Below are 57,671 nucleotides of genomic sequence, written 5' to 3'. Positions count from 1 at the left end.
TCAAATAATTTTTAACAATAAAAATTGTTCACGCTATATTTTAAGGTTTTATAGAACAAAAATTAATTCGAAGTTAATAGGACATAAAAATGCATTTAATCATTGTAGGTGGTGGTATCGGTGGTTTAACAATGGCACTTGCTGCTCATCATTACGGTATCACCTGTGATGTATACGAGTCAGTTCCTGAAATTAAGCCGGTGGGAGTCGGTATTAATATCCTTCCGCATGCCAGTCGATTTCTATGTGAGACATTGGGACTCGAGGAAAAGCTGAGTAAATTAGCAGTTTTAACTAAAGAGGCGATTTTCTTTAACCGCTTTGGTCAAAAAATTTACGCTGAGCCTTCTGGGCGATTTGCTGGTTATGACTGGCCGCAATTCTCTATTCATCGTGGTGATTTGCAAATGACATTATTAGCTTCTTTTTTAGAAAAAATTGGGGCGGAGCATTTACATCTCGGACTTGAGTGCACTCGTGTAGATGAAGTAACCGGTAAGGCGTTTTTTAAAAAAGCTAAATCCACAGACGTAACGGAAATTGAAGTGCAAGGGGATGCCGTGATTGCCTGTGATGGTGTGCATTCAGTGATCCGGAAACAACTTCATCCGACTGAAGGAAAACCACTTTATTCTGGCGTTAACATGTGGCGAGGAGTAACGCGCGGGAAGCCTTTTCTTTCAGAAGGTAGTATGGTGAGAGCTGGTTGGTTAACTCAGGGCAAAATGGTTATTTACCCGATTCGGAATAATATTGATAGCGAAGGTAATCAGTTAATTAACTGGGTGGCCGAGTTAGAAACTCCTAATCACTTAGAGCGTGATTGGAACAAGCAGGGTCGAGTTGAGGACTTTATTGGCGCTTTTGAAGATTGGCGTTTTGATTGGTTGGATGTGCCAGCAATGATTCGAGCTGCTGATAGTATTTTGGAGTTTCCAATGATTGATCAAGATCCCTTACCATTTTGGACAAGGGGTCGTGTGACCTTGTTGGGAGATGCAGCACACCCCATGTACCCAAGAGGTTCGAACGGCGCAGGTCAATCAATTTTAGATGCGCAAAGTTTAGCGAAGTTCCTTAGTTCTGAGTCTGATATCGAAAAAGCGTTACAGCTTTACGAAGATGTTCGCCTTGAAGCGACTGGAAACGTCGTAAAAATGAATCGCACCAACCCACCAGATGCCATTTTGCGTGAAGTTTGGGAGCGGACTAACGATCAACCATTTAAAAACATTGAGGATGTGATTAGTCATGAGGAATTGGAAGCAATTACCCAACGTTATAAGAATGTTGCTGGTTACGACAAAAAAACAGTTGCTGCTTAATTAGGTTTTCTATGAAAAACATTAAAAATAAACTCTTTGTTTTACTTCTCACTTTCACCTCCACGTTTGCTCTTGGTCAAAGCGCCGAACCTATTCAAGGGGGCAGTCCGATTAAGTTGATTGTGCCATTTACTCCTGGTACAGGGATTGACACCATTGCTAGAGCCGTTGGTCCTAAGTTATCTGAAATACTCGGACAACCAATAGTGGTTGATAATCGAGCTGGAGCATCTGGCAACATTGGTACAGAAGCAGTAGTAAGAGCGAAGCCTGACGGAACTACCTTGTTGGTGACTGTGAATACTATTGTTATGAATCGCACTTTGTATCCTAAGGCGAGTTTTGATCCTCTCAATGATTTAGTACCGATTACTTTGGCGGCTTATGGGGATTTACTGTTAGTCGTCCCCGAATCCTCTCCCTATAAAACAGCAGGAGAGTTTGTGGCTGCTGCAAAAGCGAATCCAGGGAAACTTTCTTATGCCTCTCCAGGCGTCGGCACGCCCCACCACCTAGCGATGGAAATGTTAAAGAACCAAACGAAGACATTTATCTTGCACGTTCCTTATCGCGGTACTGCTCCCGCTGTGACTGATTTATTAGGGGCTCAAGTGGATGCAATGTTTTTACCGATCCACGTAGGTATGTCATATATCAAGGCGAATAAGTTGAGGGCATTAGGAATTGGCGCGAAAAATAGAAATCCAAATGCTCCGACGATTCCGACCTTTACTGAACTAAAAATTGGTGAAGTAGATGCTCAAATGTGGTTTGGGTTTATGGCCCCAAAAGGTGTGTCTAGCGAGATTGTCAATAAACTAGGCAATGCGATTAGAACCTCTTTGGCTGACCCAGAAGTACGTAAAACCTTTTTATTACAGGGTTTAGATCCTGCGACGAGCTCTCCTAACGCTTTTGCTGAATTAATGAAAAAAGATGCGGTAATATGGGCTAAAACGATTAACGAACAAGGTATTAAGGCAGATTAATTGAAAAATACTATTCAATGGGGGTTTTTGCCTCTGATAGCAATACTAAGTGCTTGCACGGTTAGTCAAGTGCCAGAAACTATTCCTTCCCCAATGGGGACCTGGTTTACCGATCATTTAGCAGCAGATTTTTTTTGGACTCCTGAAATGACGATTGCGCCAGTCGTCACTCCTGACCCCATTAAGCCAAAGTTATACTCAGGCAAACTCATGGTTCCAGTTGGCGCTACGCTGATTAATTCTGAGAAAAGTATTTTGACGGTGCACGTGAATAAAGGGGGACTATTAGCCTCTATCGGACATCAACATATGGTTGCTAGCCGTAACATTATCGGTTGGGTAGACCAGGAGAATAATCAGGGGTTTTTCAGTTTTGATATTGCTAAGATGACGGTCGATGAGTCGAATTTATTACGGGCTAAAAAACTTCCAGATACACTGAAGGAGTCTGAAAAAGAAGCCACGAAGCAAAATATGATGAAAATGTTAGATGTAAAGAGTTTTCCTGACGTAAGGGTGCAAGTAACGCAGTTCGATCGTATTAAAAATTCAATTCATGCAAAAATTTTCTTAAAAAACCAAATGGTTGAAAAAGATCTTTTCGTGAATGTAACTCGCTCAGCAAACAATAAAATCACGAACATCTCTGGAGAAACTCGCTTGAAACTCAGTGATTTTGCAGTGGAACCATTTTCTGCATTGGCTGGGTTACTGAGTGTTGATAATGAAATGATGATTGAGTGGAAATTAGCTTTCGATTAGAAAAAATTTCTTCCAATGGCGCTGAGTTGATTTTTGTATTGACTCATTCAACTAAAAATCCTCATCAGTTTGAACTTAGATAAGGATTTTTTTCGAATGCTTGGAATGCAGAAGCGTTAGACTTTCGCGCCGTAATTTGGATCATCCTCACGTAAGCCTTCATCCTCTTTCTTCAGGACTTCAACTTTTAACAAATCATCGCGCTTCACGCCTAACCACATTGCAATCGCTGCAGCAACGAAGACTGAGGAGTAGATACCAAATAAAATACCAATTGTTAAAGCAACTGCAAAATAGTGCAGTGATGCGCCACCAAAGATTAACATGGCTAAAACCATCATTTGGGTACTACCGTGGGTAATAATCGTTCTACTAATTGTGCCAGTAATAGCCCCATCAATAATTTCGGGCGTTTCTAATTTTCTAAAACGCCTAAAATTCTCACGAATCCTATCGAAAATAACCACTGATTCATTCACAGAGTAACCAAGAACAGCTAGAGTGGCTGCGAGCACTGAGAGTGAGAATTCCCATTGAAAAAAGGCAAAAAAACCTAGAATGATCACCACATCGTGCAAGTTTGCAATAATTCCTGAGACCGCAAACTTCCATTCAAAGCGAGCGGATAAGTAAATCACAATACCTAAGATAACAAAGATTAACGCTTTAATACCACCGTAGAGTAATTCCTCACCAACCTGAGGACCAACAAATTCAACGCGTTGGAGTTTCACAGACTCATCTAATTTAGTGAGTTCGGTCATGAGCGTTTTACTTTGATCTGATGAGCTCATCACTGTTCCATCGCTATTTTTAATCAGAGGTAAGCGAATCATTACATCTTTGGAACTTCCAAAATTTTGCACATTCACATCGCTGTAACCAAGCTGACCGATGGAGGAGCGAATCTTTTCGAGGTCCGCTGTTTGTGAATACTTTACTTCTAACACGGTACCGCCAGTAAATTCAATAGATAAATTGAGTCCCTTAGACCATAAAAAGAACACTGCAGCTAAGAAGGTAATGAAGGAGATAGCATTCAAATACAGCGCATAGCGCATGAAGGGAATGTCTTTACGAATACGAAAAAATTCCATTTTTTAACCTATTGAAATTGATTGAAGTTTTCTCTTGCTACCATACCAGAGGTTGACAAGACCTCTTGAGAAAAATACTGCTGAAAACATGGAGGTGAGGATACCTAAGCAATGTACGATGGCAAACCCTTTAATCGGACCGGACCCAAAGGCTAAGAGGGCGATACCAGCAATGAGGGTGGTTACGTTTGAGTCAAAAATAGTTGCCCAAGCTTTTTCAAATCCGGTGGCTATCGCTAATTGTGCCGTTGCGCCATTTCTAAGCTCTTCTCTGATCCGTTCGTTAATTAACACGTTAGAGTCGATTGCCATACCCAATGCTAGAGCCATCGCCGCAATACCCGGCAAGCTTAAGGTAGCTTGTAACATCGAGAGAACGGCAATTAAAAGTAATAAGTTAACCGCGAGAGCTACCACTGAGAATAAGCCAAAAACAACGTAGTAAACCAACATGAAGATGGCGATTGCAGCGAAACCGTAAATCAGAGATGAAAAGCCTTTTTCAATATTCTCAGCGCCAAGACTTGGTCCAATCGTTCTTTCTTCAATGATTTCCATAGGGGCTGCTAAGGAGCCAGCCCGCAACAGTAAGGCTAAATCATTGGCACTTTGTGCCGAAGGTTGGCCAGTAATTTGAAACTTTGAGCCAAATTCACCTTGAATGGTGGCGATGGTAAGAACTTCACCGTGACCCTTTTCGAAAAGAATCATTCCCATTGGTTTTTGTAAATTCTCACGGGTCATTTCTTGCATTGCACGACCACCAGCAGCATCTAATGTTAAGTTCACCGACGGCCTTTGATTTTGATCAAAGCCAGCGCTTGCATCAATAATTCTCTCACCGGTGATTACGACATTTTTCTTAAATACACCTTGGCGATCGCCAAACGGGAAAGCATCCATCCCTAATGGGGCAGGATCTTTCAAGCCGATATACGGTTGCACAGGATCAGCGAGACGCGCTTCAAGGGTGGCAGTCCTACCAATAATATCTTTAGCCCTGGCGGTATCTTGAACACCGGGTAATTGCACAACGATTCTGTCATCCCCTTGTTTTTGAATCACCGGTTCTTTAACCGCTAATTCATTGACTCGTTTATTGAGCGTCAAGATGTTTTGTTTCAGCGCATTTTCTTGGATTGCTTTATTCGCTTCGACTTTTAAAGTACCAACCAACTTAAATCCGTCAACGTTTTTCTCTACTTTTAAAAGTAACTCATTGAGAGGTTCTTTTAACGCCTCGAATGCTTTGTTTGCTTCTGACTCACTACTAAATCCAATAGAAATCGTTTCATTAGCACGTTCAATACCTTGATAGCGAATTGATTTTTCGCGCAAGCGACTTCTTGCATCATTCATCAATGCAGTAATTTTTTTCTCTACAGCACCTTTCATATCTACTTTTAAGAGAAAGTACACACCCCCTCTTAAATCTAGGCCAAGAGGCATAGAAAGTGCATTAATACTAGTTAGCCAATCAGGCGTGTTCGATAGTAAATTCAGAGCAACGATGAAGTCTGGATTTGACACATCCGTATTGAGTTCGTGCTCAATTAGATCTTTTGCTTTTAACTGAGTATCTGTATCTTTAAAACGAATCTTTAAATTACTAGTAGTTCCAACAGATTCAAGGAAGCTACCAGTACTTACAATACTTGCCGCATTTAATTTCGATTCAACTAATTGTTGAACATTTAAATCCACTTTAGAAGTTGCTCTAGCGCCTGCGATTTGGATTGCGGGTGCCTCACCAAATAAATTAGGGATGGAATAAATTACCCCAATAATCAGAGCAACTGCAATAATTAAATATTTCCAAAGTGGATAACGGTTCATAGCGATTCGATTAGATAGATTTCAGAGTGTCTTTAGGTAAAACGGCAGCGATAGCATTTTTTTGCATTTTGACTTGCAAATTAGGTGCTAATTCAACCGTCACATAGGGTTCGTTCAGTTCAACGATTTTTCCCATTAAACCGCTTGTTGTAGTAACTTCATCACCTTTGCCAACTGCTTCCAACATCGCCTTTAATTCTTTTTGACGTTTCATTTGTGGGCGAATCATAATGAAATACATGACAGCAAACATACCGACCATCATCACAATTGATGAAATACCACTATCTGCACCGCCACCACCAAACTGAGCATAAGCATTGTTAATCCACATACGATTTCCTTATAAAAATTAAATAAAACATTTAAAAACTAATTGTTTCGATTTTAACGGACTCTCGAAGTTAGCCCCTACTTAAGGGGTAATTTCCATCGTGCCAACTGCTCTATTGTGATGGAATTGTTTGACAAAATCAGAAAAGTTGTTTTTTTCAAGGGATTCTCTAATTTCTGACATTAGATTCAAGTAATAGTGAATGTTATGTATGGAGTTTAATTGCGCACCTAAAATCTCCCCCACCTTTTGTAAATGATGTAAATAGGCCCGACTAAAGTTTTTACAGGCATAACATCCGCAAGTAGGGTCGAGTGGACGATTGTCCGTTTTATAACTCGCATTACGAATTTTTAAGTCGCCAAAACGGGTAAATAACCAGCCATTTCTTGCGTTGCGGGTTGGCATCACACAGTCAAACATGTCAATTCCCTTGGAAACTCCATACACTAAGTCTTCGGGAGTACCAACGCCCATCAAATACCTTGGTTTGTTTTTAGGTAGTTTTGGACCAATATGAGCAAGAACTCGCTCAAAATCAGGTTTGGGCTCACCTACTGAGAGTCCACCTATCGCAGTACCATCAAAACCCTGTTCAGCAATTTGAGCTAAAGACGCATCCCGAAGGTGTTCATACATCCCACCTTGAACAATGCCAAATAAAGCATTACCTGTCTCTAGCTCCCTAAATCGACTTAAACTTCTAGCACCCCATCGCAGCGACATTTCTAATGATTCCCTGACAGTTTTTTCAGGCGTAGGAATACCACCCGTTTCAAAGGGTGTACATTCATCAAATTGCATGGCGATGTCACTATTTAAACCAGCTTGAATTTCCATGGATACTTCAGGGGACATAAATAACTTATCACCGTTCACCGGTGAGGCGAAGGTAACGCCTTCCTCGCTAATTTTACGAAGCGCCCCAAGACTGAATACTTGAAACCCACCTGAGTCAGTCAAAATGGGTTGATCCCAACCCATAAATTGATGAAGCCCCCCAAATTGCTTAATGACATCAAGGCCTGGTCGTAGCCAAAGATGAAAAGTATTGCCCAAAATAATTTGTGCTTTGGCATCCTTTAAATCTTTAGGGGTTAATGCTTTGACGGTACCATAGGTTCCCACAGGCATAAACATTGGTGTTTGCAGGGTGCCATGAGGAAGTTTGAAACTTGCCCTTCTGGCATCGGACTGAGCATCCTCATGTGAGATCGTAAATTCTAAGTTAGGGATAGGATTATTAGGCATATAGACAATCATTTAAATTTTTTAAGAAACATGGCATCTCCATAACTAAAAAATCGGTAGCTATTGTCGATGGCATGTTGATACGCTTTACGGATGTTATCCGTCCCAGCAAAGGCACTGACTAACATGAGTAGAGTAGATTTTGGTAAATGAAAATTCGTGATTAAGGCATCCACTACCGCAAACTGGTAACCCGGTGTAATAAATAAATTGGTATCTCCATACTCACCCAACTTGACAGCTGATTCTACTGCTCTTAGCGAAGTAGTACCAACACAGATGACGCGTCGTCCCTCTGCTTTTGCTTGATCAATCGCAATGCGAGTGGCGATTGGGATGGAATACCTTTCAAAATGCATTTGATGTTCAGTGACGTCTTCTACTCGCACGGGTGTAAAAGTACCTGCGCCAACATGCAGGGTAACGTAGGCTACTTCAACCCCGTTATTTTTTAATTGTTCAATTAACGGGGCATCAAAATGTAGACCTGCGGTTGGCGCAGCAACAGCACCAGGATGTTTTGCCACTACGGTTTGGTAACGATTTTGATCCTCGGCGTTTGCGCTGTGCGCAATATAGGGAGGTAAGGGTAACTCTCCCACTTGATTCAGAATCTCTAAACAATTGTCAGGAAACTCTAATAAATAAAATGGGCTTACTTCGGCAGCTTGATTATTTACCGGTGCAATGTGTTTTCTTTCGATGACTTTAATCGGAATTGGGTTCGATTCTGGACCAATATAGATGACCGAATTAGCTTGAGCAGGTTTTGAAGCTCTAATTTGCGATAGAAGTGTTGTTTCACTCAAAATACGCTCAACCAGTAACTCTACTTTACCCCCTGAATCTTTCTTACCAAAGACTCTGGCAGGGATGACTTTTGTATCATTGAAGATTAATAAATCCCCTTTTTTTAGCAATCCTGCAATATCGGAGAAAATAAGGTCATTCAATTGTAAAGTCGTAGTATTGCTCGTAGATACTTCGAGCAAGCGACTAGAGGTCCTTGAATCAAGTGGGAACTGAGCAATAAGCTCTTCAGGTAGTTCGTAGTCGAATTCGGAAAGTTGCATGATGGATAGTAAATAAAGATTATTTTAGTGGAAAGCATGGCAAAAGAAGAAAAACAGTCACCGTTAGCAAAATTAGGTTTAAATACCCCAGCGGATTTAGCCTTGCATTTGCCTATCCGTTATGAGGATGAAACAGAGTTATTCGATATCGGTAGTGCTATTTCAAAACATAGCCAGTTTTCAGTTCAAACGCAAGGACGCGTGATTGACTCACAAGTCACTTTTCGACCCAAACGACAATTAATCATCAAAATTGCAGACGAAAACGACGAACTCATCCTACGGTTTATCCATTTTTATCCTAGCCAACAAAAACAAATGGCGGTTGGGCTTTTTTTAAGAGTTCGTGGAGAGATTCGACATGGCTTTTATGGGCCGGAAATGGTCCATCCGGCAGTCAAAGTCAGCATGCCTGAGGCACCGTTGCCGAATCAGTTAACGCCGGTATATTCAACGGTTGCTGGAGTCAGTCAGACGCTCATACGAAAAGCTATTGAGAAAGGTCTATCCGATAGTAGGACGAATAGTTTCTTACGGGAAATTATTCCAATGCAATGGTTTAATCAACCAAAATATGACGTGCTAAAAGGTTTACCTAGTTTAGAGATTGCCATTCGCACGCTTCATCAACCGCTTGCTAGTGAGCATAAAGAATCCCTACTTGATCGAACACACCTAGCCTGGCGAAGAGTTCAATTTGAAGAATTATTGGCCCAGCAAGTTTCCCTCCAGCAAGCACACGTTGAAAGAAGAAAGCGCTTAGCCCCCATTCTGCAAAGCCCCAAAAATGGCTATGTGCAAAAGTTACTTAACAAATTACCATTTGAATTAACCGCTGCACAAGCTAAGGTATGGCAAGAAATTGCACATGACCTGAGCCAACCTTTCCCGATGAATCGACTCCTGCAAGGCGATGTGGGTAGCGGTAAAACAGCTGTTGCAGCTCTAGCCGCGGCTTGTGCCCTAGACAATGGTTACCAAGTTGCCTTAATGGCACCAACCGAGATATTGGCGGAACAACATTTTCAGAAATTAGTACCTTGGTTCGAAGAGATGAACCTATCGATTGGCTGGTTGACTGGTAGCTTGAAGGCTAAAGCCAAAAGAGAGGTGCAAGAACAAATCATGTCAGGCGCTCTCCAACTTGTGATTGGTACCCATGCTTTAATTCAAGAAGGTGTCAGTTTCGCAAAACTAGGGTTGGCAATTATTGACGAGCAACATCGATTTGGCGTACTACAACGACTACAGTTGTATTCAAAAAATGGTGATCAAGCGATTTATGCCCATCAATTGATGATGACCGCAACTCCGATTCCGAGAACTTTAGCCATGACCTATTACGCTGATTTAGAAGTATCCGTGATTGATCAATTGCCACCCGGAAGAAGTCCTATTATTACTAGACTCATTAAAAACACTCGTAGACTTGAAGTAGTCGATGGCATTCGCCGTGAACTTTTGAAGGGGCGTCAAGCGTATTGGGTCTGTCCAATTATTGAGGAGTCCGAGGCCCTACAATTAAAAACAGCAATCGAGACCTATGAACAACTCACCACTGAGTTGCCGCAATATCAAGTCGGTCTGATCCATGGCAAACTACCCGCAGTAGAAAAATCTCGCATCATGCAATCCTTTAAGAGTGGTGAGATTCAGATGCTAGTCAGTACTACCGTGATTGAAGTGGGTGTCGATGTACCGAATGCTACCTTGATGGTGATAGAACATGCCGAACGTTTTGGTTATGCGCAAATTCATCAATTAAGAGGTCGAGTCGGCCGTGGTTCTGAACAGTCAGTTTGTTTATTAATGTATGCAGAACCATTGTCAATGGCAGCTAAAGAACGCCTACAAAACCTAAGGGAAAGTAACGACGGATTTATTATTGCCGAACGTGATTTAGAATTGAGGGGACCTGGTGAATTACTTGGGGCAAAGCAGTCAGGTGAAACGATGTTACGCTTTGTGGACTTAATACGAGATGCATGGCTGGTTGAAATAGCAAAAGATTTTGCCCATGATTTGTTGCAAAATGACCCGAAAATTGCACATGATCATGTCCAGCGATGGTTAGGTGTTAGAGCTGAACTTTTAAAATCTTAGATTTTCATTGATGAAACAAAAAATATTACAGTACGCTTATTTGATGCGCTTGCATAAGCCAATCGGGACCCTATTGTTATTGTGGCCAACATTATGGGCCTTGTTTTTAGCTAGTGATGGGCATCCACCATTGCTTTATCTTTTTGTTTTCTCATTCGGCACTTTACTCATGCGAAGTGCTGGTTGCGCTGTGAATGATTTTGCCGATCGTGATTTTGATAAACATGTAAAACGTACCGAACAACGCCCCTTAACTTCTGGAAAAATTAGCACGAAGGAAACCTTGTTAGTGGCTGCTTTTCTGGCCTTGATCTCGTTTTTATTAGTGTTGCAATTGAATCGATTAACCGTGCAATTATCTTTTGCAGCTCTCGCAATAGCAATTATTTATCCGTTTACCAAGCGTTTCTTTGCCATGCCGCAAGCGGTGCTCGGAATTGCTTTTGGCTTTGGTATACCGATGGCTTATGCTGCTGTTCTCAGTGAAGTCCCATGGCAGGCTTGGCTGATGTTGTTAGGTAATATTGCTTGGGCGATTGCTTACGATACTGCTTATGCAATGGTCGACCGTGACGATGACATCCTCATTGGTATTAAGACTTCAGCAATCACTTTTGGATCTTATGAAGTACTGGCGATTATGTTGAACTACGCTATATTTTTTCTCATCATGGGTTTTTTGGCCTGGAGTTATGCATTAAATGCTTGGTTTTGGTTGGGCTGGGCTGGGGCAGTAGCTTGCGCAATTTACCACTACACACTGGTTCGCACACGTGATCGCATGAAATGTTTTGCGGCCTTTAATCATAACAACTGGCTCGGCGCCGTCCTCTTTGCTGGCGTTGCTGTGGCCCTGGCAACGCGCTGATTAACGAATCATCACTTCATCGCATTCGTGAACTCTTGGCCCATTTCGCTACTGCGTTGGTTAGCAGCGTTGACAGCAGTTTGTAAAGTGCCCCCCCAATTTGCTTGACGTAAAACTTCCAATGCGGCAAAAGTGGTACCTCCTTTAGAGGTTACTTTTTCGCGTAACACGCCTGGAGCGTCCTCAGATTGTTGAGCTAGCATACCGGCTCCAATAATCGTTTGATTAGCAAGTTGTAATGCAGTCTCAGGACTGAGTCCTAAACCAATGCCCGCCTGTAATAGATGTTCAATCATCAAGAATACATAAGCAGGACCACTACCTGAGATGGCTGTTACCGCATCTAATTGTTTTTCATTGGGAACCCAAACCGATTGACCGATCGATTTACAGACCCATTCAACCAATAGCTGATCTTGTTTTTTAACGCCTTGACCAGCAAATAGTCCAGTAACTCCCTGATTTATCAGGGCCGGAGTATTGGGCATCGATCGAATGACTCGATCATGACCTAATTTCTGACAGATGTCCTGAATTAAAACCCCAGCCACAATACTTAAAACCAAAACGGGGTCTTGTTGGACATTTTGACGGTGTTTCAGAACTTCTTGTAATTGATCTAATGCGTCCATCAAATGGGTGGGTTTTACTGCAAGGATAATTAAGTCAGCAGCCCCTAGAAAATTTTCTGCTTCGCTGATACTGCCCGCTAAACGGACGCCATAACTTTTCTCGAGGCGATCTCTCGCTGTTGCCATTGGATCTACGGCAAGTATTTGATCAGCAGTAATATTATTTTTTAATAGTCCACCAATAATGGCTGAGGCCATATTGCCACCACCAATGAAGGCGATTCGGGTATTTTCAGGGTTTTGTAATGTAATCATTTTTTTATTAAGGTTAATTATTTATTGCAGTTTTGTCGCGCTGACCAAAAATTGCCGTACCAATGCGTACCATCGTACTTCCTGACTGAATTGCTAGTTCTAAATCATCAGACATGCCCATGGATAAAGTATCAAACAAATTGTAATCGCCTAGAGTCATTTTTATTTTTTCGAATAAGTGATGTAACTCTTTGAGAGAGTCCGAACTTGCCCCAGGTTCAGGAATTGCCATTAATCCACGCAATTGTAAATTCGGTAAAGCTAAAATGACTCGGCAAAGTTGGAGAGCTTCACTAGGTGTTACGCCACTTTTAGTCGTCTCACCACTAATGTTCACTTGGACTAGAATTTTTAAGGGAGCCAAATCAGGTGGTCGTTGACTGGATAAGCGCTGAGCAATTTTTTCTCGATCAACACTTTGTACCCAATCTACTTGCTCAGCAATCAACTTGGTTTTATTGCTTTGTAGCGGCCCAATGAAATGCCAAATCATTTCTTTACGATGCGCCTCTAAAGAGTGAATTTTTTCTAAACACTCTTGTACATAGTTTTCACCAAAGTGTTTTTGGCCACCTTCAAATGCCTTTAACACTTTCTCAGCAGTATGTGTTTTAGAGACAGCGATAAGCTGCACACTCTGCGAAGCACGATTGGCTTGCTGACATGCTTTGGAGATACGCTCCTGACATGCTTGTAATTGCGAAAGAATACTCATAGAAATTGAACTTTAAACCAATAAGTCATCAATCATTTCAATCCAATGTTTTACCGGCATTTCATCATTTTGCAATTGCGTAATGCAACCCACATTCCCAGAAACAACAGCATTAGCCTGATGTAGCTGACCAGCCTCATGCAGATGTTGTAGTTTTTGTTCTTTGAGTTGGGTCGATAAATTTTCTTGCAAAATTGAATACGTGCCAGCTGAGCCGCAACATAAATGACTATCTTGGCAGAGATTTACCTTGACGCCTAAACCGGTTAGTAGTTGTTCTACTTTACCTCGGATTTGCTGACCGTGTTGCAGGGTGCAGGGCGGGTGGTAAATAACGCTAGCCGCATCTGACTGACGAATTAAAGGTAGTAATTCAGAGGTTTTTTCTGCAAGTACTTCACTGATATCTTTACAGGCCTTACTGATTGAGCTGGCTTTTTCTGCATAATCCACATCGTCTTTGAAATAGTAGCCGTAGTCTTTAATCGAGACACCACAACCAGAGGCATTTATTAATAGTGTTTTCACTTGACCGCTTTGAATCAAAGGGTACCAAGCGTCAATGTTATTTTTCATTTCCGCAAAACTTTTCTCATGATCATTGAGATGAAATCGGAGAGCTCCACAACATGCAACTGCACTTGGAGAAATCAGTTGAATGCCTAATTTAGCCAATACACGTTGAGTCGCATGATTAATATTTGGTAGCATCCCGGGTTGAACGCAACCCTCCAAAAATAACATCTGTTCTTTAACAGGAGTTTGTTGATCCGTTTTTCGGTCGCGGTGGATCACGCTATGAGGAATTTTCTTTTGCAAAACTTTAGGGAGAACAGGTTTGAAAAACCGTCCAATTTTAATCGCGGGATTAAAGAAGCTAGGACGTGTTAAACCTTCTTTGAGTAACCACCTTACCACTTGTTCTTGTATCGGACGCGCTGGCGACTGTTCATCTGCCCATTTACGACCAATATCTAATAAATGGCCATATTGCACGCCACTAGGGCAGGTACTTTCACAATTTCGACAGGTGAGGCAACGATCTAAATGCTCTCGTGTTTTTTCAGTAGCAGTTCTACCTTCGGCCATTTGTTTAATGAGATAAATTCTGCCACGAGGACCATCGAGCTCATCACCCAATAGTTGGTATGTTGGGCAGGTAGCCGTACAAAATCCACAATGCACACAGTTTGCCAGTAATTTTTGTGCTTCTTTACCCTCTCGGGTCTCTTTTAAAGCGGGAGATAAATCTGTTTGCATTATTCTATGGCATCCTTTTGGTGTTAAAAACGCCAGCTGGGTCAAACGCAAGACGAATGCGTTCCTGCACAATGGCGAGGGGAGCGGTCAAAGAGTTTTCTTGTAGTGAGGTGAAGACTGTATTGAGTTGAGACTTGTCACCGCGAAACATGGTTGCATGCCCACCATGGTCTTTTGCAATACCAAGGGCTTCTTGTCGGTCTAACTTTCCTTTAAACCAACGTTGACCACCCAACCATTCAATACATGTTACGCCTTCGAGTGGCAGTGGATTCGACAATGGGTTGACTGCAAATCGCCATAAGGACTCTTGGGGATCGCACTGAAAATAGGGATGAGTGTGCTCTTTGATGGATAGCCAAAATTGCGCTGCCAGTTCATCCTCAACTTGGACTCCTGGGATTTGGGCGAGTAATTTTACCGTAGCAGATTCAACTGCCGCATTCGCACCACCCAAACGCAACATCAATTCACCCTTTTCAGGAAGTCCAATCCAACAACTCGCGGATAAAGGGAGTGGTTGACCTGCTAAGCGATTCATTTGCTCAATTGCAGCTGCTTGTGACATTTGAAAACAGAGGGTTCTTGTTTTGGCGGGTATGGGTAAAACTTTGATTGATACTTCAAGCAGTAATCCTAAAGTGCCCATGGAGCCTGGCATGAGCCTTGAAACATCATAACCTGCGACATTTTTCATGACTTGACCACCGAAAGTGACAATGTCACCGCGACCATCCATGACTTTGACTCCTAAAATGAAATCTCTCAATGCTCCCGATTGTCCTCGCCCTGGTCCAGATAAACCGGCACAAACTATGCCACCAATTGTTGCCTTCGAGCCAAAAAGAGGCGGTTCAAATGGAAATAGTTGAGAAGCACTCCCCAAGGCTTGCTCAATTTCAATCATGGGGGTACCTGCTTTAGCAGTAAGTACTAACTCCGCTGGTTGATAATCAATAATGCCACTGTAGGCAGAGGTATTGAGGATTTCTCCTTGCGCAGAGTCCCCATACCAAAATTTCGTATTACCACCCATAATTTGTAATTTTTTACCAGAACTAGCAGCATCCAAAATTTGCGCTCTGAATTGCTGTAAGACGGGGTCTACATTCATATTTTCCATCCGCTTAAAACCTTTCCAATTCGGGATGTGGGAGGATGCCATTACTAATACGCATAGCACCGTAATCTGCGCAACGATTGAGTGTCGGTATCGCCTTATCAGGGTTGAGAAGCCTGCCGGGATCAAATGACTCCTTAATGCCCCAGAACATAGCCCGTTCTTTTTCACCGAACTGCACACACATAGAATTGATTTTTTCAATACCAACGCCATGTTCTCCGGTGATTGTTCCACCTAGCTCGACACAGGTTTCTAAAATATCTGAGCCAAATGCTTCCGCTCTAAGCCATTCTTGATGATCTGCACCATTGAACAAAATTAAAGGATGCATATTGCCATCACCCGCATGAAACACATTCATACAACCTAATTGATATTTGGCTTCCATCGCTTTAATACGCTTCAACAGCTCAGCAATTTTCCTTCTTGGAATCGTCCCATCCATACAATAATAGTCTGGTGAAACTCGACCCGCGGCTGGGAAAGCATTCTTTCGCCCACTCCAAAATCTCAATCGCTCTGCCTCAGACTCTGAGACTTGTAGACGTGTCGCGCCACTTTTTTGCAGAACGGCACTCATTTTTTCGATTTCTTCGGCAACCTCTTCTGGTGTACCATCGGACTCACAAAGCAGAATCGTCGCAGCGTTGAGGTCATAGCCAGCATGCACAAAAGATTCCACAGCAACAGTTGCCGGTTGATCCATCATTTCGAGACCGGCGGGGATGATACCAGCTGCAATGATGTCAGCAACGGCGTTACCACCTTTTTCAATATCATCAAAGCTGGCCATGATCACCTTAGCTAAGGCGGGTTTAGGGACTAGCTTTACGGTGACTTCCGTGACGACCGCTAACATCCCCTCGCTACCAATAAAAACAGAGAATAGATCAAGACCTGGAGAATCTGGCGCTAGACCACCAAATTCAACTACTTCCCCAGTAATGAGAATGGCTCTGATCCGCAATACATTATGAATTGTTAAACCATATTTAAGGCAATGTACCCCACCTGAATTTTCGCTCACATTGCCACCAATCGTGCAAGCGATTTGGGAAGATGGGTCTGGAGCATAATACAAACCATGCTGAGCAACAGCCTCAGAGATTGCTAAATTACGAACTCCAGGTTGCACAGTAGCAGTTCTGGCAAGGGGGTTAATTTCAAGAATCTTCTTAAATTTAGCTAAGGATAGGACCAAACCATTCTGAATGGGCATTGCCCCACCAGAAAGGCCGGTACCAGCTCCTCGAGGAACCACGGGAACCTTGAGCTGATGACAAATTTTGAGGATTTGAATAACTTGATCTTCGGTTTGAGGTAAGGCTACTGCCATTGGTCTTTGGCGATAAGCCGCAAGTCCATCACATTCATATGGAATGGTGTCCTCGGGCTCCCACAATAGGGCCTCCTCGGGAAGTAAGGGGCGAAGCTCGGCAAGCAATTCATTTTGCCTAAATTCAAGATGGGGTGAGCTTATGGTGTTCATGAGTTCTCTTCTGTAAATAAGATAATTTCAGCCTATAATCATATTGTATGGGAAATCGACTAACTCAAATTGCTACGCGCACAGGTGATGCTGGTGAAACTGGCCTCGGTGACGGTTCTAGGGTCTATAAGGATCATTTGCGGATTTGCGCAATGGGAGATGTAGACGAACTTAACTCATATATTGGACTTTTGTTGACTGAACAATTTCCAGTTGCTGTTGAAGTGGAACTTAAGGCGATTTTTCACCAAATTCAACATGACCTATTTGACCTGGGTGGCGAGTTATGTATTCCCAATTTCACCTTGCTGAAGGAAGAGCAAGTATTGAGGTTAGATGAATACTTGGATAAATATAATTCCCAACTGCCAAAATTAGCTGAATTTATTCTGCCAGGTGGTACCCGAATTGCTGCTCAAGCGCACGTCTGTCGCACCATTTGCCGCAGGGCCGAAAGATCGATCGTAGCCTTGGGTAATTTTGATGCCATCAATGATGCCCCCAGACAATACACGAATCGTTTATCTGACCTGTTGTTCGTACTCGCAAGATTTTTAAATTTAAGTTCTGGCGGCAGTGATGTGATGTGGAATCACACAAAAGCTGCTAAATAAGAGAAAAGTTTTTTAAATCGTCAAATAAGTAATGGTCGACCTCAATCGATCGACCATCTTATCCTTGATCTGAGCTTGCCCAGTTGTAGATTATTTCTTTCTTCTTGCTTGCACACCATTCGCTAAGATTTCGAGTACTTTCAACGAGTCATCCCAGTCAATACATGCATCCGTAATACTTTTACCAAACTCTAATTTAGAGGGGTCATCTTTACCTGGAGTGAATTTTTGTGCTCCACCGTTCAAATGACTTTCAATCATTGCGCCAAAAATCGCCTGGGAATGATTTGCTAATTGAGTAGCTACATCTCTGGCAACATCGACTTGTCGTTCATGTTGTTTACTGGAGTTGGCGTGAGAAAAATCAATCATTAAAGAAGGATTTAATTTTGCCGCAACTAAATCCTCGCAAGCCTGAGCAACGCTCGCAGCATCATAATTAGGCGCTTTACCACCACGTAAAATGACGTGACAGTCTTGATTTCCCGCTGTTTCCACAATCGCTACTTGACCATTTTTATGCACTGATAAGAAATGGTGACCTCTAGCGGCAGCTTGAATCGCATCAGTAGCAATTTTAATATTGCCATCAGTACCGTTTTTAAAGCCGATTGGAGCTGATAGTCCTGAAGCAAGCTCCCGGTGAATTTGAGACTCAGTCGTTCGAGCACCAATTGCACCCCATGAAATTAAATCGCCAATATATTGTGGAGAAATAACATCTAAGAATTCGCTACCAGCAGGCATTCCTAAACGGTTAATTTCCATGAGTAACTGTCTTGCGTAGCGCAGACCTTCTTCGATTTTGAAGCTACCATCAAGGTATGGGTCATTAATTAAACCTTTCCATCCAACGGTAGTCCTTGGCTTTTCAAAATATACACGCATCACAATTTCTAAGTCTTTTTTGTAATGCTCACGCACTTCTAATAAACGTTTTGCGTACTCAATCGCTGCTACTGGATCATGAATTGAACAAGGGCCAATAATGACTAATAAACGGTCATCTTTCCCATTCATAATTTCCCGAATTGATTTCCGAGTATGACGGATGAGTTTCTCGATTGGTGTACCTAAAATTGGGAAAAATCGAATTAAATGCTCCGGTGGAGGAAGAACACTGATATTTTTAATCCGTTCATCGTCAGTAGAAGAAGTTTTATCAATACTTGCATACCAATTTTCTTGGGTGCTTAACGCTTTATCGTTCATTTCAATTTCTTTCAACAATTTAAAATACCGCAAAAAAAAACCGCCTTATTTGGCGGTTGATTGTAGGTGTTTACTTTAAACCCTTACCTCTCGACCGCCAAGTCTGAGATCCAAAAGTTAAAGAAGTAAAAATATCCTGAATTCATGTAATTAATTTAACACAAAAAGATGTATTCGCAAGAAAAACCTAAACGCTACCTCCAACTACCATGCCTTCTAATCGTAAAGTCGGTTGTCCAACACCTACTGGCACACTTTGTCCATCTTTCCCACAAACGCCAACACCTTCATCTAATTTGAGATCATTCCCAATCATGGTAATTTGTTTGAGTGACTCAGGACCACTGCCAATAATGGTTGCTCCTTTTACAGGATATTGAATTTTGCCATTTTCTACCCAATAAGCCTCGGTTGCTGCAAACACAAATTTTCCACTTGTGATGTCGACTTGACCACCACCAAAATTGAGCGCGTATAAACCCTTGTCTAAGCTAGCTAAGATTTCTTGCGGGTCTTTGTCGCCGCCAAGCATGTATGTATTAGTCATGCGAGGAAGGGGCAGGGAAGCGTAGCTTTCTCGTCGACCATTACCAGTAATTGGCATTTTCATGAGTCGTGCATTTAAGCTATCTTGCATATAACCTTTTAGGATACCGTTCTCAATCAGGGTGGTACATTGCGTAGAGTTCCCCTCATCATCAATGTTTAAGGATCCACGTCTACCGTCTAAAGTGCCATCATCAACGATGGTAACCCCTTTAGCTGCAACCCGTTGCCCCATTTTTCCTGAAAAAGCAGATGATCCTTTCCGATTGAAATCACCTTCTAAGCCGTGACCGATTGCCTCATGTAATAAAACACCTGGCCAACCTGGTCCCATGACTACTGTCATTGAGCCAGCTGGGGCCGGCCTTGACTCTAAATTAATCAGTGCCGCATGAACTGCTTGATCAACCCAGGAATCGATTAATTCATTCGTGAAGTAAGCATAATTGGTGCGACCACCACCGCCAGCACTGCCCATTTCTCTTCTACCACCTTGTTCAACGATGACAGTAATCGAGACTCTCACCAAAGGACGAATGTCGGCTACTAATTTGCCGTTTGCCCTAGCAACTAAAATAACATCGAATTCACCGGCCAAACTAGCCATCACTTGGACTACTCGTGGGTCCTTGGCGCTAGCCCTTTTTTCAATTTTTTCGAGCAAAGCAATCTTATCTTCAGTCGGCAAACTCAAAATAGGGTCTTGTTGGTGATATAAGAGTGGATTGCTACTCACCTGATGAGCGCCTAAAGTAATTTTCTTTTTGCCACCCGTAGCCCCAATTACCCTTGTAGAACGAGCAGCTTGCATGAGGGTATCTAAATTAATTTCATCCGCATAGGCAAAGGCTGTTTTTTCACCAGAAATAGCTCTTACCCCAACACCTTGGTCGATACTGAAATGTCCAGATTTGACAATCCCTTCTTCTAGACTCCAAGACTCATTACGGGTGTGTTGAAAATACAAATCCGCATCATCTAAACGATGTTGGTACATGGAGCTTAGGGCAGTCTGTAAATCAAGCTCAGAAATCCCGCCTGGATCAAGCAAGAGAGTTTTTGCGCTTTGTAATGCAAAATCTTGATAAGTAGTCATAAATTATTAAAGTGAACGGTGGGTTAGCGCTGGCAAATTTGCTCTTACATCGTCTAATTCTTGACGATTTAGTTCTCCAAGTATAAAACCTTCACCATTTTCTAGTTGACTGGAAATTTCTCCCCAAGGGGAGATCAACATCGAATGCCCCCAAGTTTGGCGACCATTGTCATGAAGACCGCCTTGGGCTGAGGCAAGCACATAACACTGATTTTCAATCGCTCGTGCTCTCAATAAAACTTCCCAATGGGCACTACCAGTTGTATAAGTAAAAGCGGCTGGTATGAGATGGCAATCTACTTTACCCATGGCGCGGTATAACTCTGGAAAACGAATGTCATAACAAATACTTAGACCAAAAGTCCAAATTTGTCCCTGTTCTTGAACTTCAAAGACCTGGGTTTCTAAGCCCTTTTGCAAAGTCAATGATTCGTTATAGCTTTCGGTTCCTTTGCTGAATGAAAACAGATGAATCTTGTTATACCTGGCAATAACTTCCCCTTTTGGGTTAAAAACAAGCGTACTGTTCCATACCCGTTCAGGATCTTCTGAACTAATGGGTAAAGTACCCGCTACTAGATAGATTTGGTACGTCTTGGCGAAATTTGCTAGCATTTCTTGCATTGGACCAGCCCCATAAGGCTCTTGAATACTTAATTTTTGGCGATCCGTCTGACCTAACAGACAAAAATACTCTGGTAACACCGCAATTTTTGCCCCACTTTGGGCCACTTCTGCAAGCAGTCTCTCGGCAGTTTGAAAGTTTTCTGCTGGATTAGCACTTGAGACCATCTGAATACTGGCAACTTTAATCATCTCACGATCCTTTAAGGTGATTTTTGAGAAGGCTTAGGGGAAGGATTGCTTTCCTGAGACTTCCCAGTCCCCTCATTTAATAAATTTTTTCGACGAATGCTTTTGATTGCTTCTGGATCAATTGGATTACCATTTTGATCCAGTGGAATAATTTCTGGATTTTGCCAACTACCCTGAATCAGATAATCAGATTGCAAAGCTTTATTGACACCCGAAGAAAGAAGATATTGCCCAAGCATGGTTCCCAAACCAATAATTGGGTTCGTAAAGTACAGTACTGCAAGACCGGCAGACCCTAAATTAATTCGCGGATAAACAACGACCCTAAGATCTTGGGTTTCTTGGTTTAGATTAATTAGTCCTGACATCGAAATTTTGGCTGGAGTTGTCATCATCTCAAAGTCAGTTGTTTCCAGAATGCCGCGCTTAATGGCGGCATTGGCAGATACCTTATCAAAAGATGTTCCCGTAGAAACAACTTCACCTACACTGCCAGAAAAATTTAAAGTGGCGAATTTTAATAGGCCTTGCAAACTGAGAATACCTAATAATTTTGCTGCCCCTGTGTCGACTTGAAGAATTTTCCCATTGTCGATAACAAATTTTAGATTACCATCTAGTGATTTTGTGCTAAACGCGGCTGGTGAGCCTGCCCAGGAAATAGACCCTGACATGTCACCCTTGCCACTGGAAAGTACTTCTACGTATCCTAAAGAGCTCAATAGATCACCGGTATTGTTAGAGGAGATGTCAAAGTCTAAGGATGTTCTACTAGGCGTGTTGTTTGCTTTGAATTGCCACTTACCCGTTGCATTCACAATGCCATGAGGACTTTGAATATTCAATTTCTGTAGAGTCCAAATATTTTGTTTAGACGTAGCTAAAATATTTAAAGTGCCAAATTTCTTATCACCAAAAGCAAATTGACCGACTTGAATATCTAGTTCGGGCATTTGCTCAGAGGAGTTTTCAATTCCTTTGGTAATGGTTTCTTTCGACTCATTATTGGGAATCGTTAACTTAGAAAATTTTGCTTTTAAAGCGCCAAAAGGGTGGGTACTCCCTGAGTCTATCCATTCGACATCACCAATTGCTAAAGGGGATGAAATACTTGCTTTCCATTGATTTTCATCATGACTCGCGATAAGAGTCAGGTCCTCAATTTTCTTGTTAGCCACGATCAGTGACTTTACTTTGGCATTAATTGCAATCGGCGGTACTTCTTTTGATAAGCTTTTAGCAGCATCTAAACTATCAATTTTTTTAGGCTTGTCTAACAAAAGGTTCCATTTATCCATATTCAATGAAGCCACATCAAGATGAATACGCATCCCTTTATCCACTTGGGGTAGTGGTAGATTGCCAATCGCTAATGCATGTTTCGTAACAATTTCATCTTTGAGAGTGCCAGTGGATTGAATTAAATTATCCAGTTTAAATTGCCAATCCATGACGTTGTTATTACTGATTAACTTGAGGGTTCCTAACATGGGAACTCCTAGCGGCTTGATAATTGGCTCAGGAAAATCAAGTTGAACTTGACGAAAGTCAAAGGTCGTGTTGTTTGTAAAACCATTCGAATCTTTAATAAAACTGCTTTGATAACCCAGAGTCCCTTTTAAATAGTTTTTAACTGATTTATTGATGGCTGGTATCTCACCACCAACGACTTCCATCAGTTTGCTGGCATCTGCGCTGCCATTCACTTCAATTAATTTATTATTTGTTTTGATGGCGAGCGGCCCACCCATCCAATTGCCCAAAATATTAATGAGCTTAATTCCTTTTTGATCAAAAGTGATATTCGCAGTATTAATGTTGCCAGCAGGCAAATCTTTAAAGCGGATTTGATTATTGGCTAAGGTTAAATCTGCTAGGATATTTGTCGGATTTGATGCTTGGAAGGTTTCGATAATCGATAGTTTTAAGCTCGCATCACCGCTAACGTCAAGTGTATCAAAGGAGTCTTTGAAGCGATAACCAATCGGCGATGTAAGAACGTACTTCATAAAGTCGCTTACTTTACCGTTAACACTTCCATTGACTTCTATTTTTGTAGGTTGCTTTCTTAAATTGATCGCAACGTTAAAGTTTTGGGCAGTCGTATTTTTGAATTGTGCAGTAGGAATTTGTATCGCGAGTAACTCATTTTTAATCGATAAATTGGCATTTAATTTTTCGAGTGGCAGCCACTCTCCCTGAATGTCACTACTATTTGGTAATGGTCTAAACGTAACATTCTTTAATTGGGTAGTGACTAAAAACTTACTGCTAGATTCCTTGCTAAATGGGATATCACTTGGCTTACCATCAATCTGTAATTTACCGCTCTCCAATGTTCCGTCAATGATTGTACCTTGCAGATATTTGATGACATCCGCCGAAATGACAGTTGGTAACAAATTCATTAAATAAGAAATTTGAGTGTTACTTATCTCCATGTCTAACGATATTTTTTCATTACCACTTTTGGGTGGCAAAAGGTATTTCATCGAGCCTTGGAGATTGAATACAGGGTTTGCGAGCGTTACGCTGTCAAGACGAATATCTAAACTCTTATCGTTGTTATGGTGCCAATCTAAATTACCTTTTGCCACATCAAATGTTAGATTTTTTGCAGTCATCAGATGACCTGCTTGGAGGCGAAGTTGCTGGGAGTCTAAGTTGATATGACCAGAGGTATCTGTAGCGTTAATTTCACCATTGAGATTTTGTACACCGGGAAATTTGGATTTCAATTCATTCCAACCTACTTGCCTGAGCATACCTTGTACTTCAAAATACGGTAAGGGCGTAATGGTAGATTTTAATTTTTCCAACCCCGTTGGACGATGGTTATATTTGGCAACTAAATCTTTCACTTCACCATGGATAGCTAACTCATTTAAAACACTTAACCAAGCATTTGGAAGTGGCAGACTTAGAGCTAGTTGATTGATTGGTTCTAATTTTAAATAGGGTGCTTGAATAGCAAGATGGGTAAATTCATTACTTTGATTGGGGATTGCAAATTTAAATTCAATATCGGTTAAAGAAGTATCTGGATTTTTAGTATCTGCAGTGCTCCAAGCAAAGTTCTTGGTGGAGATAACTTGCTGATTACCCTCTATGCGGTGCTCTAACTGCGTGTTTAGGTGCTTTAGTAATAAATTATTTTTTGAGTTTTTCCAGTAAAAATTGATATCGTCCGCATTTAAAAAGGTGAATCCTTTGGTCAGTCCGCCAAAGAAAAGATCGTATTCTCCTCGGAACTCAAGAGCACCAATGTTTCCCCTTGCCGGAATACTGGTTAAATCTAATAGTTGTTTGATATCTAGATGATCAATCGACCAATTAAAATGGCCCTGCCAGTTTTTAATATTGGTTTGGTTGCTGGCAAAGCGATGTTTAAATTGACCATTAGCAATCAGCTTGCCATTTAAGTCATCGGAACTTAATTTGAGATCAAATTGATGGTCAAACTGATCATTTTTAAGTGCCATGTTTTCAATTCGCGCAGAAAAATTTGAGGCTTCTTCAAATTGATCATTAATCTCGAAAAGTAGATTGCCAATTTGCAAGTTACTTTCACTCATGATCCAAGATAAAGTCTGTGAGTTTTGGTTGCCGGGGGTAATAGTGAACCCTGCGATATTCCACACCCCTTGAGAGTTTCTCGAAGCGAAAATTTTTGCACCTTGAGAGGATAAATATTGAAAATGAGGGGAGAGTTGCCAAATGCTATTCCAATTAATCACACCTTCAATTTGCGGAACCTCTAATAATTCCCCCGCATTTAAGCCGATTTTATTTTTTTGACTGAACATCAAGTCAGGATTGGAAATTTTAATATTTTTGATGGTGAAAGCTGGACGGTAGTCTTTCCACGATGTTTCTATTTGACCAATTTTGAAATCAGCATGAATTGATTGACTAGCAAACTGATTGATTTCATTTAAGTAGCTTGGTAAAAATGGCCAAACAAAAAATCTTAAAACTACTTGAGAAAAAACTGCGAGAAATAGGACGATACCTACAGTAGAGTAGGTAGAATAGATAATGAACTTTTTTCCAATGGAAACCAGTTTGTCTAATTGAAGTTTTTGACGCATAAATACTCAGTTAGCACCCTGAAAGTTAGATAAGGTAATTGAACTCTTATTATCTACTAAAGCGATTCACTCGTATCGTTTTTGATGATTTATCGATATTTTGGAATATATGTCAAAACCCATTCAAATCAGTAAAGAATTCTCGCCATATGTGCTACGTTGGTTAAATGCAAACCCCTCTTGGGAGCAATGGTTAGAGGATAGAATTGATGAGCCCTTAGAGCACTCGCAACTTGCGTCAATTTTTGAGCAAGAGCTTCCGCAAAAGACTTGGTTAGAATTCGATGAACCAAACTTTTTGGCACGTATCAGAATGGCTCGGCAAAAAGCAATGTTATGGTTGGGGATTCGAGATATTGCCAATCTGGCCCAACTACCTGAAGTCATGCAAGCAGTGACAGAAATTGCTCATCTTGCCTTACGCTATGCCAGTTTGTACGCTCAAAATGCTTTATTCGTTCAATACGGACTTCCTCAAAACCAATATGCACAGCCTATTCCACTTTGGATTATCGGGATGGGTAAATTGGGCGCTAAAGAACTAAATGTCAGTTCTGATATTGATTTGATCTTTGTATACGAATGCGATGGCATCACGATTGGTGGTAAAAAATCTATCTCTAATCATGAATGGTTTGAGTTGCAAGGTAAAAAAATTATTCGCTATTTAACCGAGTTAACCCCGCAAGGCTTTGTTTTTAGGGTCGATATGCGCTTGCGACCTAACGGTGATGCGGGGCCATTGGTATCTAGTTTGGAAATGTTGGAAGAATATTTCCTAGTTCAAGGGCGAGAATGGGAGCGATACGCTTGGATCAAGGCGCGCCTAGTTTACCCATTAAATGCGGCAGATCAAAGTGGTTTTCCAGCAAACTTGCATGCCGTAGTGAGCCGTTTTGTTTATCGCAAGTATCTAGATTTTGGCATCATCGATTCCATCAGACGCTTACACCGTCAAATTCGTCATGAGGCCAACCTCAGAGCGCATCAATATCCTGAACGAGCTTTTGATATCAAACTTGGTAAAGGCGGTATCCGTGAAATTGAGTTTTTAGCTCAAATGTTTCAATTAATTCGAGGTGGTCAAGAAATTATTTTAAGAACTCGCTCAACCGTAGAAGTCATTCAGCATATTGAAAGATTGCAGCTGATTCCCTCGAAAATGGCTCAGGATTTATTAACTGCATATCACTTTTTGAGAAAGCTTGAACATTTATTACAATGGCGAAATGATGCTCAAGTCCATCATTTGCCTAATGATGATGAAGTAATTACCCAGATTGCAAGTCGTCTTGGATTTGCCAATAAAGTGCAATTTGAGAAGGCGTTGACGGACCATCAAGCGAAGGTGGCCTATTATTTTTCTGAGGCATTTACATTGGAATCACAAGAGGACAATAGTCAATTAAGTCCCTCCGGAAGTTTTGAACAATACCCGGAATTTCAGCAGAAAGTTGAACAAGTAAAGTCATCGAATCGCTTTGCCCTCGTTAGCGAAATGAGTAAACAAAATTTTGATTTCATTCTGCTCTATGTCCTCGATAATCACCCTGAAATCAGAGAAGAAACCTTATTAAAACTGCTCGATTTTTTAGAAGTGATTTTCCGAAGATCTTCCTACCTATCGCTTCTCAAGGAATATCCTAAGGCGATTGATCAAGTGCTTCGATTACTAGAGGCATCTACTTGGGCTTCGCAATACTTAATGAAACATCCGCACTTATTAGATGATCTTTTATTAATTAGTACTGAAAAAACTTCGGAACAAGATATTGAGACCTATTGGGTAGACTGGCAGAAAGATTTAGAACATAAAATCGATTTTATTTTGCAAGATGACCAAGACGAAGAAGCTGTTTGGAACACCTTGCGACAAGCGCATCAATCAGAATTATTTCAGATTTTACTGGCTGATTTAGGTGGTTTTAGTACTTACCAATTACCGTTAGAAAAAGTAAGTGATCAACTATCTAAATTGGCAGATATTATCATTACAGTGACTTTGAATTTTGTATGGAATGGCCTAAAAAAGAAGTATCAAATTCAGGACTCTTTGAATCAGTTTGGTTTTGGCGTGATTGCCTATGGCAAATTGGGTGGTAAAGAACTTGGCTATGGATCTGATCTGGATTTGGTATTTATTTACGATGAGTCATGTACTCCTTTATCCAGCGATGATTTACAGCCTATTTTTGTTACTTTAGTGCGCAAATTTATCTTTGCAATTACAACGGCTACACGGACTGGCGTGCTATACGATATTGATACGCGTTTGCGACCTAACGGTGAAGCAGGTTTATTAGTTACAAGTCTGAAAGCTTTTGAGAACTATCAAAAAAATGTCGGTGCCAATACGGCTTGGGTATGGGAGCATCAAGCATTAACGAGAGCAAGATTTTGCGCTGGGGACATGAGGGTTGGGGCACAGTTTGAAAAAATTCGAAATGAAGTGTTATCAATTGCCAGAGATGGTAAAGAACTTGCGCAAGAAGTGACAGTGATGCGTGAAAAATTGCATTTTGGCCACCCGAGTGCTAGTGAAACTTTCGACTTAAAGCATGCTGCTGGCACGATGATTGATATCGAGTTTATGATTCAATATCTCATTTTAAAAAACGCTCATCAATTCCCCGCGTTACTGCAGAACATTGGTAATATTGCCCTCTTGCAGGAGTGTGCAAATTGCCAGCTGATTACGAATGAAGAAGCGTTAAAAGTGGCAAATGCCTATCGATTGTTTCGTAAATTACAACATCAAATACGTTTAGAGGGTAATCAGATTGGTAAATTAGAAGAGCATTCTCAAGGGGGGCAAATTGAGGAGGCTAGAAGAAGCGTGATCAATTTATGGCAACGTCTATTATCAAATATTTAATAGCTCTCTCGCGTGGCGAAGGGTGGTGGGCGTGATGTCAACACCACCCAACATCCTGGCAATTTCATCAACTCTTTCCGATCGATTGAGTACTTCAATCTTGCTGATTGTTTTATTTTCTACTAAAGTTTTTTGAACGCGCCATTGATTGTCGCCTTGAGCAGCAACTTGGGGGAGATGGGTGACGCATAACACTTGGTGAGTTTGACCGAGTTTTTTCAGTAAAGCTCCCACTGTTTGGGCTACCGCACCGCCGATGCCAGCATCCACTTCATCGAAAATCAAGGTTGGAGTAGCACTTGATTTACTAGCAATGACCGCAATCGCCAAACTGATTCGTGCTAACTCCCCACCCGACGCTACTTTTGAAATCGGACGTGGCTTTACTCCAGGATGTCCGGCGACTAAAAACTCAACCTGTTCTAGGCCGTATTGACTAGGCTTTTCTAAGGGCGCAATTTCAACCTCAAATTTCCCACCACCCATCGCTAAAGTTTGCATGGAATGCGTAATGGCAATTGAAATTTCATGGGCTGCTTGAAGGCGAGCTTTAGTTAACTCATGTGCCAATTTTAAATACGCAGTTTCTCGTCCCTTCGCTTCTTGCATCAAAGCTTCAGTATCTTGAGCAGCATTTAAATTAAATAGTTGTTGCTGTAGTTCTTCCCATTTAACCGGTAACTCCGAGGGGGCGCAATGAAATTTCTTGGAGCACCGGTAATATCCTTGCACTCTTTCATCTAATTCAGTCAGGCGTTCAGGATCCAAATCTAATTTCTGTAAATACCGGTTAATCGTATGGGTTGCCTCACTCACATGAATATGAGCTGAATCTAACTCTTCTTTTGCTTCCATTAACGAACTATCCATATCCGTTAAATCATCTAAGAGACTTTGTGATTTGGCTAATTGATCTAAGATTGAAGCTTCTGACTCAGAAAGCAACTGCACGAGTTCTTGTGAGCCATCAATCAGAGAGGCAGCGTTAGAGAGTCGCGAGTGCTCGAGTTGCAAATCATCCCATTCGTTAAATTGGGGTGCGAGTACATTTAATTCTTCTAATTGCCACTCTAACTGTTCTTTTTCTTTTGCGAGATTGATGCCAGCTGTTTTAGCGATTTGAATTTGCTTCTCTGTAAGCTGCCAATTTCGATAGGCTTCAGAAACCTTGGCAACAAGTGGCTGAAGGTTTGCATGAGTATCTAATAGAGTGCGTTGAGCACCTGGCTTAAGTAACAACTGATGTTGGTGTTGGCCATGAATGTCAACTAAGTATTCACCAACTTCTTTTAACTGCCCTAAAGTTGCAGAACTTCCGTTGATGTAAGCTTTTGTTCGACCGGACTGATCAATTGTTCTTTTGAGGAGAATGGATCTACCTTCTTGCTCAAGTGGAAAGCCATGGGTTTCTAAGAGCTCGCTCAACGTTGGGACGAGTTGCTCTGCAATATAAAAATTAGCTGAAATTTCAGTCCTTGTACAACCTTCACGAATTTGGCTGATGTCAGCCCGCTCCCCCATCGTCAGCGCTAATGCATCTAATAGGATTGATTTCCCCGCACCTGTTTCACCAGTAAGCACTGTAAAACCAGAGCCAAGCTCTAGTTCCAAGTGATCCACAATCACAAAATCACGAATATCTAAACTCTGTAACATAATTAAGAATTCGTTGGATACTCGTTCCAATGCAGTTTTTCACGGAGTGTTCGATATTCACTGTGACCTACAGGATGTAACAAGATAACTTTTTTAGGAGATTTTTTGACTGTGACCCGATCCCCTGTCTGGAGAATTGCTAAAGTTTGCATGTCAAAATGAACAGTAACATCTCGACCACCAGTAATTTCAATGGAAATGAATGCGTCATCTGGTAAGACGATTGGGCGATTTGAGAGCGCATGTGGTGACACTGGCGCCAACACAATACCGGCTAAACGAGGATGCAAAATAGGACCACCAGCAGATAAACTGTAAGCAGTTGAACCAGTCGGAGTGGCCACAATTAAACCATCCGAACGCTGGTTGTACATAAAGCTACCGTTTACTTCGACAGTTAATTCGACCATGCCAGACCGGCTAGAGCGGTTCACAACAACATCATTTAAAGCTGTACCTTGATGCGCTGGCGCACCATCGCGCATGACTTGAGATTCCAATAAAGTTCTAGTATCTAATTCGTACGCACCATTGAGCATTGCAGGTAAGTGTACTTCGATTTCATTCAATGGTATATCTGTCATGTACCCTAAACGGCCCATGTTGATTCCGATAATCGGAATATTCAGACCAGCAACCCTTCGACCTAAACCCAGCAAAGTCCCATCACCGCCGATAACCACCACAATATCAATTTTTCCAGCGAAATCATCAACTTTAATCGTTGGAATTGATTGCAGGCCAGTTTGCTCCGCAGTTTCAGATTCTAAATAGGCGTTAAAGCCATTTTCTAAAATAATACGTGCGACATTTTCTAAAATACGGTCCACACCCTCTGCCTGGAATTTTCCGACAAGGGCGACATTTGAGAAAGGTAGGGGGGAATTGTTTTCAATTGACATTCTTCGATTAAACCATAGTGACATTTCTCTTACAATGTTTAAGTAGACCATTTATGTACTTATGTATTTTAGAAGCAATTTGGTTTTTCATGGATGGATTACTACAAACTTAGATTAAGCACACTGCACCGAAATCAAACTCGGCTTAAATGACGAAATTGAATTCTTATTGTTAAAATATGAGCATGATGGACAAAAGAGCTCGCGATCTATTAAAAACACTGATTGAACGACACATTTCCGAAGGGCAACCAATCGGTTCGAGGACCCTTTCGCGTCATTCTGGCTTAGACTTATCAGCAGCCACCATTCGCAATGTGATGGCAGATTTGGAAGAGTTAGGTTTTGTTACCAGTCCTCACACTTCAGCAGGACGTGTTCCAACCCCTAGAGCATATCGCTTGTTTGTTGACACCATGTTGACTATAAAACCTCTAGATGAAATTGGACATCGTGAACTTTCGGCTGAAATTGTCCCTGACTCTCCCCAAAGAGTGATTGCGGGAGCTGCCCAAATGCTGTCCCAGCTATCGAATTTCGCAGGAGTCGTGATGACTCCTCGTCGGAGTGAGGTTTTTAAGCAAATTGAATTTTTACGACTATCTGAGAAAAGAATTCTGTTGATCATGGTGACCCCTCAGGGCGATGTTCAGAACAGAATTTTAATTACCAGTAAAGATTACACTCCATCACAACTGGTCGAAGCCAGTAACTTTATTACTGCGAATTTTGCCGGGCTTGACTTACAGTCAGTTCGGACCCGCGTCAAAAGCGAGCTAGAAGGTCTGCGAGAAGATATTACTGCTTTAATGAGTCAAGCTGTTGAAGCCAGCTCTAGCTCTTTGGCAGACCCACAAGACAATATGGTGATATCTGGTGAGAAAAAACTCCTGGAAATTGGGGAATTAGTCTCGGATATGGATAAAATCAAGCGTCTTTTTCAAGTTTTCGAAAAACGCACTGGCCTTTTACAACTGTTAGACGTCTCTAGCCGAGCGGATGGCGTGCAGATTTTTATTGGTGGTGAGAGCGATTTAGTACCGCTAGATGGTATGGCGATCATTACCGCCCCTTATAAAGTGGATAATATCGTGGTTGGTACATTGGGTGTGATTGGACCAACCCGCATGGCGTATGAGAGAGTAATTCCGATTGTAGACATTACTTCGAAATTACTAACCAGCGCTTTGAGTTCAAATAATTAAGAAAGAATTGCTTGGAAAATATCATCCTAGACACAGATAAAGCGCATGCCGTATCCCAAAAAGTTGGGATTTTAGTCGTTAATTTAGGCACTCCGGATGCGCCAACTGCAAAAGCTGTACGACCTTATTTAAAACAATTTCTTTCCGATCCGAGAGTCATTGAGGTACCAAAAATCATTTGGTGGTTTATTCTGAATGGCATCATTTTACCCTTCCGGTCTAGCGCATCTGCGAAGAAATATGCTAGCGTTTGGATGAACGGCTCTTCAGGTACAGGAGCCCCTTTATTAGTTCATTCTCAAAATCAAACGCTTGGCTTAGAACAAAAACTAGCTACCAATGAGTCAACGAAAGATGTCAAGGTGGCATTGGCCATGCGCTATGGTAATCCATCGATCGAAAAAGCAATGAACGACTTAGAGAGCGAGGGAGTTAATCGCTTATTAGTGCTACCGCTCTATCCACAATATTCAGCAACAACAACAGCTTCAAGCTTTGATGCTGTTTTTCAAGTGCACGCGCAAAAAAGAAATCCACCGGCTTTAAGAATGGTGAAAAATTATCATGATCATCCTGCTTATATTGCCGCTCTGGTTCAACAGGTACGAGACTACTGGGCCGTTCATGGGGTGCCTGATTTTAAAAATGGCGACAAATTAGTGATGTCTTTCCATGGGGTACCCAAAAGAACTCTTCTGAGAGGGGATCCATATCACTGTGAATGCCATAAAACGGGCCGATTAGTGAGAGAAGCCTTAGGCCTTTCCGCCGACGAAGCGATTTTAAGCTTTCAATCTCGATTTGGTAAAGCCGAGTGGTTAAAACCTTACACGGCTCCATTATTGGAGACTTTGGGGCGAGCTAACACCAACCGATTAGATATTTTTTGTCCAGGTTTTCCAGCGGATTGTTTGGAGACTTTAGAAGAAATTGCCATGGAAGGTAAGGAAATCTTTACTCATGCTGGTGGTAAAACTTACCACGTGATTCCTTGTTTAAATGACCAACCTGCTTGGATCGACGCGTTACATACGATTGCCTTAGAAAATATTGCAGGTTGGAAAACTCAAGTTCCGACCCCCGCTGAGCTTCTTGAACGAGTAGCAATGGGCCAAGAAGTTGAAAAACGCATGTTAGCGTCTTCATCGGACATCGCTTAAGAAATTTTTTAAAAATTTCTTTTTCTCCCCTTGAATTCAAACAATCTGACCTTATTTATAAGGTAGTAGACATTAATTTTCCTAAATTTTTTTGTAAAGCATTGATATGACTGAAGAAAATAAAAATACTGATCCAATTATTGGAGAAGAAACAATTCCTGTGAGTGCTGTTCATGATGAACAGTCAGCAACTTTTACCCTAGAAGTGCAAATTGAAGAGCTTAAAAAGCAATTAGATGAGGCGCGTGATGCCCATTTAAGAGCCAAAGCTGAAACTGAGAATATGCGCAGAAGAGGGATTGAGGATGTTGCAAAGGCTCATAAATTTGCTATCGAGAGTTTTGCTGAACATTTATTACCTGTGATGGATAGCATGCATGCTGCGCTCAGCCATCATCAAGGGGATTTGGCAAAGCTGACAGAGGGTGTGGAACTTACCTTAAAGCAGCTTTCTGGTGCACTAGAAAAGGGCAAGGTCTTAGAAATTAACCCTGAAGCAGGAGCTAAGTTTGACCCACATTTTCACCAAGCAATCTCGATGGTCCCGTCTGAGCAAGAAGCGAATACCATTGTTTCTGTTTTACAGCGCGGTTACTCGATTGCAGATCGGGTCTTACGTCCAGCTTTGGTGACGGTGAGTCAAGCAAAATAACTAAATGATGCAAGAGCCAACAAATAAATTGATGTTTCGCTCTTGAAATTACCTAGTTCAACCTTATTTAATAATTAACTAAATTACTTTATTGAAAGAAACATATTATGGGAAAAATTATCGGAATTGACTTAGGAACTACCAATTCTTGCGTTTCAGTAATGGAAGGCAACACTCCTAAGGTGATTGAAAATGCAGAAGGCGCACGTACTACCCCTTCAATTATTGCGTACATGGAAGATGGCGAAATTTTGGTTGGTGCACCAGCTAAACGCCAATCAGTTACCAATCCAAGAAATACGCTCTATGCAGTAAAGCGTTTGATTGGTCGTAAATTTTCGGAAAAAGAAGTACAAAAAGATATCGATTTAATGCCTTACGCTATCTCTAAAGCAGATAATGGCGACGCCTGGATTGATATCCGTGGAACCAAGTATGCTCCACCGCAAATTTCTGCTGAAGTTTTACGCAAAATGAAAAAAACTGCAGAAGATTATTTGGGTGAAGAAGTGACGGAAGCTGTTATTACAGTCCCTGCTTACTTTAACGATAGCCAAAGACAAGCAACGAAAGATGCCGGCCGTATCGCTGGTCTTGATGTGAAACGTATCATTAATGAGCCGACTGCTGCAGCACTTGCATTTGGTTTAGACAAACAATCTAAGGGTGACCGTAAGATTGCAGTTTATGACTTAGGTGGTGGAACTTTTGACGTTTCTATCATTGAAATTGCTGACGTTGATGGTGAAAAACAATTTGAAGTACTCTCAACGAATGGCGATACATTCTTGGGCGGTGAAGATTTTGACCAACGTATTATTGACTTCATCATTGCTGAGTTCAAAAAAGAACAAGGCGTTGATTTAAGTAAGGATGTCTTAGCTCTCCAGCGTCTCAAAGAAGCTGCTGAAAAGGCAAAAATTGAATTGTCATCTAGTCAGCAAAGCGATATTAATTTACCTTATATCACTGCGGATGCTAGCGGTCCTAAGCATTTAAACATCAAAATGACACGTGCTAAGCTTGAGAGTTTAGTGGATGACTTGATTGCTCGCACGATTGAGCCTTGCCGTACTGCCATTAAAGATGCAGGCGTTTCATTGACTGACATCCAAGACGTAATTTTGGTTGGTGGTATGACACGTATGCCTAAAGTACAGGAAAAAGTAAAAGAGTTCTTCGGTCAAGACCCACGTAAAGATGTAAACCCAGACGAAGCAGTTGCTGTTGGTGCTGCGATTCAAGGCTCTGTTTTATCGGGTGATCGTACCGATGTGTTGTTATTAGACGTGACTCCATTGTCCTTAGGTATTGAGACCTTGGGTGGCGTCATGACCAAAATGATTACTAAGAATACAACGATTCCAACCAAGTATTCACAAGTATTCTCTACAGCTGAGGATAACCAACCTGCGGTAACGATTAAGGTTTATCAAGGTGAGCGTGAAATGGCTAGCGCCAATAAAACATTGGGTGAGTTTAATTTAGAAGGTATTCCACCATCAAGCCGCGGTACTCCGCAAATTGAAGTAACTTTCGATATCGATGCGAACGGAATTCTGCACGTTGGCGCTAAAGATAAGGCCACTGGTAAAGAAAATAAAATTACCATTAAAGCGAACTCCGGACTTTCTGAAGAAGAAATTCAACAGATGGTTAAAGATGCAGAGGTGAATGCTGAAGAAGATCGTAAATTGCGTGAATTAGTTGATGCACGTAACACAGCAGAAGCGTTAAGCCACTCCACTAAAAAATCTTTAGAAGAGCATGGCGCATCCTTAGACGCGGGTGAAAAAGAGAAGATTGAAGAAGCGCTAAAGACTTTGGAAGAAGTCGCTAAATCTGGCACTAAAGAAGAAATTGAAGCGAAGACAGAAGAGCTTGGTAAAGTAAGCCAAAAACTAGGTGAAAAAGTTTACGCTGCAATGCAAGAAAAGGACCAGGCAAGTGCTGCTGGATCTGCTGAAGCAAACCAGAAGCCAAATGACGATAATGTAGTTGATGCAGAATTCAAAGAAGTTAATAAAAAATAATTCAACACAGTAAATTGAAGGAAATCCTTTGGCTAATAAGCGTGACTTTTATGAAATTTTAGGTGTTGCTAAAAACGCCAATGACGATGAGATTAAAAAAGCTTATCGGAAAATGGCGATGAAGTACCATCCTGACCGAAATCCTGATAATAAGGATGCGGAAGCGAACTTCAAGGAGGCTAAAGAAGCCTACGAGATGTTATCTGATCCGCAAAAGAGGGCAGCATACGACCAGTATGGTCATGCTGGTGTCGATCCTAATATGGGTGGTTTTGGTGGGGGTGGTGCGCAAGGTTTTGGCGGCTTTGGTGATGCCTTTGGTGACATCTTCGGTGATATTTTTGGCAATCAAAGGGGTGGCGGAGGTCGTTCTGGACCACAGGTGTATCGTGGTGGCGACTTGCGCTACAGCATGGAAATTACCTTGGAAGAGGCTGCCAAAGGCCACGAAACCCAAATCCGTGTACCTGGATGGAATAACTGCGAGGTTTGCACTGGATCTGGCGCTGAGCCAGGCACTAAAGTGGAAACTTGTACTACCTGTGGTGGGCAAGGCCAAGTCAGAGTTTCTCAAGGTTTTTTCTCAATGCAACAAACTTGTCCAAAGTGTCGTGGGCATGGACAATTTATTCCTAAACCATGTAAGAAATGTAATGGCGAAGGAAAGATTAAACAACAAAAGACGTTGGAAGTAAAAATACCTGCTGGTATCGAAGATGGTATGAGAATTCGATTATCCGGTCATGGTGAGCCTGGCGTTAATCAAGGCCCTCCTGGTGATTTGTATGTAGAAGTACACATTAAGGCCCACTCTGTGTTCGAACGGGATGGCGATGACTTACATTTCCAAATGCCTATCTCTTTTGCTACAGCTTGTTTGGGTGGGAATTTAGAAGTGCCTACTCTAGCCGGTAAGGCGAGTTTCGATGTGGCTGAAGGTACCCAAACGGGCAGAACATTCCGTTTAAGAGGTAAGGGTATTAAAGGTATTCGTTCAACAATCCCTGGTGATTTATATGTACATGTCCAAGTAGAGACACCGGTCAAATTGAATGATGCGCAACGTCAACTTATCAAAGATTTTGATAATAGTTTAAAAACGGATAGTTCAAAACACAACCCACAGGAAAAAGGTTGGTTTGATCGGGTAAAAGGTTTTTTTAACTAATTCGTTAATTAGCAACAAAGCAATGTTCAGGGGCTGGAAATGCCCCTGATTTTACTTCTTCAATATACAAAGTAATCGCTTTTTCAATCGTGCCAGTCGGGGCCAAAAAATCTTTTACAAACTTAGGTTTACGACCTGGGAACGCGCCTAGGGCATCATGCATCACGAGTACTTGACCAGAGCAATCTGGGCCCGCACCAATGCCGATTGTAGGAATCTTTAAAGCTTGGGTTATCTGCGCGCCGAGAGTACTTGGAATGGCTTCGAGCACCAATAATTGAGCGCCAGCAGCCTCTAAGGCTAAGGCATCTTCTAATATTTTTTTGGCAGCATCAGCGGACTTTCCCTGTACTTTAAAGCCACCAAGCGTATTGACAGATTGGGGTGTTAAGCCTAGGTGGCCACAAACTGGAATGCCATGATGAGTTAACACTTCAACCATTTCACATAAGTGGGCTCCACCTTCCATTTTGACCATTTGAGCGCCTGACTGCATCAATAGAGCTGAGTTTTTAACGGCTTCTGCGGTACTGGTATAAGAGGCAAAGGGTAAATCACCGATGATAAAAGCGCGCTTGACGCCTCTAGCGACACACGCGGTATGGTACGCCATCTCCTGAATAGAAACAGGAATCGTTGAAGAGTGTCCCTGAATTACATTACCTAATGAATCTCCAACTAATATAACTTCAATTCCCATCTGATCAAATAGTGCCGCAAAACTCGCATCGTAAGCTGTTAGCGAAGTAATTTTTTGACCCTCAGCCTTCAACTTCATGAGTTTGGAAATTGTCAATGGAACAAGGTTTTCAGATAAGTTCAGATAGCTCATAAATCACAACACTGGATGACATTAAAACACCACTATACCGAAAAATTTCGTTAATGTGACTTATTTGCCCCTATGGAGTTTGGACAATATTTGTTGGCAAGCTTTTCAATCTTTTGCCAAGACAAGTCGGGCAGTTTATTTTTTAATTTACCGTGATTAGGTAATTCAATTTCGCTTTCAATTTCTAGCAAAGGTAATAAAACGAACATTCTCTCAGTAAGTCGAGGGTGAGGCAGAATTAACTCTGGCGTATTGTGCGAAATATTCTCGTAAATCAATAAATCAATATCGAGGGTTCTTGGTGCTTTTTCGTAGGGGCGCTCACGACCGAAGTGCTGTTCAACCGTTTGACAGACCCGAAGAAGTGGAATGGGCTCCAGATTGGTATCAATCGAAATTACATTATTAATATAGTCTCCACCAGTCGCCTCGACGGGAGCACTAATATAAAAACAACTTCTGGCATTAATTGAAATCGATGGAAATTGTGCGAGACAAACCACGGCATCCGTTAATATTTGTCTCGTGTCTCCAATATTGCCACCCAGTCCGATGTAGGCTCTTGCCATAATTTAAATCCTATCTTCTTATCAACTTATTACTTTAATCAATTTCTAAAAAGATTGCTGAGATGAGTCATTATTTTCTACGGCTTCTTTCCCTTTTATGCCTCGACGTCGACGTCTTCGAGACTTACTAGGGGCATCTGTAGCCGGTAGTGAGCTCTCACTTTTAGCTTCAATTAATAATTTTTCTCGATCTTCTGGGGAGCTATTTTGGAAATTTTCCCACCAAGTGGATAGGCTTAAGGGCAGTTCCCCGACCTGACAACGCAAGCATAGAAAATCATATCCAGCTCTAAACCTTACCGACTCTAAAAGTCGATAAGGCATTTTTCCAACACGTTTTTCAAAGCGTGGTTGCAAGCTCCAAATTTCTCGCATATCGGTTTCAAAACGCCTTTGAATAGCAAAAACTTCTCTTTGTGCACTTAGTACTTCATCGATTGCGTCATTTAAGCAAACGATGCTAGGTTTGTTACTTTGTGAGTTACGCTGCCATTGTTGCTCAACTTGATGCCATAACAGAGCTGCAAATAAAAAACCAGGCGAAATAGATTTACCTTGCAGAACACGCTCATCAGTTCTATCAAGTGCAAGCTTAGCAAAACTAGTTTGGTCAGATTGCTCCAAAATGACATCAAGCATCGGTAACAAGCCTTGATCTAAACCCACTTCTCTTAGCTTGGTCATACTAGACCAAGCATGCCCTGACATTAATAGTTTTAACATTTCATCAAACAAACGAGCACCAGGTACATCATGAATGAGGGCAGCTGATTGGGCGATGGGCGCAAGAGTATTTTGTTCAAGAGTGAAACCAGTTTTTGCAGCGAAACGGACAGCTCTTAACATTCTCACCGGATCTTCCCTATATCTAGCGGCAGGGTCACCGATCATACGCAGTACTTTGGCCTCTATATCAGCCATACCACCATGGTAATCAAGGACCACCTGAGTACTTGGATCATAGTACATCGCATTAATCGTAAAGTCCCGCCGAGTAGCATCTTCTGACTGAGAGCCCCAAACGTTATCGCTTAAAACACGCCCAGAATTTGCAATATGCTTGCCAGTTTCTACTAACAAGGCTCGAAATGTTGAGACCTCGATAATCTCCATGCGATCTCTAGAATTACTTGAGTTATTGTAAAAGGTGACATGAATAATTTGAAACCGCTTACCAATGGCGCGCGATTTTTTAAATAAAGCTTGTACCTGATCGGGCGTGGCGTTCGTCGCAACATCAAAATCTTTTGGTTTAATATCCAACAATAAATCCCGCACAGCTCCACCGACGATATATGCTTTATAGCCTGCTTGTTGAAGGGTTTGAGTCACCTTCATTGCATTCGGAGAAATTAACTTTTGATCAATATGATGTGTTTTGAAGGGAATTTTCTTGGGTTCTAAAGTTTTAGCATCATGGCCCACGGGAGGCTTTTTATTGGGCTTACCAAGAATTTTTCTAATTATTTTGTTGATCATTGGTTGAACAATTCTAAAATTTGCCAATTCCTATCGGTAGCTAATTGACGTAATCTGTTATCTGGGTTGGTAGCGATTGGCGTATGAACTTTTTCTAATAGTGGCAAATCATTCATGGAGTCGGAGTAAAAACAACTTTTCTCCAGTGATTCCCATGATAAGTGATGACGTGCTAACCAAGCTTCAACATGCCTTACTTTACCTTCTCTAAAGTTTGGTTCACCGAACACATTACCTGTAAATGCTATTAATTGATTATCAGCCGTCATTTCTGGTTCAGTAGCAATCAAATGAGAAATTCCAAAACGTTCGCAAATTGGTCGAGTGACAAAACTATTGGTAGCCGTCACCACACAGCACAAATCACCAAGGTCTTGGTGTTTTTGGATTAAAGAGATCGACTCTGCGCGAATCTGTGGTTCGATGACCTCTGACATAAATTGCTGATGCCAAGCATCTAAAGTCTGCTTAGGGTGACTCGCTAGGGGCTTTAATGCAAACTTTAGAAAACCATAAATATCAAGTTTTCCCGCTTTGTAATCGTTATAGAAGCGTTCATTTTGTTGTTCATAATAAGCGCCATCAACAACACCTAACCTCACCAAAAATCGTCCCCACTCATGATCACTATCTATCGGTAAGAGGGTATGATCAAGATCGAATAAGGCTATAGAGTGATAAGAGGCAGACATGATTAAACGGTCAAATGTAATAATTCTTTTAATAAAGGGAGGGTAATTGCTCTTTTTGTTTGTAAAGAGTAATGATCAACAGCCTCTATGATACTGATTAAACTAGGGAGATCTCGATAAAAGTGGTTCAATAGCCAATGAGGGATGTCTGACGAGATATTTAAGCCCCGTGCTTTGATTAATTCCTCAAGTGCCACAATCTTTTCATCATCCGTTAAAAAGGATAATTCAAAGTTCAGCCCACTGGCTAACCGAGAAGAAATATCATCCCGCATATTTAAATGATGACTCGACTTCGAACCACTCACAAAAATTAATTTCTCGGGGCTATTTTTTTGATCAATTAGTAGCTTAAATAATTGATTTTCCTCAGAAATACTTAAATTATCGACATCATCAATCAAATAAGCGAGGCAATCAGGTCCAGTTTGTATATCTGCAAACTGCCAATTCTGATGTTGCGTGCTCAAATATAGGTGAGGTAGTTGTAATTTTTCATAAAACTTTTGCATCGCTATCAGTAAGTGCGATTTACCACTGCCGGGAGGACCCCAAACATAAATTAAGTTGAAATCAAAGCGGGTTGTTTGCTGAGCTAAATACATCCCTTGTATTTGACTGAAAACTTCAAAAATACTGACCTGAAGAGAATTATCAGAAGCCGGAAAAATGAAATTATCTAAACTTGGCTCGGGAGAAGTCAAAATATCAAGGGTAAATTGCGGAGAATTCATCTGTAATTCAATTACCTAGTTTGCTTTGTACCATTGACTGCTAAAGTACTTGTGCTTTAAAAAACGGAAGGCTACCAAACAAATAGCTGACATCGGAAAGGCCAACAAAATTCCTAAAAAGCCAAATAATTTACCGAATACCATTAATGCAAAAAGAACGGCAACAGGATGTAAGCCGATGCGCTCACCCACTAGGCGAGGTGTTAAATAAAATCCCTCTAAGACTTGTCCAAGGGAAAATAAAACTAGCACCAATAAGATTTCATTGCCACTACCAAACTGCAATAGTGCCGCTAATAAAGATAAGCAAAGACTTATCATAAAGCCCACATAAGGAATGAAGGCGACCAACCCAGTAAAGGTACCCAAAGCAAAGGCACTTTTTACCCCAATTAAATAAAGTCCTAAGCTGTATGTAACAGATAGCACTAACATGACGAGAACTTGCCCACGCAAATATTGAGAGAGGAGAGAGTCCACTTCAATAGCAAGAGGGAAAATCGTGGCTTGCAGTTTTTTAGGGATTGCATTGCCAATTTTTCCGAAAAAATGATTCCAGTCTAAAAGAAGATAAAACAGGACAAAAAGGGCGAGAACACTATTTGCAAAAAAACCTAAAATCGAACTAGATGACTTGAGTATTGTCGTAATTGACTTGGTAACTACGGTATTGGCGTTATCTGACAGTTGTGTTGTTATTTGTGCGGTAGCCTGGTCTTGAATGTCTTTCCAATCCAATTCAATATCAAAAGTGGCTAATTTAGGGGTTAGCCATAGTTTGAGGTTTTCAATCCATTGTGGAAATTGTTGTCTAATTTGGGGTATTTCGTGCTGTAACAGGTTTAACAGTAGCAAAATAATGAAAGTTGCGGCAATAATTCCAATAAAAACAGCAACTAAAGCAGCTAATCCCTCTGGAATTTTGGCCATAGCTAAGCGCACCTTTAAAGGCTCTAAAATATAGGCAAATATAAAAGCAGCCAAAAAAGGCATCAAAATTTCGGACATTAACATTACCTTCCATTAGAATCACTACATTCTACTGAGTACTTAGGAATTTTATGACAAATCCATCAAATTTAAATTTAAATGCAACCCAAGGTCTTTCCTATAAAGATGCTGGGGTTGATATTGATGCTGGCGATGCTTTAATTGAGAGAATTAAGCCCCTTGCAAAAAAAACCATGAGAGAGGGCGTGCTCGCAGGAATTGGAGGTTTTGGGGCGTTATTTGAAATTCCTAAGCGATATCAGGAACCGGTTTTAGTGTCTGGTACTGATGGAGTGGGAACTAAATTAAAGTTAGCCTTCGAATGGCAATCGCACGATACAGTTGGCCAAGATTTAGTAGCGATGAGCGTGAATGATATTTTGGTGCAAGGTGCGGAGTCATTATTTTTCCTTGATTATTTTGCTTGTGGCAAGCTTTCTGTCGATGTTGCGACGAGAGTTGTTGGCGGTATTGCGACGGGTTGTGAAATTGCCGGTTGTGCTTTGATTGGCGGTGAAACTGCTGAAATGCCAGGCATGTATCCTGATGGTGAATATGACTTGGCCGGATTTGCGGTCGGAGTTGTCGAGAAGTCGAAGATTATCACTGGTAAACAAATTCAACCCGGCGATAAGATTATTGGTGTGGCCTCAAGTGGCGCCCATTCAAATGGTTATTCGCTAATTCGTAAGATTATTGAGAGAACCAACGCGAAGCCAGGGGATGCCTTTGATGGTAAGACCTTGGGTGAAGTCATTATGCAACCTACGCAAATTTACGTAAAACCAGTTTTAGAGCTTTTAAAAAGCGTCAGTATTAAAGGGATGGCGCATATTACTGGCGGTGGATTGGTTGAGAATATTCCACGTGTCTTGCCTGAAAATGTCCAAGCAGTACTTTATCGAGATGCTTGGCAAATGCCGGCATTGTTCAAATGGTTGCAACAAGGTGGTGGCGTGGCAGATGAAGAAATGCACCGTGTTTTTAACTGTGGCATTGGTTTAGCCGTAGTAGTCAGTGCCGATCATCTTGATCAAGCGCTAAGCTTTCTAAATCAGGCAGGTTTAACTTCTTGGTCGATTGGTGATATCGTCGAGAGACCAACCGATGCCCATCAAACCATCGTTATATAGATTGGTTGGGAAACAAATAGTCTAAGCAATCTTTTGTGGCTTGATTGATTGCTTGGATACTTTCAGCATTAACAAGATATCTACTAGGCATCGCTCTTAACCACGTTAATTGACGTTTTCCTAACTGCCGAGTTGCCGCGGTGCCAGCCTGCACAAACTGCTCAAAGCTAATTTCATTAGCGAAGTATTCCAAGGCTTGCCGATATCCTACCGACCTCATGGAGGGTAATTCGGGGTGCATTTGTGGCAATTGCATTAATGACTCTACCTCTTTTAGGAATCCGCTCTCAAGCATGATCTTGAAGCGTTGACTGATTCGCTCATGAAGCCAAGCACGATCATTTGGTTCAAATGAAACTAGTAGGTGGGGAAATTTTCCGTCGTCTCTCGATTCACTGTAGGGAGATTGGGAAATTAACTCAGACATTGGGACACCAGTCATTTCAAAAACTTCCAAGGCGCGCCCAATTCTTTGCGTGTCGCCAACCGGTAACCTATCGGCTGTGATCGGGTCTACAGCGTGTAATGCCTCATGCATCGCAGGCCAACCAATTTGGGCAGCTCTCGCTTCAATCAGATTTCGAATCTCTGGGGTACTCGCCGGTAATTGACTGAGCCCTTGAATTAATGCCCGCCAATATAACATTGTCCCACCCACAATCACTGGTTGAGCGCCTCGACCACGAATCTCTTCAACCCATCTACTAACATCTTTTGCAAACATGGCTGCAGAATAGGATTCCCAAGGTTCTAAAATGTTAATGCCGTGGTGGGGAACGGTTTGTTGATCTTCCACACTTGGCTTGGCAGTGCCAATATCCATGCCTCGATAAATCAGGGCTGAATCCATACTAATGATTTCAATAGCGTGACCGAGCTCTTTTGCTTGCCGAGCTAAATTCATTGAAAAAGAACTTTTGCCGCTAGCTGTTGGCCCAACAATGGCAAGTAAATTAGTTAAAGGATGAGATTCCATCCTCATTTACCTCGTAAAAATAACTTATCTAAGTCATTAATACTTAATTGAATCCAAGTAGGCCTGCCATGATTACACTGATCTGCCCTATCGGTATTTTCCATTTCTCGAAGAAGCGCATTCATCTCTGGAATCGATAAGATTCGATGAGCTCGAACAGCACTATGACATGCTTTTGAGGCCAATCGCTCATGTTTGGCAGCTTCGATCACTTGACCAGAGCCAATCTCCTTTAAATCCTCAATTAAACCCTTCATCAGTAACCCAGGTTCTGACTTACTTAGTAATGCTGGCAAACTACGTATGCTAATTTGCTCAGGCCCAATAGGGCTTACATCAAAACCTAAATCATTTAATAGCGACTGATTTTCAGTCACGGCAGCCATTTCAATTTGGCTAATATTTAAAACGATTGGTACGAGTAGATGTTGAATGGCTACCTGACCACCTAAATCTTTTTTAAACTGCTCATATAAGACACGCTCATGAGCGGCATGCATATCGACTAAAACAAGCCCAGACCGATTCTGGGCAAGGATATAAATCCCCGCTAATTGAGCAATGGCGTTACCCAGTGGAAACTCATCGTCTGAGGAGGATAAATTTTCTGATGGCGTGATTGCTTGATGAGGCTGTGTAAAGCTAGGCTCTGTAACACTCTGTAAAGCCTGATTCGGAATAGAGAATAATTGCCGCATCGAATCCTTGACGGAAATGGACATTTGCAAAGGATGCGACTGAGATAAATTCTTAAATGTATAGGGAGTACTGACGGGTTGTAGTGGACTCAATGCATGAATGCTTGAGGCTTGAAAAGTGGTTAATGATTCAGAGTCATCTGTGTCCCTTGACTGGCCCGCACCATGTGCCAAACGATCTTTGACTGTGTGATATATGAACTGATGTACAGCTCGGCTATCTCTAAAACGCACCTCAATTTTGGCGGGGTGAACATTCACATCCACTAATTCAGGCAAAATATTTAAACAAAGAACTAAGATTGGTTGCCGATCACCATGCAATACATCTTGATAGGCACTCCGAATTGCATGATTTATCAGCTTATCTTTGACAAAGCGTTGATTAACAAAAATAAACTGTTGATCGGCCCTCGCTCTACTTGCCGTTGGGGCGCCGATGAAACCACTCAAGGAAATAATCTCAGAAGATGCGTCAACCGCTAGTTGGGCAGCTTGAAACTCTGCACCAAGAATTTCGTTTGCTCTTGTCTCGAGGGAGCCAATTAACCATCGATATAAAGGCTTACCGTTATGCCACACTGCAAAGCCGATTTGAGGGTTAGCCAAAGCGACCCGTTTGATTGCTTCTACACAATGCCCAAGTTCAGTGGCGGTCGACTTTAGAAATTTTCTGCGGGCTGGAGTGTTGTAGAAAAGATCTTCCACATCAATGCGGCATCCTTGTGCCCCAGCCGCAGGCATTATTTCATGGCTTGGGTGGGTTAATTTCCACGCGTGATCATCCGCTATTGTTTTGGTAGTAATACTTAATTTCGATACAGAGGCAATCGATGCCAATGCCTCCCCACGAAAACCCATCGTAAGTACCGACTCCAAATCCTCTAAGCTAGCAATTTTACTAGTCGCATGGCGTTTGACAGCTAGCGCTAATTCCTTAGGGGGGATACCTTGACCATCATCAGAAATCACAATCCGTTGACAACCACCTTCTTCTAAACGTATTTCGATGGCAAGAGCTCCTGCGTCAACTGAGTTTTCTAGTAACTCCTTGACGACCGCACTGGGACGCTCAATGACCTCACCTGCGGCGATCTGACTGATTAGCTTATCGGAAAGTTCTTCTATAGGTTTTCTGTCCATGAGGTCATTTTCTCATGAATACGAAGAATTAATACTTAAATGTTATTATCTAGCGGTGGAACAATTAATCTCAATCTTTCAAACAATTATGCATATCGGCGATCATATCGGCGATTACGGTAATTGGACCTACGGCATCCTCAGCGGCATTATTTTTGCGGAAACAGGATTTGTTATTTTCCCTTTTTTACCCGGAGATACCCTACTATTTACAGCTGGCGCCTTCTGTGCATCAGGACAATTAAGTATTGTGATTTTGAATGCGTTAATTATCATTTCAGCTACCGCTGGTAATACTGTAAATTATTGGGTCGGTCAGTATTTAGTAAAAAAAATAGAAATTTCCAGTATTCGGTGGATTGATCAAAAAGCATTAATGCGTACGCATGGTTTTTTTGAAAAGCATGGTGGAAAGACCATTGTTCTTGCCCGATTTTTACCAATCATCCGGTCGTTTGCACCATTTGTGGCAGGCATATCTAATATGTCTTTCGCAAAATTCCAGTTATTTAATATTTCGGGCGCATGTCTCTGGAGCCTTAGCTTAACTATTTGCGGATACTTTTTTGGTAATTTGCCTGGTATCCGTGACAATTTAGACTTAATTGTTGTTATCGGTGTTGGCGTGGCAGTAGTGCCGCTATCCATCGCTGGAGTCCTGAAAATTCTAAAATCAATCTTTAGTAAAAAAGTCAAAGCCTAACAGTCAATTGAACCGTTAGGTTTGCAGGGATCAGTGAAGCTTTAGATTTTTTTCGATCTCAGCAAGTTGTTCTCTAATTTGGGGGGCATCTTTTGCTTCAGGGACGGTTTGGATATATTTCGATAAATCAGCAATGGCTGGTCTGAGATATTCAAGTTGAGCAAACGCTAATCCACGATCTCTAATTTCTTCAATTTCATTGGGTAAAAGAATAGCAAGTCGTTGTTGAATACTTAATAATCTTTCCCAGCGATCTTCATGGCTATAAATAGCTTTTAAGTTCCGTAAAAATCTGGATAAGATCTCACGTGGTCCTGAACTTCGCAGAAAAAGACTTAAAGGTAAGCTCAATTCGTCCCGATAACCTTGCGCGTCCAAATAGGGGTCCAACATGGCCTGTAATTCATTTTTGGATAATGAAGATCCAGTTGTTGGATCCATTACAACCTCTCCTTGAGGCAAAGAAATACGAACAAGGAAATGATTGGGAAATGAAATCCCTTTAATGTTAAGACCAATTTGTCCACCGAGTTCAATAATCACTATAGCCAAAGAAATTGGAATACCTCGGCGACTCTTGAGAATACTATGAACGTAAGAGTTTTCTGGATCGTAGTAATCATTTGTATTTAACCCGAATCCCATTTCAGTAAAAAAGAAATGCTTAAGGTGTTGTAACTTTTGTAAATGACTTGTTTCTGGGGTAAATCGTTGTTGAAGCTTCACCGACATTGTGTCGATCTCATCCATTACTGCTTGTACATCTAAATCAGGAAAAGCATGTTGTCCGACAGAAATCGCAGCTTCAGTGAGGGGGAAATGAGCATCCTCTGCAACTAAAGTCGAGAAATAATCTAAGTGAGTTGTTGGCATAAAAATTAGTGGGAGTGTCTTAAAAATTCTTTGAACTTGAAACCTATTATCCATAGAGTCAGAAAATACACAAGAATTGCACCAGAACCCCAAGCCATCATTAGTAAAATTCTTGTCAGTGGGCTAACCTGTAGCTCAATCCAGTTATGATAATTGGCGCCAAAATGTAACACAACACCAAACATCCCAACACCCAGGACTATGCGAGCAAAAAACTTTAACCATTGTTGCTCACCAAAGCGCATTACACCACGTCGATAAAGGCCCACCCATAAAAGAGCTGCATTGATACAGGCACCGATACCAATGGAGAGAGCGAGCCCTGTATGTTGTAGATAGGGTACTAATATGTAATTTGATAACTGGGTCATTGCTAGGACGAACAAACCAATTTTTACTGGGGTTTTAATATCTTGCCTGGCGTAGAAACCTGGCGCTAATACTTTAACTAGAATTAATCCTATTAAGCCGACACCGTAAGCTTGAAGCGCTACCGTAGTCATTGCGACATCATGACTACTAAATTTCCCATAGTGATAAAGTGATGTTGCTAGGGGTTCGCCAAAAACAAATAAAGCAATGGCAGCTGGACTAGCAATCAAAAAAGTTAAACGAATCCCCCAATTGACTAATTTGCCGGCCAATTCATAATTAGCCGCTGCATTGGCTTTACTTAAACTTGGTAAAAGAACTGTTCCAACAGCTACACCTAATAGTGCGGTTGGGAATTCCATTAATCGATCTGCATAGGAAAGCCATGAAACGCTTCCAGTGGCAAGATGAGAAGCTATATTTGTATTGATAATCAGTGATATTTGACTCACGGAAACTGCAAATACTGCCGGACCCATCAATTTCAAGATTCTTTTTGCATCGGAGTCACGCATTGCGGATTTAATCGTACTGTAGGTGATGCCAATTTTAGGCAACATGCCAAGTTTGAGTAAAAATGGAATTTGTAAGACGAGTTGAAGAAAACCTCCAATCATGACACCGATGGCAAGTCCATAAATCGGAGTGGAGAGTTTAGGGGCTAAAAACAAAGCACCGCAAATCATGCCCAAATTCAGTAATACAGGTGTAAAAGCTGGAACCATAAAACGTTTATTGGTATTTAGGATCCCTGCTGCAAGCGAAACCATGGAGATAAAACCAATGTAAGGGAACATGATCCTAGTCAAAATGACGCTTAATTCAAAGGTTTCTTGATTTTTAAACCCAGAAGCAACGAATAAAACCAAAAAAGGAGTAAATACTACCCCTAGGATAACGACTAACAATAAGGCCCAAAACAATAAGGTAGAAACGACATTGATGAGCTGCTTACTTTTTTCTGGTCCAAACTTGGTGTTAGTTTCACTCAAAATGGGTACGAAGGCCTGGGAAAATGCCCCCTCTGCAAACAGCCTTCTGAGTAAGTTAGGTAACCGAAAAGCAACATTAAAGGCGTCAGTCATTTCCGACGCCCCAAAGGCCCTTGCGATGAGGGTTTCCCTGACGAGTCCCAAAATTCGAGATAACATCGTCATACTGCTTACTTTTGCGGCGGAGGTTAAGAGATTCACGAGTTATTTTCCCTTTAATTAAAGAGAGTAGTCAAATACTATTTATTAATATATAATTGTGGATTACAAGTTTTCAGCAAATATTTTAATTAATTTCGCGAGAAAACCAATAAATTAGCAAGTTTTTGAATTTATCAATACTTATACAAGATTTTTTGAAGAGAAATAACTATGGCAAATACAGCTCAAGCTCGTAAGCGTGCACGTCAAGCAGTAAAAACAAATGCTCACAATTCAAGCTTACGTTCACGTTTAAGAACAGCAATCAAATCAGTTCGCAAAGCAGTAGATGCTGGCGATAAAGATACTGCAGCTAAAGTATTTTTAGCAGCTCAATCTACGATTGATAAAATTGCAGACAAGAAAATTATTCACAAAAATACTGCAGCTCGTCAAAAGTCACGTTTATCTGCTGCCATTAAATCAATGGCTGTAGCTGGTTAATCTGATAAAGATACACTGTTAAAGTCCGCAAATAGTCCGCAGATGCGGACTTTTTAATTTTAATGGGCTTTTCGCAGTTAAGAGTTTTAGTGGTTATTTTGCAGGAATTTCGCACATTTCTGTCATGACAAGTTCGTTATCTTTTGCAAAGTTAAGAACAAAGTCCAAAGCTCTTGGATCAATATCCCGTAGCCTTTCATCGACAACGACGCACTTGATATTGGTAATCATTTCAGGGTAAACGTAAGGCGAGTAGGTATATTTAGGGTCACCATAGTCGGTAGAAAGTCTGAACCTCGCCATGACCCCACACAAGCGGTCGGCCCAGTCGCTAGGTCTAAAAGTTTTACCATGAATAGTTACACCATGAATTAAATAATGTTTAGTTGTCACGGAATTTTTAGCTTTTCAAGATTTTAGATATTAAGGTTTAATCGAAGTATAGTTTTCAAATTAGAATAAGTAATGAATTTAGGGTTATTCTTAAAAAATTCTGGGTAAATATACGATTGAATACAATAGACTTTTGGATACAAAAATGAATACATCACCTAACAACTCATACCCTCAGAATTCATTACCTCTGCGACATTACCTTCAATTTTCCGATTTAGATGCAAGCGAATATGAATACATTTTAAATCGTTCGAAAGTTTTAAAGGATAAGTTCAAAGCCTACGAAACATGGCATCCCTTACATGATAGAACACTTGCCATGATTTTTGAAAAGCATTCCACAAGGACTAGGTTGTCTTTTGAAGCAGGTATGCACCAGTTAGGTGGGCATGCTGTGTATTTGAATACACGTGATACCCAATTGGGACGTGGCGAGCCTGTTGAAGATGCTGCCCAAGTAATTTCAAGAATGACGGATATTATTATGATCCGTACCTTTGGCCAAGAAATTTTAGAACGATTTGCCGCTAATTCCAGAGTCCCAGTGATTAATGGCTTGACGAATGAATACCATCCTTGCCAAGTATTGGCAGATATTTTTACTTTTCATGAAGCAAGAGGCTCAATTCAAGGTAAAAAGGTTGCTTGGATTGGGGACGCAAATAATATGGCATACACTTGGATACAGGCTGCTGCTATTTTAGGATTTGACGTACATTTTTCAGGTCCTATAGGATACGAAATCGACACAACTAGGTTGAGTGATTTAGAGAAAAAACACTTAAAACAATTTAGCAATCCCAAAGATGCCTGTGTTGATGTGCACTTGGTAACCACTGATGTATGGACAAGCATGGGGTATGAGCAGGAAAATAGTGCCCGTTTGACAGCTTTTGAAAAGTGGATGGTAGATGAAGAAAAAATGTCGGTAGCAAAACCGGATGCGTTATTTATGCATTGTTTGCCAGCGCATCGTGGGGAAGAAGTTGCGGCATCGGTCATTGATGGGCCGCAAAGTATTGTCTGGGAGGAAGCCGAGAACCGTTTACATGTTCAAAAGGCTTTAATGGAATTTTTATTGTGTGGAAAATTAAACTAATTGGTAAATAAGATGGATGATATTAAAAAAGTTGTACTTGCATATTCAGGTGGATTGGATACCAGCGTAATCCTTAAGTGGTTACAAGACACATATCAATGTGAGATTGTTACTTTTACTGCTGATCTCGGTCAAGGTGAAGAGTTAGAACCTGCTCGTGCTAAAGCAATTAAATTTGGCATTAAACCTGAAAACATTTTTATTGATGATTTGCGGGATGAGTTTGTGCGAGATTTTGTGCTCCCCATGTTTCGTGCCAATACAGTTTATGAAGGTGAGTACCTACTAGGAACTTCTATCGCCCGGCCATTAATTGCGAAAAGACAAATTGAAATCGCCCGTATGACGGGTGCCAATGCCGTATCTCATGGTGCAACAGGTAAAGGAAATGATCAAGTTCGATTTGAGTTAGGCTACTATGCCCTAGAGCCTGGCATTAAGGTGATTGCCCCTTGGCGTGAATGGGATCTTTTATCTAGGGAAAAACTTTTAGCCTACGCTGAAAAACATGAGATTCCTGTTGAAATGAAGCATAAGCAAGGTGGTGCACCTTATTCGATGGATGCTAACCTATTGCACATCAGTTTTGAAGGCCGTCATCTTGAAAACCCAAATGCTGTAGCTGAAGAGTCCATGTGGCGTTGGACAGTTTCACCAGAAAACGCACCAGATCAAGCGGAGTTTATTGATATTGAGTTTTCAAAAGGTGATCCAGTTGCAATCAACGGTGTGGCTTTGGGACCCAAGGAAATGCTAGCTCAATTAAATACATTGGGTGGTAAGCATGGTATCGGTCGTTTAGATTTGGTTGAAAACCGTTTCGTTGGTATGAAGAGTCGTGGTTGCTACGAAACTCCTGGCGGCACAATACTTTTAAAAGCGCATCGTGGCATTGAAAGTATTACCTTGGATCGTGAAGTAGCCCATTTGAAAGATGATTTAATGCCTCGCTATGCAAGTCTGATTTATAACGGCTACTGGTGGGCTCCAGAAAGAATTGCATTACAGACATTAATTGATCATACGCAATTGATGGTGAATGGTTTTGTGAGATTAAAACTCTACAAAGGATCCGTATCCGTAGTGTCAAGAGACTCTGTCAATACCTTATTTGATATGAATATTGCTACTTTTGATGATGATGGTGGCGCTTATAACCAAGCGGATGCAGGTGGCTTTATTAAATTAAATGCACTAAGAATGCGTATCGCGGAAATCGCTAGACGTAAAAGATTGAAATAAGAGAATAGGAACTAAAAATGCATTTTGAACAAGTAACAGTTGGAAAAAAAGCGAATGTCTTTTTTGATGGAAAGTGTGTTTCACATACAGTAACCTTGGCAGACGGTACTAGAAAATCAGTTGGCGTAATCCTACCAAGTACTTTACGTTTTGATTTAAGTACTAAAGAAGTTATGGAAGTAGTCGATGGAACCGCATTTGTCAGTATTAACGGCGGAACAGAACAGGCGTATGGCCCAACTACTAGTTGGGAAGTTGAGGCAGGCGGATATTTCACGATTCGTGCTGAAGAGCCAGTACATTATGTCTGTCATTTCGGTTAAATCTCAAAAATATTCAAGACATAAGCAGTTTTAAATAGTATTAGGGGCTCTGATAGAGCCCCTAATACTATGCACAAATCATAAAAGTCAGCAGTTACTGTAACTTCGGTAATCCGGTGATAACTGTGCCTGGTGTAAATTTTCTACTGCCAAACCAGTCACTATTCATTTCAAGAGCAAACCTTGTTGGTCGAGTTGGACAATGGTTCTCTTCCGTTTGGGGCAACATCTCTTCAATATTGATGATTTTTCCATCATCCTCTAAAAAAGCAATCGAAAGTGGTATCAAAGTGTTTTTCATCCAAAAACAATGACCAGCTTTGTCATTGAAAATAAATAACATCCCTGAATTAGTCGCCAACTCTTTTCGATACATCAGTCCTAGTTGTTGAGATGCAGGTGTGGAAGCAACCTCCGCCTGAATTACTGTTTTGCCAATTTTTAATTCAATGACGGGAAGGGGGGCTGAAATAGCCTGAGATTGAATCAACCACAAGCCAAAGAGCGAGAAAAATAACTTCAATTGATGGATAGTAGAAAGCATTTTTTATTTTTGTGAGTATGAAAGGATTAGACCATCTAATAATGTAAAAAAGAATTCCTAAAACTAGTAAAAACAACAGGAAAAGGTATTGTAATATTACGTTATTAACTTAACGTTTAGTGAAGATTTTTTGTTGGTAATTGGGATCATTCTTATCGACTTTATATATTAATAGGTGTCATTTGCAATTAAAGTACGTATTTTCTAAAAGTTATTATAGAAAACCTTGGTGAATTTTCCCCAGGGTTTTTTTACTAGAAACAAACCATTAAAAAATCGGTATTTTTATTGTTGTTCATTAATTTTGAATAAATGAATTAAAAAATATGTTATTTTTGATAAAACACTCATTTAGTAATCTGAAAATAACTAGCAAATTGATAAATGAGTAGAATTGAAGTATGAATACGAAATTGAGTAAAAAAATAATTTATGCGGCATCGCCAAAGAGACCTTTTGGCGACGATCAACGTTCCGTCGTTATGGATCGTGAGGCACAAAAAGTAGAGCCACCCTCCTTATATCGAGTGGTTTTATTAAATGATGACTTTACCCCAATGGAATTTGTTGTGATGGTTATTCAAGAGTACTTTCATAAAGATCAAGAAACCGCTACACGGATTATGTTGCAGGTGCATATGGAGGGTAAAGGTGTTTGTGGTGTGTATACCCATGATGTAGCAGCAACAAAAGTAGATCAAGTCGTTGAAATTTCCCGGAAATCGGGTCACCCTTTGCAGTGCATGATGGAGGAAGTATGATTGCCCAAGAACTAGAAGTAAGTTTGCATATGGCGTTTGTAGATGCTAGAGCTGCAAGGCATGAGTTTATTACAGTGGAGCACTTGTTATGCGCCTTGTTGGATAATGCAACGGCAGTTGAAGTCCTGAAAGCCTGTGCTGTACATGTTGGGGATTTACGGGCGCTCCTTAAAAACTTTATTAATGACAACACGCCAATCGTACCCGGTGCCGACGAAGTTGATACCCAGCCTACTTTAGGTTTTCAGCGTGTCATTCAACGGGCGATTATGCATGTGCAATCGACCTCCAGTGGCAAAAAGGAAGTGACAGGCGCAAACGTACTAGTAGCTATTTTTGGTGAAAAAGATTCGCATGCTGTTTATTACCTACAACAACAGGGGATTACGCGTTTAGATGTCGTCAATTTTATTAGTCACGGCATTCGTAAAGATCAAACAGAGCCTGCGAAGCAAGAGCACCCGAGTGATACCGAAGAATCTGCAGCTGGCAATGGCAAAGATAGCCCCTTAGAACAGTTTACGCAAAATTTGAATGCACTTGCACGTCAAGGGAAAATTGATCCTTTAATTGGGCGCGAACACGAAGTTGAACGCGTCATCCAAATACTTTGCCGCAGAAGGAAAAACAATCCTTTGTTAGTTGGTGAAGCTGGAGTTGGTAAGACCGCGATTGCTGAGGGTTTGGCTTGGAGAATTACACAGAATGATGTGCCCGACATCCTAAAGGAAGCTACCGTCTACTCTCTAGATATGGGAGCCTTATTGGCAGGAACAAAATATCGTGGTGACTTTGAACAGCGTTTAAAAGGTGTTTTGAAGTCGTTGAAGGATAACCCCCATGGAATTTTGTTCATTGATGAAATTCATACCATGATAGGTGCTGGGGCTGCATCGGGTGGTACTTTAGATGCCAGTAATTTATTAAAACCATCTTTATCTAGCGGTCAACTAAAGTGTATTGGCGCAACAACTTTTACAGAGTATCGCGGTATCTTTGAAAAAGATGCAGCGTTATCACGACGTTTTCAAAAGGTCGATGTCGTAGAGCCAACGATTGATCAAACGGTTCAAATCTTACGCGGTCTTAAATCTCGTTTTGAAGAGCACCATGGTGTGAAATATTCTCAGAGCGCTCTGAGTGCTGCAGCTGAACTGTCAGCTAGATACATTAATGATCGTCAACTCCCAGATAAGGCGATTGACGTGATTGATGAGGCGGGAGCTGCGCAAAGAATCCTACCAAAATCGAAGCAAAAGAAAACGATTAGTCGGGTTGAGATTGAAGATATTGTTTCTAAAATTGCGCGCATCCCTCCACAGTCAGTGAGTGTGGATGATCGCAGCAAATTGCAAACTTTAGATCGCGATTTGAAGAGTGTGGTTTTCGGTCAAGATCCTGCCATTGAAGCCTTAGCTTCATCCATTAAGATGGCTCGTGCTGGTCTTGGTAGTTTGGATAAGCCAATTGGTTCTTTCTTGTTTTCAGGACCAACTGGTGTGGGTAAAACTGAAGTAGCGAAGCAGTTAGCGTTCATTATGGGCGTAGAACTATTACGTTTTGACATGTCTGAATATATGGAGCGCCATGCAGTCAGTCGATTGATTGGTGCCCCTCCAGGCTATGTTGGCTTTGATCAAGGTGGTTTATTAACAGAAGCAGTGAATAAAAAGCCTCATTGCGTGTTGTTACTTGATGAAATTGAAAAAGCACATCCTGATATCTTTAACATTTTGTTACAAGTGATGGATCACGGCACTCTAACAGATAACAATGGGCGTAAAGCGGACTTTAGAAATGTCATCATCATTATGACAACCAACGCTGGTGCTGAAACGATGAATAAATCAACCATTGGCTTTACGAATCCGCGTGAAGCGGGTGATGAAATGATTGATATCAAGCGGATGTTTACGCCTGAATTTAGAAACCGTTTGGATGCCATCGTTTCATTTAAAGCGCTTGATAAGTCAATTATTCTCAGAGTAGTTGATAAATTCCTCATGCAACTTGAAGAGCAATTGCACGAAAAGAAAGTGGATGCCACCTTCTCAACTGCATTACGTGAATACTTGTCTAGGAAAGGTTTTGATCCCCTCATGGGCGCAAGACCAATGCAGCGTCTGATTCAGGATACCGTTCGTAAAGCCTTGGCCGATGAACTCTTGTTTGGACGCTTAGTGCAAGGTGGAACTGTAACGGTTGATATTGATGACAAGGAAGTAGTGCAACTCGATATTCGTGCATCTAGTAGCAAAGGTAAAGTAACGACTCCAGAGATTACAGAAGAAAATTAATTTGAGTTGAAAATCCTTTTGTTGGTGGTTCGATTCCGCCCCGAGCCATCAAGAAACACCAAAACCACCTTCAATCTGGTGGTTTTTTGATTTTGTTGAGTACTTCTAAAGTATTTTATGGTTAGTTAACTTTTGTTCTAGCACTTGCATCTTGTGTAGAGTGTCAACCTGAGAGGTATTAAAATTGATCAGCACCAAAGAAGTTTTCAACAGGCTTTGTAAACCATGCAATATGATTTGAAAAGAAAATAACTATTCTTCTTTTTTGAGAAGTGGATTTTTTTGCAAAATACTTTTTGCTAGGTAATGTGAGCCATCAATATTTAAATGATTGAAGTCTCTATATAAGATCGTTTTATCTTTAACCATTGAACACTCGTCATCAGAGCAAAAATCCTCTAAAGTATTAATGATGTGCATGTTGTTTGTAGCAGCGGCAACCCTTTTTAGAATATCTGTGTAATAGTTAAATGCAAGCTTCTCGTTACAGACTTGCTCTGTTTTTGGCCATCTGATGCTGACACATTTTTTAGGGTCGAACGAAAAGACTGGCACATCGTTTGTTATAAAGAGTGTTTTACCACTTTTAGAAATCATATTGGTTGTTGCTAGTAACTTTTGCTCAAATATCTCTGGCGTTTTTTCTCTGCCAATTTTGCCATTCCAATTTAAAGCCAAGATGATTTGTTTGATTGAATGATTATTCAACACATAGTCATAGATTTTTTTAAATTGATCATTGTCTACAAATGGAGATTCAGGCTTTACATAAAAAACAATATTTTTATTTGGTAAAGCCTCAGCTAGCCCTATAAAAAGATGCTCTGCATGGCTATCTCCAATCAATGCAAGGTGAATGGGGCCATTAGGTTTAGATTGATAGCACCTCACTTTTATGCTAAGTGCCTCTTGATATAAGTATTCAGGTGTGCATTTGTAGAAATTGCTAGAAAGATAATTATCAAATGGGGGGTGACCTATTTCACCTTTGAAAGTCTGCAGTGATGGCTCTTGTTTGAAAAAGACAAGTCCATTTTTCA

General features: G+C 41.1%; 49 protein-coding genes (1 of these 49 only partly in view). 20 read left to right on the top strand and 29 right to left on the bottom strand.

Annotation, left to right across the window (positions count from 1 at the left end):
* Positions 1–89 precede the first annotated feature (89 nt).
* The 3 genes from B8983_RS03920 to B8983_RS03910 are packed head-to-tail and all read left to right on the top strand — an operon-like array spanning position 90 to position 3,076.
* Positions 90–1,325, top strand: a complete 1,236-nt coding sequence (locus B8983_RS03920; RefSeq protein ID WP_084282823.1) for a flavin-dependent oxidoreductase — start codon at positions 90–92, stop codon at positions 1,323–1,325.
* 11 nt (positions 1,326–1,336) lie between these two features.
* On the top strand, positions 1,337–2,314 hold the full coding sequence (locus B8983_RS03915) for a Bug family tripartite tricarboxylate transporter substrate binding protein (RefSeq protein WP_084282822.1): 978 nt from the start codon (positions 1,337–1,339) through the stop codon (positions 2,312–2,314).
* Positions 2,315–3,076 carry a YceI family protein gene (locus B8983_RS03910; protein ID WP_084282821.1) on the top strand — a complete coding sequence of 254 codons (762 nt, stop codon included), beginning with the start codon at positions 2,315–2,317 and terminating at the stop codon, positions 3,074–3,076.
* Positions 3,077–3,192: 116 nt separating this feature from the next.
* Here the strand turns inward: B8983_RS03910 and secF are convergent, their stop codons facing one another.
* The 5 genes from secF to queA form a co-directional block, all read right to left on the bottom strand.
* Positions 3,193–4,173 carry a protein translocase subunit SecF gene (secF, locus tag B8983_RS03905; RefSeq protein ID WP_084282820.1) on the bottom strand — a complete coding sequence of 327 codons (981 nt, stop codon included), beginning with the start codon at positions 4,171–4,173 and terminating at the stop codon, positions 3,193–3,195.
* 3 nt (positions 4,174–4,176) lie between these two features.
* Positions 4,177–6,009 carry a protein translocase subunit SecD gene (gene secD / locus B8983_RS03900; protein ID WP_084282819.1) on the bottom strand — a complete coding sequence of 611 codons (1,833 nt, stop codon included), beginning with the start codon at positions 6,007–6,009 and terminating at the stop codon, positions 4,177–4,179.
* 10 nt (positions 6,010–6,019) lie between these two features.
* Positions 6,020–6,343: a preprotein translocase subunit YajC gene (yajC, locus tag B8983_RS03895; RefSeq protein WP_084282818.1), complete on the bottom strand. Its 324-nt coding sequence runs from the start codon at positions 6,341–6,343 to the stop codon at positions 6,020–6,022.
* Between the two features lie 81 nt (positions 6,344–6,424).
* Entirely contained in the window at positions 6,425–7,594 is a 1,170-nt protein-coding gene (tgt, locus tag B8983_RS03890; protein ID WP_084282963.1) for a tRNA guanosine(34) transglycosylase Tgt, read from the bottom strand.
* A gap of 8 nt (positions 7,595–7,602) precedes the next feature.
* Positions 7,603–8,670, bottom strand: coding sequence for a tRNA preQ1(34) S-adenosylmethionine ribosyltransferase-isomerase QueA (queA, locus tag B8983_RS03885; protein ID WP_143736086.1), 1,068 nt, complete (start codon positions 8,668–8,670; stop codon positions 7,603–7,605).
* Between the two features lie 33 nt (positions 8,671–8,703).
* Here queA and recG point away from each other — a divergent pair, with 33 nt between their 5' ends.
* Positions 8,704–10,770 (top strand): ATP-dependent DNA helicase RecG, encoded by a 2,067-nt coding sequence (gene recG / locus B8983_RS03880; protein WP_084282816.1) that lies wholly within the window; start codon positions 8,704–8,706, stop codon positions 10,768–10,770.
* A 10-nt stretch (positions 10,771–10,780) separates the two neighbouring features.
* Positions 10,781–11,638 (top strand): 4-hydroxybenzoate octaprenyltransferase, encoded by an 858-nt coding sequence (ubiA, locus tag B8983_RS03875; protein ID WP_084282815.1) that lies wholly within the window; start codon positions 10,781–10,783, stop codon positions 11,636–11,638.
* Between the two features lie 11 nt (positions 11,639–11,649).
* On the opposite strand, the gene proC is transcribed toward ubiA, so the two are convergent.
* From proC to B8983_RS03850, 5 genes are read right to left on the bottom strand one after another with little or no spacing between them, the layout of a single operon-like run.
* Positions 11,650–12,525 carry a pyrroline-5-carboxylate reductase gene (proC, locus tag B8983_RS03870; RefSeq protein ID WP_084282814.1) on the bottom strand — a complete coding sequence of 292 codons (876 nt, stop codon included), beginning with the start codon at positions 12,523–12,525 and terminating at the stop codon, positions 11,650–11,652.
* 13 nt (positions 12,526–12,538) lie between these two features.
* Entirely contained in the window at positions 12,539–13,240 is a 702-nt protein-coding gene (locus B8983_RS03865) for a YggS family pyridoxal phosphate-dependent enzyme (RefSeq protein ID WP_084282813.1), read from the bottom strand.
* Positions 13,241–13,252: 12 nt separating this feature from the next.
* Complete coding sequence (gene glcF / locus B8983_RS03860) at positions 13,253–14,500, bottom strand: glycolate oxidase subunit GlcF (protein WP_084282812.1); 1,248 nt, start codon at positions 14,498–14,500, stop codon at positions 13,253–13,255.
* A gap of 4 nt (positions 14,501–14,504) precedes the next feature.
* Positions 14,505–15,623 (bottom strand): glycolate oxidase subunit GlcE, encoded by a 1,119-nt coding sequence (glcE, locus tag B8983_RS03855; protein ID WP_084282811.1) that lies wholly within the window; start codon positions 15,621–15,623, stop codon positions 14,505–14,507.
* Between the two features lie 4 nt (positions 15,624–15,627).
* Positions 15,628–17,112 (bottom strand): FAD-linked oxidase C-terminal domain-containing protein, encoded by a 1,485-nt coding sequence (locus B8983_RS03850; RefSeq protein ID WP_084282810.1) that lies wholly within the window; start codon positions 17,110–17,112, stop codon positions 15,628–15,630.
* Positions 17,113–17,159: 47 nt separating this feature from the next.
* On the opposite strand from B8983_RS03850, the gene B8983_RS03845 reads away from it, so the two are divergent.
* Positions 17,160–17,726 carry a cob(I)yrinic acid a,c-diamide adenosyltransferase gene (locus tag B8983_RS03845; RefSeq protein WP_084282809.1) on the top strand — a complete coding sequence of 189 codons (567 nt, stop codon included), beginning with the start codon at positions 17,160–17,162 and terminating at the stop codon, positions 17,724–17,726.
* A gap of 90 nt (positions 17,727–17,816) precedes the next feature.
* On the opposite strand, the gene B8983_RS03840 is transcribed toward B8983_RS03845, so the two are convergent.
* The 4 genes from B8983_RS03840 to B8983_RS03825 all read right to left on the bottom strand — a co-directional run bounded on the left by B8983_RS03840 (position 17,817) and on the right by B8983_RS03825 (position 25,487).
* Positions 17,817–18,938 (bottom strand): 3-deoxy-7-phosphoheptulonate synthase, encoded by a 1,122-nt coding sequence (locus tag B8983_RS03840; protein ID WP_084282808.1) that lies wholly within the window; start codon positions 18,936–18,938, stop codon positions 17,817–17,819.
* A gap of 187 nt (positions 18,939–19,125) precedes the next feature.
* Positions 19,126–20,580 (bottom strand): metalloprotease TldD, encoded by a 1,455-nt coding sequence (gene tldD, locus B8983_RS03835; protein WP_084282807.1) that lies wholly within the window; start codon positions 20,578–20,580, stop codon positions 19,126–19,128.
* Between the two features lie 6 nt (positions 20,581–20,586).
* A complete protein-coding gene (locus B8983_RS03830) occupies positions 20,587–21,396 on the bottom strand; it encodes a carbon-nitrogen hydrolase family protein (RefSeq protein ID WP_084282806.1) in 810 nt (269 codons plus the stop codon).
* An 11-nt stretch (positions 21,397–21,407) separates the two neighbouring features.
* On the bottom strand, positions 21,408–25,487 hold the full coding sequence (locus B8983_RS03825) for a YhdP family phospholipid transporter (RefSeq protein ID WP_084282805.1): 4,080 nt from the start codon (positions 25,485–25,487) through the stop codon (positions 21,408–21,410).
* Between the two features lie 109 nt (positions 25,488–25,596).
* On the opposite strand from B8983_RS03825, the gene glnE reads away from it, so the two are divergent.
* Positions 25,597–28,362 carry a bifunctional [glutamate--ammonia ligase]-adenylyl-L-tyrosine phosphorylase/[glutamate--ammonia-ligase] adenylyltransferase gene (glnE, locus tag B8983_RS03820; RefSeq protein ID WP_084282804.1) on the top strand — a complete coding sequence of 922 codons (2,766 nt, stop codon included), beginning with the start codon at positions 25,597–25,599 and terminating at the stop codon, positions 28,360–28,362.
* On the opposite strand, the gene recN is transcribed toward glnE, so the two are convergent.
* Both recN and B8983_RS03810 read right to left on the bottom strand, forming a co-directional pair.
* Positions 28,351–30,018: a DNA repair protein RecN gene (gene recN, locus B8983_RS03815; protein ID WP_084282803.1), complete on the bottom strand. Its 1,668-nt coding sequence runs from the start codon at positions 30,016–30,018 to the stop codon at positions 28,351–28,353. The genes glnE and recN overlap by 12 nt on opposite strands.
* Positions 30,019–30,020: 2 nt before the next feature.
* Positions 30,021–30,944: an NAD kinase gene (locus B8983_RS03810; protein ID WP_439650337.1), complete on the bottom strand. Its 924-nt coding sequence runs from the start codon at positions 30,942–30,944 to the stop codon at positions 30,021–30,023.
* Positions 30,945–31,108: 164 nt separating this feature from the next.
* Here B8983_RS03810 and hrcA point away from each other — a divergent pair, with 164 nt between their 5' ends.
* The 5 genes from hrcA to dnaJ all read left to right on the top strand — a co-directional run bounded on the left by hrcA (position 31,109) and on the right by dnaJ (position 37,138).
* Entirely contained in the window at positions 31,109–32,125 is a 1,017-nt protein-coding gene (hrcA, locus tag B8983_RS03805; RefSeq protein WP_084282801.1) for a heat-inducible transcriptional repressor HrcA, read from the top strand.
* Positions 32,126–32,145: 20 nt separating this feature from the next.
* Positions 32,146–33,285 carry a ferrochelatase gene (gene hemH, locus B8983_RS03800; RefSeq protein WP_084282962.1) on the top strand — a complete coding sequence of 380 codons (1,140 nt, stop codon included), beginning with the start codon at positions 32,146–32,148 and terminating at the stop codon, positions 33,283–33,285.
* A 106-nt stretch (positions 33,286–33,391) separates the two neighbouring features.
* Positions 33,392–33,937 carry a nucleotide exchange factor GrpE gene (gene grpE / locus B8983_RS03795; protein WP_084282800.1) on the top strand — a complete coding sequence of 182 codons (546 nt, stop codon included), beginning with the start codon at positions 33,392–33,394 and terminating at the stop codon, positions 33,935–33,937.
* Positions 33,938–34,044: 107 nt separating this feature from the next.
* A complete protein-coding gene (gene dnaK / locus B8983_RS03790) occupies positions 34,045–35,970 on the top strand; it encodes a molecular chaperone DnaK (RefSeq protein WP_084282799.1) in 1,926 nt (641 codons plus the stop codon).
* A 28-nt stretch (positions 35,971–35,998) separates the two neighbouring features.
* A complete protein-coding gene (dnaJ, locus tag B8983_RS03785; RefSeq protein ID WP_084282798.1) occupies positions 35,999–37,138 on the top strand; it encodes a molecular chaperone DnaJ in 1,140 nt (379 codons plus the stop codon).
* Between the two features lie 4 nt (positions 37,139–37,142).
* Here dnaJ and panB read toward each other — a convergent pair whose 3' ends face one another.
* From panB to B8983_RS03755, 6 genes are read right to left on the bottom strand one after another with little or no spacing between them, the layout of a single operon-like run.
* The gene (panB, locus tag B8983_RS03780) at positions 37,143–37,970 is read right to left on the bottom strand and encodes a 3-methyl-2-oxobutanoate hydroxymethyltransferase (RefSeq protein ID WP_084282797.1); all 828 of its coding nucleotides are present in this window, start codon (positions 37,968–37,970) and stop codon (positions 37,143–37,145) included.
* Between the two features lie 50 nt (positions 37,971–38,020).
* Complete coding sequence (gene folK, locus B8983_RS03775; protein ID WP_084282796.1) at positions 38,021–38,539, bottom strand: 2-amino-4-hydroxy-6-hydroxymethyldihydropteridine diphosphokinase; 519 nt, start codon at positions 38,537–38,539, stop codon at positions 38,021–38,023.
* 45 nt (positions 38,540–38,584) lie between these two features.
* Positions 38,585–40,018: a polynucleotide adenylyltransferase PcnB gene (pcnB, locus tag B8983_RS03770; RefSeq protein WP_084282795.1), complete on the bottom strand. Its 1,434-nt coding sequence runs from the start codon at positions 40,016–40,018 to the stop codon at positions 38,585–38,587.
* The gene (locus tag B8983_RS03765) at positions 40,015–40,710 is read right to left on the bottom strand and encodes a histidinol-phosphatase (RefSeq protein WP_084282794.1); all 696 of its coding nucleotides are present in this window, start codon (positions 40,708–40,710) and stop codon (positions 40,015–40,017) included. The genes pcnB and B8983_RS03765 overlap by 4 nt, the downstream gene beginning before the upstream one ends.
* A gap of 2 nt (positions 40,711–40,712) precedes the next feature.
* Positions 40,713–41,444 carry an HdaA/DnaA family protein gene (locus tag B8983_RS03760; protein ID WP_084282793.1) on the bottom strand — a complete coding sequence of 244 codons (732 nt, stop codon included), beginning with the start codon at positions 41,442–41,444 and terminating at the stop codon, positions 40,713–40,715.
* 15 nt (positions 41,445–41,459) lie between these two features.
* Positions 41,460–42,452, bottom strand: a complete 993-nt coding sequence (locus B8983_RS03755; RefSeq protein WP_084282961.1) for an AI-2E family transporter — start codon at positions 42,450–42,452, stop codon at positions 41,460–41,462.
* Positions 42,453–42,505: 53 nt separating this feature from the next.
* Between B8983_RS03755 and purM the strand changes: the two genes are divergently transcribed.
* Complete coding sequence (gene purM / locus B8983_RS03750) at positions 42,506–43,567, top strand: phosphoribosylformylglycinamidine cyclo-ligase (RefSeq protein WP_084282792.1); 1,062 nt, start codon at positions 42,506–42,508, stop codon at positions 43,565–43,567.
* On the opposite strand, the gene miaA is transcribed toward purM, so the two are convergent.
* Together miaA and mutL are read right to left on the bottom strand one after the other, a co-directional pair.
* The gene (miaA, locus tag B8983_RS03745; protein ID WP_084282791.1) at positions 43,560–44,543 is read right to left on the bottom strand and encodes a tRNA (adenosine(37)-N6)-dimethylallyltransferase MiaA; all 984 of its coding nucleotides are present in this window, start codon (positions 44,541–44,543) and stop codon (positions 43,560–43,562) included. The two genes, purM and miaA, sit on opposite strands and share 8 nt — an antisense overlap.
* Before the next feature lie 2 nt (positions 44,544–44,545).
* Positions 44,546–46,384 carry a DNA mismatch repair endonuclease MutL gene (gene mutL, locus B8983_RS03740; protein WP_084282790.1) on the bottom strand — a complete coding sequence of 613 codons (1,839 nt, stop codon included), beginning with the start codon at positions 46,382–46,384 and terminating at the stop codon, positions 44,546–44,548.
* On the opposite strand from mutL, the gene B8983_RS03735 reads away from it, so the two are divergent.
* Entirely contained in the window at positions 46,383–47,087 is a 705-nt protein-coding gene (locus B8983_RS03735) for a VTT domain-containing protein (RefSeq protein WP_084282789.1), read from the top strand. The genes mutL and B8983_RS03735 overlap by 2 nt on opposite strands.
* 30 nt (positions 47,088–47,117) lie before the next feature.
* Here the strand turns inward: B8983_RS03735 and B8983_RS03730 are convergent, their stop codons facing one another.
* On the bottom strand, positions 47,118–47,960 hold the full coding sequence (locus tag B8983_RS03730; protein ID WP_084282960.1) for a SirB1 family protein: 843 nt from the start codon (positions 47,958–47,960) through the stop codon (positions 47,118–47,120).
* Positions 47,961–47,965: 5 nt separating this feature from the next.
* On the bottom strand, positions 47,966–49,525 hold the full coding sequence (gene murJ / locus B8983_RS03725; protein WP_084282788.1) for a murein biosynthesis integral membrane protein MurJ: 1,560 nt from the start codon (positions 49,523–49,525) through the stop codon (positions 47,966–47,968).
* A 171-nt stretch (positions 49,526–49,696) separates the two neighbouring features.
* Between murJ and rpsT the strand changes: the two genes are divergently transcribed.
* Positions 49,697–49,969 (top strand): 30S ribosomal protein S20, encoded by a 273-nt coding sequence (rpsT, locus tag B8983_RS03720; RefSeq protein ID WP_084282787.1) that lies wholly within the window; start codon positions 49,697–49,699, stop codon positions 49,967–49,969.
* A gap of 93 nt (positions 49,970–50,062) precedes the next feature.
* Here rpsT and B8983_RS03715 read toward each other — a convergent pair whose 3' ends face one another.
* Positions 50,063–50,362 carry a DUF3579 domain-containing protein gene (locus B8983_RS03715; RefSeq protein WP_084282786.1) on the bottom strand — a complete coding sequence of 100 codons (300 nt, stop codon included), beginning with the start codon at positions 50,360–50,362 and terminating at the stop codon, positions 50,063–50,065.
* 145 nt (positions 50,363–50,507) lie between these two features.
* On the opposite strand from B8983_RS03715, the gene argF reads away from it, so the two are divergent.
* The 3 genes from argF to ppnP are packed head-to-tail and all read left to right on the top strand — an operon-like array spanning position 50,508 to position 53,029.
* Positions 50,508–51,464 carry an ornithine carbamoyltransferase gene (gene argF / locus B8983_RS03710; protein ID WP_084282785.1) on the top strand — a complete coding sequence of 319 codons (957 nt, stop codon included), beginning with the start codon at positions 50,508–50,510 and terminating at the stop codon, positions 51,462–51,464.
* Positions 51,465–51,476: 12 nt separating this feature from the next.
* Entirely contained in the window at positions 51,477–52,706 is a 1,230-nt protein-coding gene (locus B8983_RS03705) for an argininosuccinate synthase (RefSeq protein ID WP_084282784.1), read from the top strand.
* Positions 52,707–52,723: 17 nt separating this feature from the next.
* Positions 52,724–53,029: a pyrimidine/purine nucleoside phosphorylase gene (gene ppnP / locus B8983_RS03700; protein WP_084282783.1), complete on the top strand. Its 306-nt coding sequence runs from the start codon at positions 52,724–52,726 to the stop codon at positions 53,027–53,029.
* A gap of 94 nt (positions 53,030–53,123) precedes the next feature.
* Here ppnP and B8983_RS03695 read toward each other — a convergent pair whose 3' ends face one another.
* Positions 53,124–53,573, bottom strand: a complete 450-nt coding sequence (locus B8983_RS03695) for a DUF192 domain-containing protein (RefSeq protein ID WP_084282782.1) — start codon at positions 53,571–53,573, stop codon at positions 53,124–53,126.
* 401 nt (positions 53,574–53,974) lie between these two features.
* On the opposite strand from B8983_RS03695, the gene clpS reads away from it, so the two are divergent.
* Positions 53,975–54,334 (top strand): ATP-dependent Clp protease adapter ClpS, encoded by a 360-nt coding sequence (gene clpS, locus B8983_RS03690; RefSeq protein ID WP_084282781.1) that lies wholly within the window; start codon positions 53,975–53,977, stop codon positions 54,332–54,334.
* Complete coding sequence (gene clpA / locus B8983_RS03685) at positions 54,331–56,631, top strand: ATP-dependent Clp protease ATP-binding subunit ClpA (protein WP_084282780.1); 2,301 nt, start codon at positions 54,331–54,333, stop codon at positions 56,629–56,631. Before clpS ends, clpA begins: the two co-directional genes overlap by 4 nt.
* A 252-nt stretch (positions 56,632–56,883) precedes the next feature.
* Here clpA and B8983_RS03680 read toward each other — a convergent pair whose 3' ends face one another.
* Positions 56,884–57,671, bottom strand: the 3' portion of a protein-coding gene (locus B8983_RS03680) for an acyltransferase family protein (protein ID WP_159460800.1). It continues 1,114 nt past the right edge of the window; only the last 788 of its 1,902 coding nucleotides appear in the window; the start codon falls outside the window, past its right edge — the gene reads right to left on this strand; its stop codon occupies positions 56,884–56,886.

It is taken from the genome of Polynucleobacter kasalickyi (assembly GCF_900176405.1).
In the GTDB taxonomy this organism is placed as follows: domain Bacteria; phylum Pseudomonadota; class Gammaproteobacteria; order Burkholderiales; family Burkholderiaceae; genus Polynucleobacter; species Polynucleobacter kasalickyi.
Note: the sequence above shows the minus strand (reverse complement) of the source record. Positions and strands in the feature narration are given on the sequence as shown.

Bases quoted from the DNA above. Each gene is read 5' to 3' on its own strand.
- hrcA (WP_084282801.1), top strand. From the start codon at position 31,109: ATGGACAAAAGAGCTCGCGATCTATTAAAAACACTGATTGAACGACAC.
- B8983_RS03830 (WP_084282806.1), bottom strand. From the start codon at position 21,396: ATGATTAAAGTTGCCAGTATTCAGATGGTCTCAAGTGCTAATCCAGCA.
- mutL (WP_084282790.1), bottom strand. From the start codon at position 46,384: ATGGACAGAAAACCTATAGAAGAACTTTCCGATAAGCTAATCAGTCAG.
- panB (WP_084282797.1), bottom strand. From the start codon at position 37,970: ATGAGCTATCTGAACTTATCTGAAAACCTTGTTCCATTGACAATTTCC.
- B8983_RS03760 (WP_084282793.1), bottom strand. From the start codon at position 41,444: ATGAATTCTCCGCAATTTACCCTTGATATTTTGACTTCTCCCGAGCCA.
- glcF (WP_084282812.1), bottom strand. From the start codon at position 14,500: ATGCAAACAGATTTATCTCCCGCTTTAAAAGAGACCCGAGAGGGTAAA.
- ppnP (WP_084282783.1), top strand. From the start codon at position 52,724: ATGCATTTTGAACAAGTAACAGTTGGAAAAAAAGCGAATGTCTTTTTT.
- argF (WP_084282785.1), top strand. From the start codon at position 50,508: ATGAATACATCACCTAACAACTCATACCCTCAGAATTCATTACCTCTG.
- clpS (WP_084282781.1), top strand. From the start codon at position 53,975: ATGAATACGAAATTGAGTAAAAAAATAATTTATGCGGCATCGCCAAAG.
- yajC (WP_084282818.1), bottom strand. From the start codon at position 6,343: ATGTGGATTAACAATGCTTATGCTCAGTTTGGTGGTGGCGGTGCAGAT.
- B8983_RS03755 (WP_084282961.1), bottom strand. From the start codon at position 42,452: ATGTCCGAAATTTTGATGCCTTTTTTGGCTGCTTTTATATTTGCCTAT.
- secD (WP_084282819.1), bottom strand. From the start codon at position 6,009: ATGAACCGTTATCCACTTTGGAAATATTTAATTATTGCAGTTGCTCTG.
- folK (WP_084282796.1), bottom strand. From the start codon at position 38,539: ATGGCAAGAGCCTACATCGGACTGGGTGGCAATATTGGAGACACGAGA.
- tldD (WP_084282807.1), bottom strand. From the start codon at position 20,580: ATGACTACTTATCAAGATTTTGCATTACAAAGCGCAAAAACTCTCTTG.
- grpE (WP_084282800.1), top strand. From the start codon at position 33,392: ATGACTGAAGAAAATAAAAATACTGATCCAATTATTGGAGAAGAAACA.
- rpsT (WP_084282787.1), top strand. From the start codon at position 49,697: ATGGCAAATACAGCTCAAGCTCGTAAGCGTGCACGTCAAGCAGTAAAA.
- miaA (WP_084282791.1), bottom strand. From the start codon at position 44,543: ATGGAATCTCATCCTTTAACTAATTTACTTGCCATTGTTGGGCCAACA.
- recN (WP_084282803.1), bottom strand. From the start codon at position 30,018: ATGTTACAGAGTTTAGATATTCGTGATTTTGTGATTGTGGATCACTTG.
- B8983_RS03825 (WP_084282805.1), bottom strand. From the start codon at position 25,487: ATGCGTCAAAAACTTCAATTAGACAAACTGGTTTCCATTGGAAAAAAG.
- ubiA (WP_084282815.1), top strand. From the start codon at position 10,781: ATGAAACAAAAAATATTACAGTACGCTTATTTGATGCGCTTGCATAAG.
- B8983_RS03735 (WP_084282789.1), top strand. From the start codon at position 46,383: ATGAGGTCATTTTCTCATGAATACGAAGAATTAATACTTAAATGTTAT.
- B8983_RS03915 (WP_084282822.1), top strand. From the start codon at position 1,337: ATGAAAAACATTAAAAATAAACTCTTTGTTTTACTTCTCACTTTCACC.
- B8983_RS03845 (WP_084282809.1), top strand. From the start codon at position 17,160: ATGGGAAATCGACTAACTCAAATTGCTACGCGCACAGGTGATGCTGGT.
- B8983_RS03920 (WP_084282823.1), top strand. From the start codon at position 90: ATGCATTTAATCATTGTAGGTGGTGGTATCGGTGGTTTAACAATGGCA.
- clpA (WP_084282780.1), top strand. From the start codon at position 54,331: ATGATTGCCCAAGAACTAGAAGTAAGTTTGCATATGGCGTTTGTAGAT.
- tgt (WP_084282963.1), bottom strand. From the start codon at position 7,594: ATGCCTAATAATCCTATCCCTAACTTAGAATTTACGATCTCACATGAG.
- B8983_RS03865 (WP_084282813.1), bottom strand. From the start codon at position 13,240: ATGAGTATTCTTTCGCAATTACAAGCATGTCAGGAGCGTATCTCCAAA.
- B8983_RS03850 (WP_084282810.1), bottom strand. From the start codon at position 17,112: ATGAACACCATAAGCTCACCCCATCTTGAATTTAGGCAAAATGAATTG.
- proC (WP_084282814.1), bottom strand. From the start codon at position 12,525: ATGATTACATTACAAAACCCTGAAAATACCCGAATCGCCTTCATTGGT.
- pcnB (WP_084282795.1), bottom strand. From the start codon at position 40,018: ATGATCAACAAAATAATTAGAAAAATTCTTGGTAAGCCCAATAAAAAG.
- B8983_RS03705 (WP_084282784.1), top strand. From the start codon at position 51,477: ATGGATGATATTAAAAAAGTTGTACTTGCATATTCAGGTGGATTGGAT.
- B8983_RS03810 (WP_439650337.1), bottom strand. From the start codon at position 30,944: ATGTCACTATGGTTTAATCGAAGAATGTCAATTGAAAACAATTCCCCC.
- B8983_RS03765 (WP_084282794.1), bottom strand. From the start codon at position 40,710: ATGTCTGCCTCTTATCACTCTATAGCCTTATTCGATCTTGATCATACC.
- B8983_RS03695 (WP_084282782.1), bottom strand. From the start codon at position 53,573: ATGCTTTCTACTATCCATCAATTGAAGTTATTTTTCTCGCTCTTTGGC.
- recG (WP_084282816.1), top strand. From the start codon at position 8,704: ATGGCAAAAGAAGAAAAACAGTCACCGTTAGCAAAATTAGGTTTAAAT.
- purM (WP_084282792.1), top strand. From the start codon at position 42,506: ATGACAAATCCATCAAATTTAAATTTAAATGCAACCCAAGGTCTTTCC.
- B8983_RS03730 (WP_084282960.1), bottom strand. From the start codon at position 47,960: ATGCCAACAACTCACTTAGATTATTTCTCGACTTTAGTTGCAGAGGAT.
- B8983_RS03840 (WP_084282808.1), bottom strand. From the start codon at position 18,938: ATGAACGATAAAGCGTTAAGCACCCAAGAAAATTGGTATGCAAGTATT.
- glcE (WP_084282811.1), bottom strand. From the start codon at position 15,623: ATGGAAAATATGAATGTAGACCCCGTCTTACAGCAATTCAGAGCGCAA.
- secF (WP_084282820.1), bottom strand. From the start codon at position 4,173: ATGGAATTTTTTCGTATTCGTAAAGACATTCCCTTCATGCGCTATGCG.
- dnaK (WP_084282799.1), top strand. From the start codon at position 34,045: ATGGGAAAAATTATCGGAATTGACTTAGGAACTACCAATTCTTGCGTT.
- glnE (WP_084282804.1), top strand. From the start codon at position 25,597: ATGTCAAAACCCATTCAAATCAGTAAAGAATTCTCGCCATATGTGCTA.